Source organism: Blautia sp. AM42-2 (genome assembly GCF_003480245.1).
In the GTDB taxonomy this organism is placed as follows: domain Bacteria; phylum Bacillota; class Clostridia; order Lachnospirales; family Lachnospiraceae; genus Fusicatenibacter; species Fusicatenibacter saccharivorans.
On sequence record NZ_QUIM01000004.1, the window covers coordinates 1 to 57,671 of the forward strand.

The 57,671-nt window shown below is 47.2% G+C and carries 49 protein-coding genes and 1 tRNA gene; 47 read left to right on the plus strand and 3 right to left on the minus strand.

Annotation, left to right across the window (positions count from 1 at the left end; all coding sequences use genetic code 11):
* The first annotated feature begins 126 nt into the window (after window positions 1-126).
* The 4 genes from DW915_RS06505 to DW915_RS06520 all read left to right on the plus strand — a co-directional run bounded on the left by DW915_RS06505 (window position 127) and on the right by DW915_RS06520 (window position 3,885).
* A tRNA-Asn gene (locus tag DW915_RS06505) sits at window positions 127-198 on the plus strand.
* A 108-nt stretch (window positions 199-306) separates the two neighbouring features.
* Entirely contained in the window at window positions 307-1,074 is a 768-nt protein-coding gene (locus tag DW915_RS06510) for a class I SAM-dependent DNA methyltransferase (RefSeq protein ID WP_022462420.1), read from the plus strand.
* Window positions 1,075-1,083: 9 nt separating this feature from the next.
* The gene (gene hslO / locus DW915_RS06515) at window positions 1,084-1,959 is read left to right on the plus strand and encodes an Hsp33 family molecular chaperone HslO (RefSeq protein WP_118741819.1); all 876 of its coding nucleotides are present in this window, start codon (window positions 1,084-1,086) and stop codon (window positions 1,957-1,959) included.
* A gap of 15 nt (window positions 1,960-1,974) precedes the next feature.
* The gene (locus DW915_RS06520) at window positions 1,975-3,885 is read left to right on the plus strand and encodes an NAD(+) synthase (RefSeq protein ID WP_118741820.1); all 1,911 of its coding nucleotides are present in this window, start codon (window positions 1,975-1,977) and stop codon (window positions 3,883-3,885) included.
* Window positions 3,886-4,016: 131 nt separating this feature from the next.
* On the opposite strand, the gene DW915_RS06525 is transcribed toward DW915_RS06520, so the two are convergent.
* Complete coding sequence (locus tag DW915_RS06525) at window positions 4,017-4,490, minus strand: hypothetical protein (protein WP_118741821.1); 474 nt, start codon at window positions 4,488-4,490, stop codon at window positions 4,017-4,019.
* A gap of 227 nt (window positions 4,491-4,717) precedes the next feature.
* Here DW915_RS06525 and DW915_RS06530 point away from each other — a divergent pair, with 227 nt between their 5' ends.
* The 19 genes from DW915_RS06530 to DW915_RS06615 all read left to right on the plus strand — a co-directional run bounded on the left by DW915_RS06530 (window position 4,718) and on the right by DW915_RS06615 (window position 30,759).
* Complete coding sequence (locus DW915_RS06530; protein ID WP_118595873.1) at window positions 4,718-6,433, plus strand: sensor histidine kinase; 1,716 nt, start codon at window positions 4,718-4,720, stop codon at window positions 6,431-6,433.
* Window positions 6,430-8,013: a response regulator transcription factor gene (locus DW915_RS06535; protein WP_118741822.1), complete on the plus strand. Its 1,584-nt coding sequence runs from the start codon at window positions 6,430-6,432 to the stop codon at window positions 8,011-8,013. The genes DW915_RS06530 and DW915_RS06535 overlap by 4 nt, the downstream gene beginning before the upstream one ends.
* Before the next feature lie 107 nt (window positions 8,014-8,120).
* On the plus strand, window positions 8,121-9,665 hold the full coding sequence (locus DW915_RS06540) for an ABC transporter substrate-binding protein (protein WP_118595875.1): 1,545 nt from the start codon (window positions 8,121-8,123) through the stop codon (window positions 9,663-9,665).
* Window positions 9,666-9,739: 74 nt separating this feature from the next.
* Entirely contained in the window at window positions 9,740-10,663 is a 924-nt protein-coding gene (locus DW915_RS06545) for an ABC transporter permease (protein ID WP_118595876.1), read from the plus strand.
* A 10-nt stretch (window positions 10,664-10,673) separates the two neighbouring features.
* The gene (locus DW915_RS06550) at window positions 10,674-11,570 is read left to right on the plus strand and encodes a carbohydrate ABC transporter permease (RefSeq protein ID WP_022462680.1); all 897 of its coding nucleotides are present in this window, start codon (window positions 10,674-10,676) and stop codon (window positions 11,568-11,570) included.
* Between the two features lie 16 nt (window positions 11,571-11,586).
* Window positions 11,587-12,402 carry an alpha/beta hydrolase gene (locus tag DW915_RS06555; protein WP_117804859.1) on the plus strand — a complete coding sequence of 272 codons (816 nt, stop codon included), beginning with the start codon at window positions 11,587-11,589 and terminating at the stop codon, window positions 12,400-12,402.
* Window positions 12,403-12,422: 20 nt separating this feature from the next.
* Window positions 12,423-12,482, plus strand: coding sequence for a hypothetical protein (locus DW915_RS16550; RefSeq protein ID WP_431834939.1), 60 nt, complete (start codon window positions 12,423-12,425; stop codon window positions 12,480-12,482).
* 85 nt (window positions 12,483-12,567) lie between these two features.
* Complete coding sequence (gene citD, locus DW915_RS06560; protein ID WP_118595877.1) at window positions 12,568-12,867, plus strand: citrate lyase acyl carrier protein; 300 nt, start codon at window positions 12,568-12,570, stop codon at window positions 12,865-12,867.
* Window positions 12,864-13,763: an aldolase/citrate lyase family protein gene (locus DW915_RS06565; RefSeq protein WP_117804857.1), complete on the plus strand. Its 900-nt coding sequence runs from the start codon at window positions 12,864-12,866 to the stop codon at window positions 13,761-13,763. The genes citD and DW915_RS06565 overlap by 4 nt, the downstream gene beginning before the upstream one ends.
* A 1-nt stretch (window position 13,764) precedes the next feature.
* Window positions 13,765-15,357, plus strand: coding sequence for a citrate lyase subunit alpha (gene citF, locus DW915_RS06570; RefSeq protein WP_117804856.1), 1,593 nt, complete (start codon window positions 13,765-13,767; stop codon window positions 15,355-15,357).
* 18 nt (window positions 15,358-15,375) lie between these two features.
* Window positions 15,376-16,413, plus strand: a complete 1,038-nt coding sequence (gene citC, locus DW915_RS06575) for a [citrate (pro-3S)-lyase] ligase (protein ID WP_117804855.1) — start codon at window positions 15,376-15,378, stop codon at window positions 16,411-16,413.
* Complete coding sequence (gene citX, locus DW915_RS06580) at window positions 16,397-17,779, plus strand: citrate lyase holo-[acyl-carrier protein] synthase (RefSeq protein WP_118741823.1); 1,383 nt, start codon at window positions 16,397-16,399, stop codon at window positions 17,777-17,779. The genes citC and citX overlap by 17 nt, the downstream gene beginning before the upstream one ends.
* 274 nt (window positions 17,780-18,053) lie before the next feature.
* The gene (locus tag DW915_RS06585) at window positions 18,054-21,557 is read left to right on the plus strand and encodes a PD-(D/E)XK nuclease family protein (RefSeq protein ID WP_118741824.1); all 3,504 of its coding nucleotides are present in this window, start codon (window positions 18,054-18,056) and stop codon (window positions 21,555-21,557) included.
* A 79-nt stretch (window positions 21,558-21,636) separates the two neighbouring features.
* A complete protein-coding gene (addA, locus tag DW915_RS06590) occupies window positions 21,637-25,332 on the plus strand; it encodes a helicase-exonuclease AddAB subunit AddA (protein ID WP_118741825.1) in 3,696 nt (1,231 codons plus the stop codon).
* 107 nt (window positions 25,333-25,439) lie between these two features.
* The gene (locus tag DW915_RS06595) at window positions 25,440-26,141 is read left to right on the plus strand and encodes an ATP-binding protein (RefSeq protein ID WP_022461971.1); all 702 of its coding nucleotides are present in this window, start codon (window positions 25,440-25,442) and stop codon (window positions 26,139-26,141) included.
* A 118-nt stretch (window positions 26,142-26,259) separates the two neighbouring features.
* Window positions 26,260-26,826 (plus strand): hypothetical protein, encoded by a 567-nt coding sequence (locus tag DW915_RS06600; RefSeq protein WP_022461970.1) that lies wholly within the window; start codon window positions 26,260-26,262, stop codon window positions 26,824-26,826.
* Between the two features lie 256 nt (window positions 26,827-27,082).
* Window positions 27,083-27,991, plus strand: a complete 909-nt coding sequence (locus tag DW915_RS06605; protein WP_243033800.1) for an ROK family protein — start codon at window positions 27,083-27,085, stop codon at window positions 27,989-27,991.
* 68 nt (window positions 27,992-28,059) lie between these two features.
* A complete protein-coding gene (locus DW915_RS06610; protein ID WP_022461968.1) occupies window positions 28,060-28,776 on the plus strand; it encodes a GntR family transcriptional regulator in 717 nt (238 codons plus the stop codon).
* Between the two features lie 189 nt (window positions 28,777-28,965).
* Window positions 28,966-30,759, plus strand: a complete 1,794-nt coding sequence (locus DW915_RS06615; RefSeq protein WP_022461967.1) for a class I mannose-6-phosphate isomerase — start codon at window positions 28,966-28,968, stop codon at window positions 30,757-30,759.
* 137 nt (window positions 30,760-30,896) lie between these two features.
* On the opposite strand, the gene DW915_RS06620 is transcribed toward DW915_RS06615, so the two are convergent.
* Entirely contained in the window at window positions 30,897-31,739 is an 843-nt protein-coding gene (locus tag DW915_RS06620; protein WP_022461966.1) for an AraC family transcriptional regulator, read from the minus strand.
* A 130-nt stretch (window positions 31,740-31,869) separates the two neighbouring features.
* Here DW915_RS06620 and DW915_RS06625 point away from each other — a divergent pair, with 130 nt between their 5' ends.
* The 9 genes from DW915_RS06625 to DW915_RS06665 all read left to right on the plus strand — a co-directional run bounded on the left by DW915_RS06625 (window position 31,870) and on the right by DW915_RS06665 (window position 43,535).
* Complete coding sequence (locus DW915_RS06625) at window positions 31,870-34,266, plus strand: hypothetical protein (protein ID WP_118741826.1); 2,397 nt, start codon at window positions 31,870-31,872, stop codon at window positions 34,264-34,266.
* 8 nt (window positions 34,267-34,274) lie between these two features.
* Window positions 34,275-34,919, plus strand: a complete 645-nt coding sequence (gene pnuC / locus DW915_RS06630; RefSeq protein ID WP_022461964.1) for a nicotinamide riboside transporter PnuC — start codon at window positions 34,275-34,277, stop codon at window positions 34,917-34,919.
* Between the two features lie 313 nt (window positions 34,920-35,232).
* The gene (locus DW915_RS06635; RefSeq protein ID WP_118741827.1) at window positions 35,233-36,240 is read left to right on the plus strand and encodes a LacI family DNA-binding transcriptional regulator; all 1,008 of its coding nucleotides are present in this window, start codon (window positions 35,233-35,235) and stop codon (window positions 36,238-36,240) included.
* Between the two features lie 103 nt (window positions 36,241-36,343).
* Entirely contained in the window at window positions 36,344-37,231 is an 888-nt protein-coding gene (locus DW915_RS06640; RefSeq protein WP_055226883.1) for an ABC transporter permease, read from the plus strand.
* A 12-nt stretch (window positions 37,232-37,243) separates the two neighbouring features.
* Window positions 37,244-38,176, plus strand: a complete 933-nt coding sequence (locus DW915_RS06645; RefSeq protein WP_118741828.1) for a carbohydrate ABC transporter permease — start codon at window positions 37,244-37,246, stop codon at window positions 38,174-38,176.
* Window positions 38,177-38,271: 95 nt separating this feature from the next.
* Window positions 38,272-39,723 carry an ABC transporter substrate-binding protein gene (locus DW915_RS06650; protein WP_055219079.1) on the plus strand — a complete coding sequence of 484 codons (1,452 nt, stop codon included), beginning with the start codon at window positions 38,272-38,274 and terminating at the stop codon, window positions 39,721-39,723.
* Window positions 39,724-39,834: 111 nt separating this feature from the next.
* A complete protein-coding gene (locus DW915_RS06655; RefSeq protein ID WP_055219311.1) occupies window positions 39,835-41,124 on the plus strand; it encodes a glycoside hydrolase family 125 protein in 1,290 nt (429 codons plus the stop codon).
* 395 nt (window positions 41,125-41,519) lie between these two features.
* Complete coding sequence (locus DW915_RS06660; protein ID WP_055226594.1) at window positions 41,520-42,038, plus strand: VanZ family protein; 519 nt, start codon at window positions 41,520-41,522, stop codon at window positions 42,036-42,038.
* A 162-nt stretch (window positions 42,039-42,200) separates the two neighbouring features.
* Window positions 42,201-43,535 carry a carboxylesterase/lipase family protein gene (locus tag DW915_RS06665; protein WP_022461957.1) on the plus strand — a complete coding sequence of 445 codons (1,335 nt, stop codon included), beginning with the start codon at window positions 42,201-42,203 and terminating at the stop codon, window positions 43,533-43,535.
* 162 nt (window positions 43,536-43,697) lie between these two features.
* Here DW915_RS06665 and DW915_RS06670 read toward each other — a convergent pair whose 3' ends face one another.
* Complete coding sequence (locus tag DW915_RS06670; RefSeq protein WP_022461956.1) at window positions 43,698-43,958, minus strand: DUF1292 domain-containing protein; 261 nt, start codon at window positions 43,956-43,958, stop codon at window positions 43,698-43,700.
* A gap of 207 nt (window positions 43,959-44,165) precedes the next feature.
* On the opposite strand from DW915_RS06670, the gene DW915_RS06675 reads away from it, so the two are divergent.
* The 15 genes from DW915_RS06675 to DW915_RS06745 all read left to right on the plus strand — a co-directional run bounded on the left by DW915_RS06675 (window position 44,166) and on the right by DW915_RS06745 (window position 57,439).
* The gene (locus tag DW915_RS06675; RefSeq protein WP_022461955.1) at window positions 44,166-44,987 is read left to right on the plus strand and encodes an alpha/beta hydrolase; all 822 of its coding nucleotides are present in this window, start codon (window positions 44,166-44,168) and stop codon (window positions 44,985-44,987) included.
* Window positions 44,988-45,013: 26 nt separating this feature from the next.
* A complete protein-coding gene (locus tag DW915_RS06680; protein WP_022461954.1) occupies window positions 45,014-45,541 on the plus strand; it encodes a cysteine hydrolase family protein in 528 nt (175 codons plus the stop codon).
* 19 nt (window positions 45,542-45,560) lie between these two features.
* On the plus strand, window positions 45,561-46,433 hold the full coding sequence (locus DW915_RS06685) for an alanyl-tRNA editing protein (protein ID WP_022461953.1): 873 nt from the start codon (window positions 45,561-45,563) through the stop codon (window positions 46,431-46,433).
* A complete protein-coding gene (gene ybaK / locus DW915_RS06690; protein ID WP_022461952.1) occupies window positions 46,433-46,915 on the plus strand; it encodes a Cys-tRNA(Pro) deacylase in 483 nt (160 codons plus the stop codon). Before DW915_RS06685 ends, ybaK begins: the two co-directional genes overlap by 1 nt.
* Window positions 46,916-47,113: 198 nt before the next feature.
* Window positions 47,114-47,782, plus strand: coding sequence for an A24 family peptidase (locus DW915_RS06695; protein ID WP_147398422.1), 669 nt, complete (start codon window positions 47,114-47,116; stop codon window positions 47,780-47,782).
* Complete coding sequence (locus DW915_RS06700) at window positions 47,779-48,816, plus strand: ParA family protein (RefSeq protein ID WP_022461950.1); 1,038 nt, start codon at window positions 47,779-47,781, stop codon at window positions 48,814-48,816. Before DW915_RS06695 ends, DW915_RS06700 begins: the two co-directional genes overlap by 4 nt.
* A complete protein-coding gene (locus tag DW915_RS06705; RefSeq protein ID WP_118719952.1) occupies window positions 48,813-49,991 on the plus strand; it encodes a CpaF family protein in 1,179 nt (392 codons plus the stop codon). Before DW915_RS06700 ends, DW915_RS06705 begins: the two co-directional genes overlap by 4 nt.
* The gene (locus DW915_RS06710; RefSeq protein WP_022461948.1) at window positions 49,988-50,788 is read left to right on the plus strand and encodes a type II secretion system F family protein; all 801 of its coding nucleotides are present in this window, start codon (window positions 49,988-49,990) and stop codon (window positions 50,786-50,788) included. Before DW915_RS06705 ends, DW915_RS06710 begins: the two co-directional genes overlap by 4 nt.
* A 71-nt stretch (window positions 50,789-50,859) precedes the next feature.
* Window positions 50,860-52,158 carry a type II secretion system F family protein gene (locus tag DW915_RS06715; RefSeq protein ID WP_022461947.1) on the plus strand — a complete coding sequence of 433 codons (1,299 nt, stop codon included), beginning with the start codon at window positions 50,860-50,862 and terminating at the stop codon, window positions 52,156-52,158.
* Between the two features lie 50 nt (window positions 52,159-52,208).
* Window positions 52,209-52,376 carry a Flp1 family type IVb pilin gene (locus DW915_RS06720; RefSeq protein ID WP_022461946.1) on the plus strand — a complete coding sequence of 56 codons (168 nt, stop codon included), beginning with the start codon at window positions 52,209-52,211 and terminating at the stop codon, window positions 52,374-52,376.
* 156 nt (window positions 52,377-52,532) lie between these two features.
* Window positions 52,533-54,065 (plus strand): DUF5702 domain-containing protein, encoded by a 1,533-nt coding sequence (locus tag DW915_RS06725; RefSeq protein ID WP_022461945.1) that lies wholly within the window; start codon window positions 52,533-52,535, stop codon window positions 54,063-54,065.
* A 166-nt stretch (window positions 54,066-54,231) separates the two neighbouring features.
* Window positions 54,232-54,969 carry a hypothetical protein gene (locus DW915_RS06730; protein WP_147398423.1) on the plus strand — a complete coding sequence of 246 codons (738 nt, stop codon included), beginning with the start codon at window positions 54,232-54,234 and terminating at the stop codon, window positions 54,967-54,969.
* A 100-nt stretch (window positions 54,970-55,069) separates the two neighbouring features.
* Window positions 55,070-55,501: a prepilin peptidase gene (locus DW915_RS06735; RefSeq protein ID WP_022461943.1), complete on the plus strand. Its 432-nt coding sequence runs from the start codon at window positions 55,070-55,072 to the stop codon at window positions 55,499-55,501.
* Window positions 55,502-55,503: 2 nt separating this feature from the next.
* Window positions 55,504-55,929, plus strand: coding sequence for a TadE/TadG family type IV pilus assembly protein (locus DW915_RS06740; RefSeq protein ID WP_238061911.1), 426 nt, complete (start codon window positions 55,504-55,506; stop codon window positions 55,927-55,929).
* A gap of 16 nt (window positions 55,930-55,945) precedes the next feature.
* Window positions 55,946-57,439 (plus strand): DUF6382 domain-containing protein, encoded by a 1,494-nt coding sequence (locus DW915_RS06745; RefSeq protein WP_022461941.1) that lies wholly within the window; start codon window positions 55,946-55,948, stop codon window positions 57,437-57,439.
* The last annotated feature ends 232 nt before the right edge of the window (window positions 57,440-57,671 follow it).

A 57,671-nucleotide genomic window follows, 5' to 3' on the forward strand; every position in this document is an offset into this window, starting at 1 on the left:
GGCATGGAGCTGACTGTTACTAATCGGTCGAGGGCTTGACCTGAATGGTTGTGTTCACAGAAATGGAATGATAGATGTAAAGTGTATGCGGTTTTGAAGGTATATCAAATATCTTCAATTAAATAATCCTCGATAGCTCAATGGTAGAGCATTCGGCTGTTAACCGAAGGGTTGTTGGTTCGAGCCCAACTCGGGGAGTGAATGAGACCTGCAGGGATCCTGCAGGTCTTTTCGTATATTGAGTTGCCCTGTGTGATGTGATACAATAAGGCGTAGCTACTGTAAACGATGAAGGAGAAAAGAAAGATGAATGAAAGTTATACCAGTTTTGCCCAGGTATATGACATGTTCATGGACAACGTGGACTATCCTGCCTGGAGCAAATATCTGATTCAGCTTTTAAAAGAATATCAGGTGGAAGACGGACTGGTGCTCGATCTTGGCTGCGGAACGGGAAACATGACCGAGCTGCTCGCCAAAGAGGGCTACGATATGATCGGCGTGGACAATTCTGAGGATATGCTCGAGATTGCCAGTGAAAAACGCGCCGAGTCCGGCTTAAACATTTTATATCTGCTTCAGGATATGCGGGAATTTGAGCTCTACGGAACCGTGAAGGCGGTTGTGAGCATCTGCGATTCCATCAACTATATTCTGGAGGAAGACGATCTGCGGGAAGTCTTCTCGCTCGTCAACAATTATCTGGACCCGAAGGGAATGTTTATCTTTGATCTGAATACCAAGTATAAATATGAACAGATGGGTGAGACTACGATTGCGGAAAACCGCGAGGAGGCAAGCTTCATCTGGGACAATTACTATGACCCGGAAGAAGAGATCAACGAATATGAGCTTGCCATTTTCATCCCGGAGGGAGAAGATTCCGATCTGTACCGTAAATTTGAGGAGGTACATTATCAGAGAGCGTACGATCTTGCGACGATCCGCCGCTTATTGGAAGAGGCAGGCATGGAGTTTGTGACGGCCTACGATGCATTCACAAAGGATGCGCCGAGACCGGAGAGCGAACGTATTTATGTCGTAGCAAGAGAAAAAGGAAAAAGTGAGAAATAGGAGAGAAACATGGATTATATTGTAAGAGCAACAGCGGCAGACGGACAGATTCGTGCGTTTGCAGCGACAACAAGAGAAACCGTAGAGACAGCACGCCAGGATCACAACACGAGCCCGGTTGCAACCGCAGCGCTGGGCCGCCTTCTGACGGCAGGTGCAATGATGGGCGTTATGATGAAGGGAGATAAAGACCTTCTGACCCTGCGCATCCATGCCGGCGGACCGCTGAACGGCATTACCGTAACAGCAGATTCCAAAGGAAATGTAAAAGGTTACGTCGGAAACCCGAACGTCGTGATTCCGGCCAACAAAAAAGGAAAACTTGACGTGGCAGGTGCTGTCGGCGTCGGATTCATGGATGTCATCAAAGACCTTGGACTGAAAGAGCCGTACGTCGGACAGTGCGTTCTGCAGACGAGTGAGATCGCAGAGGATCTGACCTACTATTTTGCAACGAGTGAGCAGGTTCCGTCCAGCGTCGGACTCGGTGTGCTGATGAACAAAGACAATACCGTCCGTCAGGCCGGCGGCTTTATCATTCAGCTGATGCCGTTCTGCGATGAGAAAGTCATTGAAAAACTGGAGCAGCGTCTGGCAGAAGTCAATTCCGTTACCGCATTCCTTGACGAGGGCCTGACTCCGGAGCAGATTCTTGAAAAACTGCTTGGAGACATGGACCTTGTGATCAACGATACCGTGCCGACCCAGTTTTACTGCAACTGCAGCCGTGAGCGTGTATCGAAAGCGCTGATTGCGGTCGGAAGAAAAGAACTGAACGAGATGATTCAGGAAGCAAAACCGGTGGAGCTGAAATGCCATTTCTGCAACAGCGCCTATGAATTTTCTACCGAGGATCTGAAAGAATTACTGCGCAAAAGCAAATAGCGGAGGGATAAAGAGATGAAACAGGGATTTGTAAAAGTCGCAGCCGCTTCCTGTGCGGTGGCAGTAGCGGATGTCAGAGAAAATACGAGAGTCATTCTGGAAACCATTCATAAAATGGAGGACGAGGGCGCAAAAGTGATGGTGCTCCCGGAGCTGGCGCTGACCGGCTATACCTGCAGCGATTTATTCTGGCAGAGCCAGATGATCGACGCGGCGAAAGAGGGATTAAAAGAGATTGCCGACGGAACGAAAGGGACCGATGCACTGATTTTTGTCGGCCTTCCGTGGGAACAGGGCGGAAAGCTGTTTAACGTGGCCGCTGTACTCTGTCATGGAGAGCTGCTCGGCGTCGTACCGAAAAAGTATCTGCCGAACTACAATGAATTTTATGAGCTGCGTCACTTTACGCCGGGAAAAGAAGCGGTGACAACGACGGAATTTTTCGGAAAAGAGGTTCCGTTCGGCATGAATCTGCTCTTCCAGTGTGCGGAGATGCCGCGCCTCAAAGTTGCTGCAGAGCTTTGCGAGGATCTCTGGACCCCGAATCCGCCGAGTGTGGCGCATGCCCTGGCCGGTGCGACGGTGATCGTCAATCTTTCCGCGAGTGATGAGATGGTTGGAAAAGACAGCTATCGGAGAAGCCTCGTGAGTGCACAGTCGGCACGTCTGATCTGCGGTTATATTTATGCGACAGCAGGCGAGGGCGAGTCCACGACGGATCTCGTCTTTGGCGGACAGCATTTGATTGCGGAGAACGGAACGATTCTTGCCGAGGCAAAACGGTTCGAGAATCAGATCGTCTGCGCGGATCTCGATGTTGATCGTCTGACGAGTGAGCGCAGAAGAATGACCACATATCCGGAACAGAGAACCGACGGTTATCAGGTGGTTAAGTTCTCATTAACAATAGAAGAAACAAAGCTGATCCGTTACTTCGATCCGCGGCCGTTCGTACCGTCGGATAAGCACAACCGGGATCAGCGATGTGATGAAATTTTAAATATTCAGGCCATGGGACTGAAAAAACGTCTGGCGCATACGCACTGCCAGTGCGCGGTCATCGGTATTTCCGGCGGACTCGATTCGACGCTGGCACTGCTCGTCACTGCAAGAGCGTTCGATCTGCTCGGCCTTCCGAGAAACCAGATTCTTTCTGTGACCATGCCATGCTTTGGAACGACGGACCGCACGTATCAGAATGCCTGTGAACTGACGCGGTGCCTTGGTGCAACCTTAAAAGAGGTTGATATCAAAGAGGCCGTCAATCTCCATTTCCGCGACATCGGACAGGATCCGGAGAAGCATGATGTGACGTATGAAAACGGACAGGCGCGTGAGAGAACCCAGATTCTGATGGATCTTGCCAACCAGTCCGGCGGTATGGTCATTGGAACTGGTGATCTTTCCGAGCTGGCACTTGGCTGGGCAACGTACAATGGCGACCATATGTCGATGTATGCCGTCAATGCGTCCGTACCGAAAACCCTGGTGCGCCATCTGGTACAGTATTATGCGGACACCTGCGGGGAAAAAGCACTTTCCGATATCCTTCTGGATGTGCTCGACACGCCGGTCAGCCCGGAACTGCTGCCGCCGAAAGATGGTGTCATTTCTCAGAAAACAGAAGATCTCGTCGGACCGTACGAGCTTCATGATTTCTTCTTATACTATATGCTGCGTGTGACGTACGAACCGCTCAAGATTTACCGTGTGGCAAAACTTGCATTTGCCGGTGTCTACGATGATGCGACGATCTTAAAATGGCTGAAAACGTTCTACTGGAGATTTTTCGCGCAGCAGTTCAAACGCTCCTGCCTGCCGGATGGCCCGAAGGTCGGAAGCGTTGCGGTATCCCCGCGCGGCGACCTGCGTATGCCGAGTGATGCGTGCGTGAAGCTCTGGAGAGAGGAACTCGACCAGCTGTAAAAAACAAAACAGGAAATACGGAAAGAAACAAAGATAATCCCAATTGGTGCAGACAATCAAATTTTGAGATGCACGACAGAAAAAAGGCTTCGGAGCAGAAGAATGCTTCGAGGCCTTTTTGCATGGAAAGATCAGGATTCTGCGGAGGAAGGATTTTGAGCCTGTTCGAGCGCCTGATTGATCGCGGAGACGAGCAGTTCGGAGGTGTAGCGGTCGTCCTCTCCGTAGATGAGGCCTTCCGTCGTCTGATTCACATAGATCTGGCTTGCGATGGAATCGAGCGCGGGCTCCATGAGCGGATACATGGCGGCGGTGGTTTCACTTAAGTTATTCAGTGAAATCGCGGTGATGCGGTCCTGCTCAACATTGACCTGCACATCGAAGGTCTGGTCGCCGAGGGAGATCGTGGAGGTGTAGATGCCGGGAATGTAGCGTGCATTTTCGGCGGAAGCAGCAGTGGTGACAGAAGGTTTTTTCGCAGAATCCTTCTTCCCGGAGAACATGATCAGAAACACCACGAGAAGAATCAGCGCGAGAGCAAGAAAAACAGCGGTGTAAACCACTTCTTTCATATGTAGTACAATGATTTTCGTTTTGGAACTCATGGGCGGGCACACTCCTTTTTGAAAAGCCGTCTGTGAGCGGACGAGAGGCGAACGGACGGGCGTTTTTACTATAATGTATGTAAAAGAAAAATCGTTTATGAAAAAAAGTGTCTGAAAAATCATTTCCGCAAGCTGCAAGTAATCTTTGGACAGTCTTTCTTCTGTCCGAAAATTAGTATATAATGTAATCGGTCACGATAACAAACTTCAGGGAGAGTCGGGAAAAGATGAAAAAAAGAAAAATCAGAAGTACCATGGGCGTTTTTTTTACTACTTTTTTGCTTCTGCAGATTATTTTACTGTTTCTGTACAAAGCGTTTATTGTTGATATTGCTAAAAAAAATGAGGAAAACCTGGTGGAAAATACACTGCAGATTTATCATAATACGATGGAAAGTGTATTGGAACGTTTGGATGATAACCTGGATCTTCTTCTGGGGTATCGCCTGCTTTTGACACAGCTGAACGGAGAAAATAATCTGGAAAAAGTGAAAGCGCAGTATCAAATGTTGCAAATTCTTAAGGAAAAATGCCAGGATACCAAAGAAGCGGATGCCTATGTGATTGTTAATTGTAAAGACAACAGTATTTTGATTCAGAGAAATGGAAATATAACATATGATACAATAAAAGATATCAAAAAATATCTTCAAAAGCGTAATACGTTTGATAAAACTCCTACATCCGGCTGGACTTCCACTGTCATGGGGAAGCAGGTGTATCTGGTAAAATATTATAATTATGGTGCAAATACGATCGCTGTATTGGTATCAGAAAAAAGACTGGACTCTTTGTTAAACTATAATGATATGTCCATCAAAGAGGCAGCGTTCTATCTTACAGACAAAAAAGGGAAAATTCTGTGCGGTTCAGGAGAGGATTGGACATATGGAGAAGCGATAGAGAATCTGCAGAAACAGGATCCATCCATCAGTATCTATCAGGGATCTGTTCTGGAAGATGCATATCAGATGTATTACAGTGTAAAATCATCCGAGTATGCCGCATATTCTACCTCCGGTATCGTTATTTTTGGATTTTTAGTACTGTCTTTGCTTTCCTTTGGAACAATTGTCTGGTATATGCAAAAAGAAATCTTCCGGCCGATTGCAGACCTGTTCTGGGTGTCCAGAAAAATTCACAGTGGAGATTTCAGGGCAAGAGCGGAATATAATACAAACAGCTACGAAATGGAAGAAGTAAAACAGGCATATAATGATATGGTACAGACGATTCTTGAAATGAGGGTGCAAAAGTACGAACAGGAACTTCGAATGAAGGATGTGCAGCTGAAGTATATTCATATGCAATTAAAACCACATTATTTCCTGAATGCTTTATCAACCATTAACAGCATGGTTTATCAGCACGAGGAAGAGAATGTCCATGCCTTTATTCAGGCATTTTCACAGAACATTCGTTATATGTTTCGAACCGGTCTGCATACTGTTCCGCTGCAGGATGAAATAAAGAATGCCAAGGGATATCTGGAAATGCAGCGACTCATGTACCGGGATTGCTTTTATGTCTATATGGATATACCGGAAGAACTGCTGCAGTATCCAGTGCCGCAGATGATCCTGCATACATTTTTGGAAAATATATTTAAGCACGTGATCAGTATTGATTCGTTCACTACGGTTCTGATTCAGGCATTGTGGAGCTTCTCGGGGAAGGAAGTTTACTTAAAACTGGAACTATATATATCGCAGGGTCAATTTTCACAGGAAATACTGGACTTTGTGAATAAAGATATGGAAATAACAGAAAAAAAAGATGGAAGTGGAATTGGAATAAAAAATGTAAAAGAGGTTCTGAAGATGATGTACCAGCAGGATCATCTTCTGTATTTGGAGAATCTGGAACCGGAAGGAACCAAAATAACCATATGGATTCCGAAAACACTGAAATGTACAGATGAGGAGAAAGACGAAGAGAGATGAATTTGCTGATTGTAGATGATGAAATTGTGACAACGCAGGTATTGGAAGAACAGCTGGATCGCGCGTTACTTTCTATTGACCAGATCTATGTGGCCTACAATACTTCTATGGCCAGAGATATTTTGCAAAAAAATAAAGTGGAACTGATTTTATGTGATATTGAAATGCCAAAGGAGAATGGAATTCATTTTCTGGAATGGGTACGAGAACAGAAAATCCAGACAGAGGTTATCTTTCTGACCAGCCATGAAAAATTTGAATATGCCTATGGAGCTGTGCAGAATGGTGCGGCAAACTATCTGCTGAAGCCAATTGATATGAATAAAATCAATCAGGCCTTGCTTCGTGTGACAGAAAAAATAGCCTGGAAACAAAAAACGGAGGAAATCCGGGAATATTGGAAGATCGGAAAAAGAAAGATGGTGCGATATTTCTGGACAAGAGTATTGCTGGAACCCGGTGTGCAGAAACAGGGACTCGAGGAGGAAATCAAGCAACAGGGGATAGAGGAAGAGATTCAGGAAAAATATTGTGTTGTGATTCTTCATTTTGCCAGTGGCAAAATGGACTTCGGTAAAGAAAAGGAACAGGAATCCATTTATAAATTTGCAATGGAAAATATTCTGGCAGAAGCATTCACAGAAAAAATTAGAATGGAAAATGTGATCTGCTGGGAAGAAAATAAGGGAACCTATCTTGGAATTCTGTCGGAATTTTCGGAAAGGGAGACGAAGGAGAGAGCGGCACAGGTCAGAAACATATTTGAAAAATATTTTCCGGATGTATTGCAGATCGGATACATATCCCCAAGCGTTTCTTTTTATGAAGCAGGTTTGGAAAAAGAGAAAATAATGGAATATGACAAAACGCATATTTATGACGAAGGGGAAATAAAGGAATTTATGGCATTGCTCCGAGAAAAGGAGGCTTCCGGACATATTCTGGACGAAGATTATATTCTGCAGTGTCTGAACAAGGGTTCCAGGGTAAGTACAATGGAATATTTACAAAAAACGCTGCAGCATGTAAAGCAAACGATGCATTCCGTAGAAGGATTTCGCAATTTTCAGGTGGAACTGACACAGCTTGTAAGCAAATATCTCCATGATAAAAAGGAAAATATGAACAGCGTGATTCGTGACCCGATCTATCTGAAACTGGATATGAATGCGGTTAAATCGGAATTTTCTATGGTGCAGTGGATGACATGGCTGATGAATAAGGTATTTGATCTGACACAGGAGGAACGGAAAGAAAAAACAGAAAAAAGGATCACAGATCAGGTAATTGATTATATCAGAGAACATTATACGGAAGATATTAACAGAAATACGCTTTCGGAGAGGTTTCATTTTTCACCGGAATACATTGGAAAAATGTTCCGGAAGGATATCGGAACGTCGTTGAATGATTATATTAATTCTCTGCGCGTGGAAAAAGCGAAACATTTGCTGGAAAACACCAATACAAAGGTGATTGATATTGCGCTGGAAGTCGGATTTGATACGCTCCCGTATTTCTCATCTGTATTTAAAAAATATACGGGAGTTTCACCGGTAGAGTTTCGGAAAAAAGAATAGATAGCTTAAAAACGAAAGTTTTTGTACTTTTTTGTGTAAGAACTTTCGTTTTTTTTGCGCTATGATAAGTCTATCAAAAGGAACCGGAAAGAAGAAAGGAGAAAGAAATGAAGAAAAAGATTTTGGCGATTTTGATGGCCACCCTGACAGTGGGATCTCTGCTGAGCGGGTGTGGTGGAGCACAGAGCGGTGATGCAACCGGAAAACAGGAAAGCAGTAAACAGGAGAGCAGCGACAGCGAAGAACCGGCAGAAATTGTATTTGCGTATATGACACAGAACAATATCCCAGAGTCATCAGAACTGGAAAGAATTCAGAACCTGATCAACGATTATACGGTAGATAAGATCAATACGAAGGTCAAACTGGTACTGTTTTCCAATTCTGATTATATGAATCAGGTGAATCTGATGCTGGCATCCGGAGAACAGCTGGATTTATTTCAGGCCTATAATACGTCGCATCTGAAATATATTCAGGATGGAACAGCGCTGGATATTACAGAGTATCTGGACAATGATCTGAAAGAAACAACAGAAACTCTTTACGATGGTTTTCTGGCACCGACAACGGTAGAGGGAAAAACATATGGAATTCTGAATATGGGTTCTAACTATGTACCGGGTGGATTTACCTATCGTGAAGATATTACTGAGGAACTTGGAATCGATATGAGTCAGGTTACCAAACCGGAAGACTTGACAGCAGTGTTTGCAAAGGTAAAAGAAGCTTATCCAGATATGACAATCATTGATCCGAACAGAGCGAATGCATTATTTGAAAGTTATCTTGGCAAGATTGATAAAATTGATCCATTAGGCGACAATATCGCTTCATCCGTTTCCGGTGTGGCTTATCAGGATAATGCAACTGTAGTGGATATATATGAAACGACAGACTTTAAAGAACTGTGCGAACTGACCAGAAGCTGGTTTGAAGCTGGTTATTATGCAAGTGATGCAGCTACCACAACAGCAACTACCGCAGAATTACTGATGTCCGGCAACTGCTTTGGCACATTCTGTGGTCTTGGTAATCCAAAGATTGCGCAGCAGTATACAAACAACTATGGTCATCCATTTGAAAATGTACAGATCAGTGATTCGATGATCTGGTCTGGAAACTCCGGGGCGTGGATGGTAAATTCCGGCTGTAAAAATCCTTCAGCAGCCTGCAAATTTATGAATCTGCTGTACACAGATGAATATGTAGATAACCTTCTGGTCTATGGAGAAGAAGGCGTGGATTATAAATTGGATGAAAATGGTTGTGCAGTAGCACCGGATGGATATACGGATCTGAATAGTGTAGCCTATACCGATAATATGAACTACTATTTCTGGGGAAATAAATGGTTGACCTATCCGGTTGCAGGCGGTCTGTATGGAGAAGAAAAAGAGACAAATAAACAGCAGAATTATGATGGAGATCATTCAAACTATTATGGTTTCCTTTACGACTACAGTGATAAAGAAGCAGAATATACCGCATGCCTGAACATTGTAGAAGAATATAAAAAATCTCTGTGGGTTGGTGCTGCGGATGTAGATGCAACACTTGCCGAGATGACAAAACGACTGAAAGCAGCCGGCATGGATGACCTGATTCAAGGAAAACAGGAGCAGCTGGATGCATGGATGAGTAGTAAATAGGAAAGACTTTGAAAAAAGGAAAGGGCTGCGGAATATCACCGCAGCCTTATTTATAAAAAGGGAGCTCGAATTATATGCCGAAGAGTAAGAAGAAATATGCCAGCAAAAATACATTAGCATTGCTCTTAATTGCATTGCCGGGTATTACATATCTGATTATTAATAACTATATCCCGATTGTGGGAACCTTTATTGCGTTTAAAAAGTTCAGCTATGCGAAAGGAATCTGGGGCAGTCCATGGTGTGGACTGGATAACTTTAAATTTTTGTTTCTGACAGATGATGCATGGGTTATTACGAGAAATACATTGTTATATAATCTGGCTTTTATCGTGATCGGAACCGTAGTTTCTGTGATTTTTGCAATCCTGCTGCATGAGCTGGGAGAACTGTTACGCGGAAAGCTTTTCCAGTCCGTGCTGTTGTTTCCACACTTACTGTCCTGGGTTGTAACGGCGTATCTGGTATACGCGTTATTGGGAAGTACAACCGGTTTTGTGAACAATACAATTTTAGATGCGTTGGGGAAAAACGGCGTAGACTGGTATACTGCAAAAGCTGCATGGCCGTTTATCCTGGTTATTGTATATCTTTGGAAGAATGCAGGATATAATGCGATCGTTTATATGGCAGGTATTGCAGGCATTGATAAGGAAATTTATGAAGCAGCAAAGATTGACGGTGCCTCTAAACTGAAACAGATTACTGCTATTACGCTTCCGCTTCTGAGACCAACCATTATTATTATGACATTGATGGCGATCGGTCGTGTATTCTATTCTGACTTTGGTTTGTTCTATCAGGTACCAATGAATGCAGGAACCCTGTTTTCTACGACGCAGACGATTGACACGTATGTATATCGTGGTTTGATGGAACAGGGTAATGTAGGAATGTCTTCGGCAGCAGGTGTATATCAGTCATTGGTTGGTTTTGCACTGGTCATGATTGCAAACTTTATTGTACGGAAAAAAGATCCGGAAAACGCATTGTTCTAGGAGGCAGGATATGAAAAAGACAGTCAGCGATGAAAAACGATTTATTGCAATAGCAACAGTTATTTTAGTGGTAATCAGTATTGTGGCGTTGTTTCCGATGATTCTTCTGGTGGTTGCGTCCTTTACCGATGAAAATGAACTGATTACAAACGGATATCAGATTTTGCCGAAGAAACTCAGCCTGGAAGCATATACCTACATGGTAAAACAGGCAGCAACAATCGTAAGATCGTATCTTGTTACGATTGGAACAACCGTTGTCGGAACCGGATTAAGCGTATTACTGACGACTTCGATCGCATATCCGATGGCACGAAAAACATTCAAATATAGAAACGCATTATCCTTTTTTGTATATTTTACCATGCTGTTTAATGGAGGACTGGTGCCACAGTATATTATGTGGACAACATTTTTCCATATTAAAGATACGTATGCAGCACTGATTTTTCCGAATCTTCTGATGACAGCATTCAATATTTTCCTGGTAAGAAACTATTACAGCAACAGCCTGCCGGAAGCATTATATGAAGCTGCACAGCTGGACGGAGCGTCAGAGCTTGGAATTTTCACCAAAATTGTATTTCCGTTGTCGAAGCCGGTAGTTGCCACCATTGGACTGTTTACAGGTCTTTCCTACTGGAACAGCTGGACCAATGCTTTATATTACGTACAGGATCCAAAATATTTTGGTATTCAGAATCTTCTGATGCGTATCATGAAAAACATTGAATATCTGCGAAGCGGAGCATCAGAGCTGGCGGCCGAAGGACAGGCAGTTTCGCTTCCGGGAAACTCCATCCGAATGGCACTGGCATTTGTCGGAATTTTACCAATCATTATTATTTACCCGATGCTTCAGAAATATTTTATCAAAGGTGTGGTTGTCGGCGCTGTAAAAGGCTGACAGAAAGGAGAAACAGATGGCAGCATATGTACATTGCAATTTTCACTCCTGTATCCTGCGGATGCAGGTAGATGTTTCGATTCTGCTTCCGGAAAAAGAGCGAATGGAAGATGTAGAGCAGGGAAAAAAGGGAGAGACTTTCGGGAAAAACAAAAAATATCAGACCCTGTATCTGCTGCATGGATTTACAGGAGACCATCTTTCGTATCTGAGGACCTCCAAGATTGAGCGTTATGCAGATGAGCATCAGATTATGGTGGTTATGCCAAGCGTATATAACAGCGCCTATACGGATATGAAATACGGACTGGATTATTTTTCTTATCTGACAGAAGAACTGACAGATTTTGTGGAGAGAAATTTCCCGGCAGCAACAAAGCGGGAAAACCGTTTTATTGCAGGAATGTCGATGGGAGGTTACGGTGCCTATAAATGGGGACTTACCTGTCCGGAAAAATTTGCGGCAATCGGAGGCGTTGCGGGATCTTATCATGCGGAATATCGTTATCAGGGAAAGGTTAACACGGTATCCACCCTTTGTGAAGCGTTATATGGTGATCCGCCTGCGATTACACCGGAGGTTCATGATGTTTTTACACTGTTGAAAAACCGGAAAGAAGAAGGAAGAGATATTCCGAGACTGTATACCTGCTGCGGTACAGAGGACAGACGTCACCAGGATTCGGTCGATCTGAAGGAGTTTGCGGATCAGCTGGGCGTTCCGCTGCTGTTTGAAGAGGGACCGGGAAGACATGATGATATTTTCTTTGATGAGTATATTCAGAAGATTCTGGACTGGATGAACTTTGCAGGGAAATCAGTAGAAGAATAAAATATACCGCAAAGTGGGGCTTGCAGATTGCGGAAATGATTTTTCAGACACGCGCTAAGCGAAAACACTACAGAATATAGAACTATTTAGCAGATAAAGACCCATATTTGTAGAAATTTTTCTTAGTGCGGCAGCCCCCACGGGAAATACAGGGAGAAGAGGAAAATGCAGATAGAAAAAGCAGCTGTAGCCGGAACACTGGAATCCAGCGATTGTATGGTTACGGTAGAAGATGGGGATGGCAATATAGATCTGGTACTGGAAAGTACAGTGATTCATCAGTATGGAAATCAGATCCGTCATGTGGTTCTGGATACTCTGGAAAATCTGGGAGTTCAGAACGTAAAAATTAAGATTGTAGATAAAGGAGCTCTGGACTGCACCATCCGTGCAAGGGTGGAAGCTGCGGTATACCGTTCCGCCGGGCAGTCGGAGCAGCTGCCATGGGGAGGTGCGATCCGATGAGAGACGCAAAAAAACGATTACGTCGTACCATGATGTTTTTAAACGCACAGAAGCCGGGACTGATTAAAGATCCCTATATTTATGGAGCAGATTCTCTGATGTTGGATCTGGAAGATGCAGTGGCAGAAAATCAGAAGGACGCGGCCAGATTTTCCCTGTTTCATGCACTTCGCACGATTGATTATCATGGAGCGGAACGGATTGTACGTATCAATGGCCTGGACACACCTTTCTGGAAGGAAGATATCCGTTGCGCAGTAGCCGGTGGATGTGATGGCATCCGGATTCCGAAGACAGAGACAGCACAAGATGTAAAGATAGTGGAGCAGCAAATTTTAAAGGCAGAGAATGAGTTTGGCAGACCGGAGAACAGTACCTTAATTATGGCAGCGATAGAATCGGCAAGAGGTGTGGTGAAGGCGTTAGAAATTTGCGAGGCTTCGAAAAGGTTGTTTGGTATCGCACTGTCCGGTGGAGATTACACGAAAGATCTGCATACCCACATCACGGGAACCGGAATAGAACTGATGGGAGCAAGACAGCAGCTTGTCATCGCTGCACGGGCAGCAGGTGTACAGTGTTTTGATACCGTCTATACAGATTTGGAAAACGAAGAGGGCTTTCGGGAAGACGTCAATACGATTCACCTGATGGGCTTTGATGGGAAATCGATTATCAATCCAAGACAGATTCGTATTGTACATGAAATTTTTACGCCGAAAGAAAAAGAGATTATTTTTGCGGAAAAAGTAGTCCGTGAGATTGACAGCAAAAAGGCACAGGGAATCGGTGTGTTTACTGTAGACGGAAAGATGATTGATATTGCGTTTTATGATGGTGCAAAGCGAATCATCGAACTGGCCAAGGCTTCCGGTGTGTACGAGGGGGAACTGTAAAATGAAAAATGCAGTAGGGAGAGAAATTCCCGAGGAAATATTGAAGATAACAGGAAAAGAAGTATTTCACGGAGTGCATTATTATGATGGTTATGAATATCAGAAAGATGGTCCGAAAACCCGCTGCGTGGTGAATTCCGATGGCAGCAAACTGGTGAAAACAATTCATGAGGCACTGGTGAAATGCGAAATCCGGGATGGCATGACAATTGGATTTCATCATCATTTCCGGGATGGTGATCTGGTTGTAAATATGGTGATGGAAGAAATCCATAAAATGGGTATTAAAAATATTACCATTTGTGCCAGCTCTCTTGGGAAAGCGCATGCAGGACTGGTGCCGTACATGGAAGATGGAACGATTACGGGAATCCAGTCTTCCGGTGTGCGCGGTGAGATTGGAAAGGCGATTTCTGAGGGAAAACTGAAAGGGCTTGCAGTGATGCGCTCTCACGGCGGCAGAGTTCGGGCAATCGAAACAGGAGAAGTACACCTGGATATTGCATTTATCGGAGCACCGACGTGTGATGATTATGGAAACTGTCGTGGTATCGGTGGAAAGGCGGACTGCGGAGTGTTGTCCTATGCGATGGTAGATGCTGATTACGCAGACAGAGTCGTAGCAATTACGGACTGTCTGGTTCCGTTTCCTAATTTCCCGGCGCATATTTCCATGACAAAAGTAGACTATGTAGTAGTGGTAGATGCAATTGGAGATCCTAAGAAAATTGCAACAGGTGCAGCAAAACCGACGAAAGATATGAGAAAACTGATGATGGCGGATTACTGTACACGATTTGTAACGTCTACCCCGTACTTTAAAGATGGATTTTCCTATCAGACAGGTGTGGGAGGCGCGTCTATCGCTTCCACCATTTCGCTGGCAAAAATCATGAAGGAACGTGGAATCCGTATGCGTTTCGGTGTCGGAGGTCTGACAAAACCGATGTGTGATCTTCTGGATAACAATCAGGTTGATGTACTTCTGGATACGCAGGATTTTGATCTGGATGCGGTAGAATCAGTAAAAGATATCAGGCATTTCAGAATCAGTGCCGGTGAATATGCAGACCCTTTTAACAAGGGCGCAGTAGTCAACAAACTGGACTTTGTGATTCTGGCAGCACTGGAAGTTGATGTAAATTTCAATTGCAATGTTGTAGTAGGTTCCGATGGCGTTATAACAGGCGCGCAGGGAGGTCATCCGGATACGGCGGCAGGTGCAAAATGCACCATTGTACTGACTCCTTTATTACAGGGAAGAATTCCGGCAATCTGTACGGAAGTAACAACAGTGACAACACCGGGAGAATCTGTAGATGTAGTCATCACGGAATATGGAGTTGCAGTTAACCCACTGCGAAAAGATCTGCTGGAAGCGGTAAAAAACAGTGGACTTCCGCTGAAAACGATAGAAGAACTTCGGGATTTGGCTTACCGGATTGCAGGAGAACCGGAGAAAGTAGAATTTGGCGAACGTGTTGTAGGAATTATTGAAAGCAGAGATGGAACCATCATGGATGTAGTTCGTCAGATTAAACCATTCCGATTTAAAGAGGAAAAGAATATACTCCCGGAGCCAGTACATAAATAAGAGAAGGGAGGGCAGGCAGTGAGTGACTATATGGAAGAAACAGGGGATCCTTTTACCGGGAAAAAGAAAGAGGAACTCAAAAAATTTCTGGAATACATGGGACTTACTTATGATGAGCAGATTACACATTCCATCGTATTGCGAAAAGAGAAAGAAATCATAGCAACTGCTTCCTGCCAGAAAAATATCATAAAATGTGTTGCGGTATCAGAAGCGTATCAAGGACAGAATCTGCTGGCACATCTTATGACATCTCTGATTGAATATTTTTATGGAATGGGAATTTCTCATTTTTTCGGATTTACCAAGCCTCAGAACAAAGAACTGTTTTGTAGTATGGGAATGTATCCGGTGGCACAGACAGAAAAAATTCTTCTTCTGGAAAATGACAAAAACGGACTTGAAAAATTCCTGAAACGATTAAAAAAAGAAACACAGGAACAGCAGAAATGCAAAGTGGAAAACAGACATGAAAACGGTATCGGTGCAGTGGTTATGAATTGTAATCCCTTTACCAGAGGACATGAATACCTGATCCGGGAGGCAGCAAAAAAAAACAAATGGCTGCACATTTTTATCCTCTCAGAAGAACAGAGCTTTCTGACAACGAGAGAACGGTATCAGTTGGTAAAAGAAGGAATACAGGAAATTCCAAATGTGATTCTTCACCAGACCTCAGAATACATGATTTCGCCGGCTGTGTTTCCGACATACTTTATCAAAGAAAAAGCGAAAGCCTATGAGATGAATTGCCAGTTGGATATTCAGCTGTTTGGAGAGTGCATTGCACCGGAGCTTAAAATTACAGATCGCTATGTGGGCAGTGAACCGGTCTGCGATGTGACACATACCTATAACCAGTGCTTACGGGAGCAGCTGCCGTGCTATCAGATCCGCTTTCATGAAATTCCCAGAAAAACATATGGAGACCAGATCATCAGTGCATCTGAGGTCAGAAAAAAATATGCGGAAAATCAATTAAAAAGCGTCTGCGGAATGCTTCCGGAAAGTACCTGGCGCTATCTGGAAAGGAAAAAGAATGAAAACGGAAAATAAAGTTTCCTTAGAGCAGGTATTGTGGAGCCGAGAAAAAAGGGTGGCAACGCAGAAAGAGCTTCTTGAAAAATATCCGGGTACGTTAATCTGCTTTATGCTCAATATTCCGGGTCCGGAAAAGGTAAATAAACTTTTCGAAAAGGTCTTTTATGAAGGACTGGAAAAGATACAGAATAAGCTGGAAACGGAAAAAATTTCGACGGAAGTCCGGCTGGTACAAGAAAACATAACCGGATATGAGGGATATTTGGTTGTGAAAGCAGACGGCTGCCGGGTGAAAAAGCTTATGATTGCTTTGGAAGAGACGAAGATTGGGAGACTGTATGATATTGATGTATTGGAAAAAGAAAATACGAAAATCAGCAGAAATGATCTTGGATTTCCGGAAAGAAAATGTCTGTTATGCGACAACCCGGCCTGTCAGTGTGGCAGAAGCAGAAAACATTCGATCGAAGAATTGAGAAAAAAGATCTATGATATCATATGGGAAGAGCAGCTACAAAGAGGCGTAGCCGCTGAGATCAGTCAGGCCCTGATGGAAGAAGTGTATACGACACCAAAACCAGGCTTAGTAGACCGGGAGGATACCGGTGCACATACAGATATGGACTGTCAGACATTTCAAAAGAGTACAGAGGCGATCGCCGAAGATCTGGCGGCAATGTATGAAGCAGGGTATTCCTGGGAGGCAGATCCGGAGACGCTGTTTCCGCTTCTCAGAGAAAGAGGAAAAAAGACGGAAGAAAAAATGTTTGCTGCAACCGGAGGAGTCAATACGCATAAAGGAATCATTTTTACGATTGGCATTCTAGCAGCTGCGGCCGGAATTTCCCTGAGAAATTACGGAAAAATCGAGTCAGAGAGTGTTTGCCGAATCAGTCTGGAAATGACAAAAAAAGAGCTGGAACAAGATCTGAGAAAGTTAAAACAAAGTTCGGGGATCACGCATGGAGAAAAAATTTACTGCCATCTGGGCGAAAAAGGTGTCCGGGGACTGGCAATGACCGGATATCCGATTCTGTGTGAACTTACGGTTCCTCATATGAAGCAGTATATAGCAAATAACAGGGACAAAAATCAGATCAATGTACAGATTCTTCTTGAAATTATAGCAGAGCTTACAGACACAAATGTCATCAGCAGAACCAGTGAGAAAGAAATGCGATGGCTGCAAACGGAAGCAAAGGCAATTCTTAAGGCAGGTGGTGCTTTTAGTGAGAATGGTTTGCAAAAAGTGCGGGAACTGAATCAGATTTGTATCCGGAAAAATATGAGTCCGGGCGGAGCTGCGGATTTACTTGCAGCAACGATTTTTTTGTGCCGCATGGAAACACTGATGGAACGACGGAAAGGTATTTTACAATAAAAAGAAATTAAAAAGAAACGGCCGCTTTCAATACGGAATATTTCGTTATTGAGAGCGGCTTTTCCTATAACAGCCTTCACTCGGACAAAATCTCCCACAAAGTGGAATTCACAGCTTACGAATATCCGCTTGACACACACTCTGGTGCGGTAATGTTTAGGGAAGGAAGAGTTACAATTTGCCCGGCGTTTGATTGCATCGAAAAAAAGAGTCTGTTATACTTAGCTATGTCTATTTTAGGAACGGAAACGGGGCAGAACAGGAGGAAAAAAGCATGAGTCTGCAGTTTATTATGGGAAATTCGGGGGCTGGGAAATCGAGGTATGCGTATGAAAAAATTCTGGCGGAAGCGGCGCGCCACCCGGAGAAAAATTATCTGATTGTCGTGCCGGAGCAGTTTACAATGCAGACACAGAAAGAACTCGTGTCTCTGCATCCGGCGGGCGGAATTTTAAATATTGATATTTTAAGTTTTCAACGTCTGGCCTACCGTATTTTTGAGGAGACCGGCGGAAGCCTGTATCCGGTGCTCGAAGAGACGGGAAAAAGCCTCGTGGTGAAGCGCGTTGCGCAGGAAAAGAAAAAGGAGCTGACAATTCTTGGCAGCACGTTAAAAAGAACCGGTGCGGTTTCGCAGATGAAATCGCTGATCTCCGAGCTGAAGCAGTACCAGATTGCGCCGTCCGAGCTTGATGCGTGGGCGGAAGAGACGGGGGAGAAAAAGCTGCTGGCGGCAAAACTGAAGGACACCGGTGTGATCTACCGCGCGTTTGAGGAATATCTGGAAAACCGTTATGTGACGGCGGAGGATGTGCTGGAAGTTCTGGCGGGGAAACTGGAAGAATCGGCGTTGATCAAAAACAGTGAGGTGCTGGTGGATGGGTTTACCGGATTTACGCCGGTGCAGATCGGTGTGCTTGGAAAACTGTTCCGGCTCTGTGCGAAGGTTTATGTGACGATTATTATGGATGAGCGGGAGGACCCGTATAAAAAGGCGATTCCGCATCAGCTTTTTGCGATGAGCCGCCAGCTTGTCCAGCAGCTCATGAAAGCGGCAGATGAAGCAGGGTGCCCGGTGGAGCCGGAAATCTGGGTCAGACGCTCGGGACATGGCCGTTTTCAGCCGGGAAGCACGATGGATCAGCTGGAGCAGAGACTGTTCCGGTATGGAAAGAGAGGATTTTCCGGAAATGGAATAGAAAAAAGACCAGAATCAGGAACGGAAGCAAAGAAGGGAAATCCGGCAGCAGGATACGAGGCGAAACAGCAGGGCATCTACATCAGCGTCGCGCCGAATCCGCGTGCCGAGCTGGAAGAGACGGTGCGTCTGATCCGCCGCATGGTGCGCGAGGAGGGCATGCGTTACCAGGATTTCGCCGTTCTGACCGGAGATCTTTCTGTTTATGGCACGTATGCGCGGGAAATCTTTGAAAAATGTGGTGTTCCGTACTTCGTGGATGAAAAACATTCCGTGCTGATGAATCCGTTCGTCGAATTTCTGCGCGCGGCGATCGAGATGGTCGTGCAGAGCTTTTCCTACGAGAGTGTCTTCCGCTATCTGCGCTGCGGCCTTTCGAGTCTGGACCGCGAGGAGACGGATGCGATGGAAAACTATGTGCTCGCGCTTGGAATCCGCGGGCTGAAAGCGTATGGGGAAACCTGGACGAGGGGCTACCGCGGCATCAAGCCGGATGAAGTGCCGCAGCGCAATCTTCTGCGGGAGAAGTTTTATGCTGAAGTGCAGCCGTTTGCGGAGCGGATGAGGAAAAAAGATGCCACGGTGCGGGAGCGGACGGAGTCCCTGTACGCGTTGGCGGTACAGAATCAGATGCAGGAAAAACTCGAGGAGCGGCGACAGCAGTTTGAGCAGCAGGGACAGGAGGCGTTTGCGAAAGAATACAGTCAGATTTACGGCATTGTTATGGAGCTTCTGGATAAGATCGTCGAGGTGCTGGGCGATGAAAAAATGACGCTGGCAGAGTATCAGGAAATTCTGGAAGCGGGATTTGCGGAGGCATCTGTCGGTATTATTCCGCCGACGGCGGATCAGGTACTGATCGGAGACAATGAGCGGTCGCGTCTGAAGGACATCCGCGTGCTGTTTTTCGTCGGCGTGAATGACGGGCTGATTCCGCGCTACGACGCGGGCGGCGGCATTCTCTCGGAATATGACCGCGAGGAGCTGGAACGGGCGGATGCGAAGCTGTCCCCGACGGCGCGGGAGACGATGTATCAGCAGAAATTCCATCTGTACCGAAATTTGACGAAACCGTCGGAACGGCTCTATCTTTCGTTTGCAAAGGCAGGCGCGTCCGGCGAGGCGCAGAATCCGTCGTATCTGATCAACGAAATACGAAAACTCTTCCCGGAAATTCCGGTGCGGGATATCGAAAAAAAGGAACAGCCGGAGGAACGGCTGGAAATGCCGCGGTCCGGTGAGGCACTGTTCCTCGAAGAACTTGGAAAAGCGGCGGAGGGAGAGATCGATCCGCTGTTTGAGGAGCTTTACCGCTGGTATGCGGCGCACCCGGAGGCTGGAATTCCGGCGGAGACGTATCGAAAAGCGGCGTTTCTGCGCTGTGCGGACGGTGTAATCGGAAGGAGTGCGGCATCGGCGCTGTATGGAGATACCTTGAAAAACAGTGCGACGCGGCTGGAAAAATATGCGGCGTGTGCGTTTGCCCATTTCATGGAGTTCGGCCTTCAGATCCGCGAGCGGGATCAGTATGAGCTGAAAGCGGCGGATATGGGAACGGTCATGCATGAAGCGCTTGAGAAGTTTTCGAAAAAACTGCAGGAGAACGGTGAGACCTGGAAGACGGTGACCGATGACACGCGTGACCGTCTGATTGAGGAGTGTGTCGAGGAGACGATGGCGGACTATGGAAACACAATTTTTCAGAGTTCAAGCCGGAATCAGTACCGCATTATCCGCGTGAAGCGGATCCTGAAACGAACTGTCTGGGCACTGCAGCAGCAGATCCGGCAGGGAGAATTTGAGCCAGGGGAATTCGAGGTTTCGTTCTCGATGGAGGACTCGCTGTCGGCGATCAACATCGATCTGTCGGAGCATGAGAAAATGCGTCTGCGCGGACGGATTGACCGCGTGGATCTCTGCGAGACGGACGATAAGGTCTATGTGAAAATTATCGATTACAAGACGGGAAATACGTCGCTCGACCTGGTGGCGCTCTATTATGGACTGCAGCTGCAGCTTGCTGTTTATCTCGATGCGGCGGTGGAACTGGAGCAGAAAAAGCATCCCGGCAAGCAGGTGGAGCCGGCGGGCGTGTTCTATTATCATATTGATGATCCGATGCTCGATCAGGAGGAGGATGAGACCGACGAGGCGTGGGGCCGGCGGATGCTGAAAGCGCTGCGGATGGACGGTCTTGTGAATGCGGACCGGAAAGTTGTGGAGCTTCTCGACCGCGTGCTTGAGGACGGAACGACATCCGATGTGATTCCGGTTGGAAAGAAGAAGGATGGAAGTTATACGAGCTATTCGAAAGTAGCATCGCCGGAGCAGTTTGATGTGATCCGCACGTACACCAGAAAGAAGGTGCGTGAGATCGGCGAGGGCATTTTTTCGGGCAATGTAAAAATTTCCCCGTATCAGCGGGACGGTGCGACGGCGTGTGCGTACTGTGAATATCAGGGAATCTGCGGTTTTGACCAGAAAATTCAGGGATACGAGTACCGCAAACTGAAGGGCATGGACACGGAACTGCTGATGAAGGCGATGCAGGAGATAACACAAAGTGATCAAAAGGAGTGACTGCCTTCCGGAAAGGAAAGAGAAATGCAGTTTTCCATGTATGAGAAAGTAATCAGCCAGAAAGAAGAGGGAGAGATAAATGGCAGTAAAATGGACAGCGGAACAGCAGAAAGTCATTGATACGAGAGACCGGAATCTTCTGGTCAGCGCAGCGGCAGGTTCCGGAAAGACGGCGGTTCTGGTAGAGCGGATCCTTGCGATGGTGAAAGATCCCGTGCGCCCGATTGATATTGATCAGCTTCTTGTCGTGACCTTTACGCGTGCAGCGGCGGGAGAAATGAAAGAGAGAATCGGCCGCGCCCTGCAGCAGAGCCTAGAGGAAAATCCAGAGAATGAGCATTTACAGCGGCAGCAGACCCTGCTTCACCATGCACAGATCAGCACGATCCATGGCTTCTGTTCGTATGTGATAAAAAATTATTTTCAGATGATCGATCTCGACCCGGTATACCGCATGGCGGATGAGGGAGAGATCCGTCTGATGAAAAGTGACGTGATCCAGAAGATGATGGAGGAGCGGTTTGCGGAAAAAGATCCTGCGTTTACACGGTTTGTGGAGAGCTACGCGGCGGGAAAACAGGATGACGGACTCGACGCGCTCGTGCTGAAGCTGTATGAATTTTCCATGAGTTATCCGTGGCCGGAGCAGTGGCTCGAAGAGTGCCGGGCGGCGTATCAGATCGATTCGCCGGAGGCGGTGCAGAAAAGCATCTGGGTACAGGTACTGATGGCTGAGGCGAAAAAGCGGCTCTCGAGTATTCTGGAAGGAATTGAGGAAAACCGAAAAACGGCGGTAAGCCCTGGCGGACCGTATCTGTATGACGAGGCGCTGGCATCAGATCAGCAGATGGTGGAAGAGCTGATCGAGACGGAATCGTTCGACGGAATGGTGCGCGCGATGGCCGGAATGAAGTTCAAGGCGCTTTCGCGGAAAAAGGCAGACGATGTGAGCGAGGCGCCGAAAGATCAGGTGAAGGCAGAGCGCGATGCATGCAAAAAAGAACTGCAGAAATTAAAAGAGCAGTTTTTCGAGAAGGACAGCGCCGAGATTGCGGAGGAGATTGCGGACTGCCGGGAGCCGATCGGCGTGCTGATCGATCTGACGGAGCAGTTTGCGAAAGCGTTTGCAGAGAAAAAACGGAGCAAAAATATTCTTGATTATGCCGATCTGGAACACTTTGCGCTCGAAATTCTTGTGAAGCAGGAGGACGGCCGTCTGGTGCGGACCGATGCGGCGCGGGAGCTTTCGGAACAGTTCCGTGAAATTATGATCGATGAGTATCAGGACAGCAACTTTATCCAGGAGGCACTGCTCTCTGCAGTGTCCGGCGAGGAGGAAGGCAGATGGAACCGGTTTATGGTCGGCGATATCAAGCAGAGCATCTACGGATTCCGCCTGGCGCGGCCGGAGCTGTTTCTGGAAAAATATCATACGTATGCGAAGGACGGGGAAAGCCAGCAGAGAATCGATCTCGACAAAAACTTCCGAAGCCGGCCGGAGGTGCTTGCGACGGCGAATTATGTATTCCGCAAGCTGATGAGTCCGGAACTCGGCGGCATCGCGTACGATGAGGCGGCGAGCCTCCATGCGGGAGCAGCGTTTCCTGCATTGCCGGAAATGGAAGAGGAAAAGACGGAAACGTGGCATGCGGCATATGAAACAGAACTTCTTCTGCTGGATGACAAGGCGCCCGAGCTGGAAGATGATAAGTCGCGCGAGACAAAGATGGAAACGGAGGCGGCTGCCGTTGCCGCGCGCATCCGCGAGATGGTCGGAAATGAGGAAGTCGTGGGCAAAGAGACCGGGGAATACCGGAAAATTCAGTATCGCGATATCGTAATTCTGCTTCGTGCGGTCAGCGGATGGGCGGAGACGTTTTCGCGCGTACTGCAGGCGGCGGGAATTCCGGCGTACAGCACATCAAAAACGGGATACTTTTCCACGCAGGAAATCGTGACGGTGCTGAATTATCTGCATCTGTGCGACAATCCATGCCAGGAGATTCCATTTACGGCAATCTTACGCTCGCCGATCTGCGGATGCACTGATGCAGAGCTTGCTGCGGTGCGTTGTGTGGATAAAGACGTAAAAATTTATGAGGCGTGTGGAAAATATGCGGCGGTAGGTGAAGATGAGGCGCTTCGTGAGAAACTGCGGCGGTTCCTCACACAGCTCGAAATGCTGCGGAGCCGTGTGCCGTACACGCCGATTCATGAACTGATTACGCAGATTCTCGAGGAGACGGGCTACGGCGGCTATGCATCCTCGATGCCGGGCGGCGTACAGCGGCGGGCAAATCTGGAAATGCTGGTGGAAAAGGCGGTGGAGTTCGAGGCGACGAGTTACCGCGGCCTGTTCAACTTTATCCGTTATATCGAACAGCTTCAGAAGTATGAAGTGGATTTCGGCGAGGTGAATATTTATGGTGAGAGCGCAGATACCGTGCGTATTATGAGTATCCACAAGAGTAAGGGACTTGAGTTTCCGGTCGTGTTCCTCTCTGGTATGGGAAAATCGTTCAACCAGATGGACAGCCGCGCGGTACTCGTACTGCATTCCCGGATGGGTATCGGTGCGGATGCGATCGATCCGGAGCACCGCGTGCGCCAGGCGACATTGCCGCGGCAGATTATCCGGCAGAGCATGAAACTGGAAAATCTGGCGGAGGAACTGCGTGTGCTTTACGTTGCGATGACGCGGCCGAAGGAGAAGCTGATCATGACAGGGATGGCGTCGAAGCTGGAAAGCCGTGTGAAACAGTGCGCGGCACATGCGGGACGGCAGGAAGAACTGCTGTCGTATCAGACTTTGAGCAGTGCATCCGGTTATCTTGACTGGATTCTGCCGGCGTTTTCCCGAAACCGGTGTTTTGATGGGCTGTATGAGCAGTTTGGTCTTGCGGGTAATGCGGAAAATCCATTGTACGCGGAGAAAATTCCGGTTACGATCCGCCTGGTATCACCGGCGGGACTCGTCGAGGGCGAGGTTCTGCATCAGATGGAGCGCGCGGTCAATGAGCAGAAAATCATGGAAATTCCGAAGCAGCCGCCGAGAGAAGCGGCGCTGAAGGAACTTGTGGAGGAGCGGTTTGCCTACCAGTATCCGTATGAGAAGGAAAAACAGATTCCGGTAAAGGTTACCGTTTCACAGCTGAAGAAGGCCGGGATGGAGGAATCCGAGATCGGAAAAGAGCTGTTCGCGCAGGAAGAACTCGTACCAATTGTGCCGGGCTTTCTGAAAAAGGATCATGTTGCGGCTCTGACGGGCTCTGACCGCGGAACGGCGTACCACCGCCTGCTGGAATGTCTCGATTACCGCAGAGCGTACAGCATCACAGAGCTGATGGCACAGACGGAGGAATTGATTGCAGAAGGAAAGATGACGAAAGAAGCAGCGGAATGCATTTATTTCAAATCGATCCTCGCTTTCGCAAAAAGTCCGGTTGGAATGCGGATGCGGAATGCCTTTTTGAATGAAACCCTGAAACGGGAGCAGCCGTTTGTGATGTCCGTTCCGGCAAGTGAGGCAGATCCGTCCTATCCGGAAGATGAAACCATTCTCGTGCAGGGAATCATTGACGCATGGTTCCCGGAGGGGGATGAGATTGTTCTTGTGGACTACAAAACGGACCGTGTGAAAGAAGCCGGGGAGCTGAAAAAGCGGTATGAAAAACAGCTCGCCTATTACCAGCAGGCACTGGAGCGGACGACAGGGAAGAAAGTGAAAGAGAAAATTATTTATTCGCTGGCACTGGATGAAGAGTTGGTATTGTAGGAAAAAACTACTAAAAAAAACAACTGTCAAAACAGGGATAAAGTATGATATCATGGTTGAGAAACAAACAGGTATTGAGAAACAAAGAGAAAAAAGGAGATTCAGCGATGATTCGAAAAATTGTTCAGATAGAGGAAGACAGATGTACAGGATGCGGGCTTTGTGCGCATGCCTGTCATGAAAGTGCGATTGCGATGGTTGACGGGAAGGCAAAGCTGATCCGGGATGACTACTGCGACGGATTCGGTGACTGCCTGCCGGTCTGTCCGGCAGATGCGATTTCGTTTGTGGAGCGGGAGGCGCTGCCGTATGATGAGGAGGCGGTAAAAGAGAACCAGCGGAAGGCAAAAGAGGCGGCCGGACAGGAGAATACCGGAGCAGGAAAAGCAGGTGAAAACAGCTGGGCGATTGACCGTGCAGATGCGCAGGAAAATTCTGCAGCAGTTCCGTCCCGGCTCCGCCAGTGGCCGGTGCAGATCAAGCTTGTGCAGGAGCGGGCTTCGATGTTTGCAGGAGCAGATCTTCTCATTGCGGCAGATTGTACAGCGTATGCTTATGGAAACTTCCACCAGGATTTCATTCGAAATCATGTCGTTCTCGTAGGCTGTACAAAACTTGACGATGTCGATTATTCCGAGAAACTTGCGCGGATTTTCATGCGGAATGATATTAAGAGTATTACGGTTGCACGCATGGAGGTTCCGTGCTGCGCAGGGATGGAGCGTGCCGTGAAGATGGCACTGAAAGAGAGTGGAAAGAAGATTCCGGTGAAAACCGTGGTGATTTCTACGGAGGGGGAAATTTTGTAGAAAATCAGATATAGTAATTAGCGTGTGCCCTTAAAAGTATTTTTACAATTGGTACATTCTGCTTTGTGGAATATGTAAGACGAAAAAAATGAAAAGCTCGGTAAGAGGTATTAGAAAAATGAGTATGACGAAGATACAAAAGGAGCTTCTTGGTGCGCTGATCGGTCTGGCCCGGTCGGTCGATGGAAGAGGAGAAGCAGCAAAAGGTGAATCGCAGGAGTTTTCCAGCGGTGACAGCAATGGTCACCGCCCGGACAAAGCCACGCATGAGATTCTGCTTGGCGGAATTTGTGCGGCAAATCCGGAAAAAGAGCTGAGGGAAGAAGATGGGAAATCCTGGATTGTACGCGTGGAGGCAGAAAAGAATCGTTTGAATCCGGATTGCGCAGTGTGCAAAGGAAAATGCGGCAGAACAGATAACTATGATCTCGAAGAAATGGAGACAGATGAACCGTCGGACCGGGCACGAAAAGAGCAGATTCTTGCGGAATTGTTTCCGATGGCAGAAAAACTGCAGCAGCTTCGGAAAGAAACAAAAGAGCAAAACAAAGAATTGCAGGGGGCGGTTAATTTTTTATATAAAGCATTGTTTGCGATTGGAAACTATGTCGGGGAAAAGAGTCTGCAGAGTGTGGTGCAGGAGATGAATACCCTTTTTGTTGAATTGGAAAATGTATTGAAATAAGTAGAAAATAAGAAAAATCCTCTGTCCGGAGTGTATAAAAAACCCCGGAAACAGGGGATTTTTTGCGTTCTGCGCCAAGTGCATAAAACGTATTATCGCGTTTTCACAAAGTTTTGCAAAAGCAGACAAAATTGCAGACAGGCGCTTGCAACAGAAAAATGAATAGGTTATAACATTATAACAAGATGGCAGGGAGAGCCAATACAAAGAAATGAGATTCTATTGGCATATAAACAGAAAAAATACAGGGGAAAAGATGAAAAGGGACGGAAGCGGGATGGAGCAGAAAAAATATATCCTTCTGGATGTTGGCGGAACGGAAATCAAAGGAAGTGTGTCGGACGGAAATGGAGTAAGAATGAGAATCCGGAAATTTCCAGCACAGGCGCAGAAGAGCACAGAGAAGATTCTGGACAATTTTGCAAAGATCTGCCGGGAACTGATGAGAGAAGCAGACGGAAGTGTTGTCGGAGTTGGGATGGCGATTCCGGGTCCGTTTGATTATGAAAATGGAATCAGCCGGATGCAGGGACTGAATAAGTACGATGCCATTTACGGGATTCCACTGGAAAGAGAAATCAAGGCGCGCGTGCCGGAACTTGGATCAGCACGATTTTTGTTTTTACATGACATTGAAGCATTTGCACTGGGAGAAAGCTGGTACGGAAACTGTCGTGATGCGGATAAAATTCTGTGCGTCTGCATCGGAACCGGCGCCGGGTCGGCTTTTGTAGAAAACGGGAAAACGGTGAAAACAGGAAAAGGTGTGCCGGAAAATGGATGGATTTATCAACAGCCGTTTGGAGATTCCATTTTGGACGATTATCTTTCTGTGCGCGGGCTGGAGCAGATTAGCCTGGCTGTGACAGGAAAAGTGTGGAGTGGAAAAGAATTGTATGGTCTGGTAAAAGCGGGAAACATGGAGGCAGAAGAAGTCTGGAGAAGATTTGGAGCAGATGTGGCGGCTGGCCTTCTTCCTGTGCTGGAGGAATATCAGCCGGATCTGCTGCTTCTGGGCGGACAGATTGCAAAAAGTTTTTCCTGGTTTGGAAAAGAACTGGAAAGAGAGTGCGAGAAAAGAAAGATTCGGATTCAGATAGAAACGGAAACATCCGGCCGTGCCATGGAAGGCCTGTTGTCACAGTTTTCTGAAAAAACACAATAGAGCAAAAATATTTTCAGAAACAAAAATACAATGCTATGGAGAGAAAAGAAGAAGGAGAAACTGCAAAAATGGATAGAAATCCGGGAGCACCGCCGCTGTATGCGCAGCTGGAACAGATTCTGAAACAGCAGATCGAATGCGGCACGTACAAAAAAGGAGATTTTCTGCCAACAGAAAAAGAGCTGATGGAAAAGTACGAGCTTTCGCGTGTGACAGTACGCCAGGCGATGACGAATCTGGTACAGAGCGGTTACGCCCGTGCACGGCGCGGCATCGGAACAGATGTTGTCTACGAGAAAGTCGAAGAGCAGATGGAAGGTGTCATCAGTTTCACGGAAGAAATGAAAAAGCATCATATCGAAATGCAGACAACATACTGCAAGATGGAACTGATCAGTCCCGGGGAAACGGTAGCAAGAAGTCTGCAGATTCCATTGACGGAGCCATGTTATTGCCTGAAACGTGTGAGGAATGCTGTGGGAAAACCCATGGTCTATACCATTACGTATCTGAAAAAAATCTGCGAACTGCCAACAGAGCCGGAGCCATACATGGAATCGCTGTATCAGTATCTGCGGGAGGAACATGGAATCTATATTGAATCCGGCCGGGATACGCTTGAGGCGGCACTTCCATCGGAAGAGGTGCAGAAAGCACTGAAAATTGATGCGCAGATGCCTATTTTTATCCGGACGCGGCAGACATTTCGGAAGGGCGGCGAGGTTTTTGAATATTCGATCTGCTATTATCCGGGAAATCGTTATAAATATACAGTGGAATTGTAAAAACATGACACATAAAAAAGATAAAACCGGACAGACAACGGGCTGGAAATGTGTAAGTGAATCAGGCAGTGAAAGAAAATTGCAAAATCCGCCAGATGCGAAAGCGTTGAAATAAAGATGATGGGGCTGATCGGCGCAGGAAACAACTCAATGGATGGAAGAGAAATTAAGAAAAGGAAAAGAATCCAAATGAATTTAAAAAGGAAATATGGAAACTACGAGTTACATCCCAAAATGAAAATCACAGGATACGAAAATGAAATCTGGGATGAAAAAAAGGAGATCATCGAAGAATTAAAACGGGCGGTTCAGGAAAAACAGAAAGAAAAGAAAACATGTATTCTTTCCTTTGATCTGTATCCGGGTGTACGAAAAGAAGAAATGATGGAACTGGCAAATGCGCTGCAGCCGGACCGGATTTTTGATATCGAAGACTGCGCCAAAGACGAAGAAACGTTGTTAAGAGAATTTAACGATTACATCACCGATGACCGTGTTTTCGGTATCATGTGTCATAAAACCATAGATACCTGGTTTGAAAGCGAAAAGCTGAAAACCATGAAAAAAACAATTGAGACAGAATATGTGTCAGAATGTGTGGAAGAAAAAGATACAAACGGTGGTCTGATCGTGATCATTGGTACAGCGACAGAGCTTCTGACCGAGGCAGATGTTCTTGTTTATTGTGATCTGACCCGCTGGGAAATTCAGCTCCGCTACCGGAGCGGCATGCCAAACTGGCACAGTACCAATTATAATGATCCGATCCTGACGAAATATAAACGGGGATTTTTCATTGAATGGCGTCTGGCGGACCGCTATAAAAAAGAGCGGTATGAAAAATTCACGTATCTTCTGGATACAGAGACAGAAAATGCACCGGTTCTTACAACGGGAAATGCCTTCCGAGGCGCACTGCAGCAGCTTGCCGGACAGCCATTTCGTATGGAGCCGTATTTTGATCCCGGCGTATGGGGCGGTCAGTGGATGAAGGAAAACTTTGGTCTTGATGCATCGAAGGAAAACTTCGCGTGGAGCTTTGACGGAGTTCCGGAGGAAAACAGCCTGAATCTGGAAATCGGAGGAAAGACGTTAAAAGTTCCGGCCCAGGATCTCGTTCTGTATGCACCGCACGAGCTGCTCGGCGAGCGCGTCCATGGCCGGTTTGGTGCAGAATTTCCGATCCGTTTTGATCTGCTGGACACGATGGGTGGTCAGAATCTTTCCCTGCAGGTGCATCCGCTGACCGAATATATTTATGAAAAATTCGGCATGCCATATACGCAGGATGAGAGCTACTATCTTCTGGATGCCGATGAAGACGAGGAAACGTATGTCTACCTCGGTCTCAAAGAAGGCGTGGATAAAAAAGAGATGGAGCGGGAACTCCGTGCAGCAGAAAAAGGAGAAGAACGTTTCCCAGTGGAAAAATATGTCAACAAAATCCCGGTCAAAAAACACGATCATGTGCTGATTCCGGCGGGAACGGTGCACTGCTCCGGAAAAAACACGATGGTGCTGGAGATCAGTGCGACACCGTATATCTTTACCTTCAAACTATGGGATTGGGGCCGCCTTGGCATGGATGGACTGCCGCGTCCGATCCACCTCGACCACGGTATGAAAAATATTCAGTGGAACCGTGATACCAAATGGGTGTACGACAATATCGTCGGCCAGACCAGAACGATGGAAAAAACAGAAAACTGTGAAGTAGAGCGCACCGGACTGCACAGCCGCGAATTTATCGACACAATCCGCTATACACTTTCCGGGCCGCACACCGTCTCGATGGATGACACGGTTCATGTGATGAATCTCGTGGAGGGACGAAGTGCCCGTATCGAGAGCATGGATGGTAGCTTTGCAGCGTTCACGGTACATTATGCAGAAACCGCCATCGTTCCGGCAGCGGTCGGAACATACCGGATTGTACCGGAAGAGGGCGAAATGATTAGAATGCTGGTAGCATCAGTGCGATAAGGGAAAAGTGATAAAAACTTATGGTAGCTGCATGGAAAAAAGAACGTAGAATTTTATATATTTCAGGAAGAATAATGTATGTTATTGGAGATTCTCCTGTGCTAAACTCTTTTTGCACAGGAGAACAGAAGAATATTTTAAGAATCCAAACAAGAGCACAGATATAAACGGCGGTAGGAAGATGGCGCCATTCCGGTTTGTTTTTTGAAAAAATTTGAAAAATAAAACTGGTTATCAAAACCGAGGGTATCTGCAATCTTGGAAATGGGCAGATCTGTAGAAGTTAAAAGCAGCGTTGCAGTTTCCGTTTTTTTCTGCAGAATAAACTGTCCAGGAGAAATTCCCATGTGGGTTTGAAATAGTTTTGTAAAGTAACTGGAATGATAGCCGGCCACTTCTGCCATCTGTTGTACGGTAATCTGCTCATGCAGATGTGTTTCAACATAGGAAATTGCACTGGAAAGTGGAGAGTCAAAGGATTGTGGAATGAAAGAGACACTTCCAGGCGGGCAGCATTCAAAATAATAGCAGAGCAGATGAAAGACAGCCTGTTTGGCCTTCAGAGCGGAAGAAATATCCGTCTGCTTACAGGATTGAATAATGTCCTGAAAAATTCGCTGTGCTTTTTGCGGGTCTTTCGCATCAACACAAAGAGGAAACTGAACCAGCTGAAAGAGATCCGTTTGCTGACAGGTAATCTCAAAATGGCAAAAATAGGTGCGATAGGGATTTTGAACATCTGTAAAAAAAGATTGATGCGTACAGGCTGGGAGCAGATATAACTGACCTGCGTGAGGATGCAATACTGTCTGGTCGACCTGTACTGTGCCTTCCCCTTGCATTACCAGCTGAAAGCTGGAAAAAGGAGGACGAGAGGAATCGCATTTCCAGGATTCATCGCAAATAATCAGATTAGCACGTTCGAGAATGACAGTTGCCTCCCGGAGGCGATTTTTAATAAGTAATTCGTTTTCATTCATAAGTCGTTTCCACCTACACATTCTTCTGTGAATATAGTAATTTTAAAAACAAATCATTGATAAATGAATGATATGGCATTACTGCAAGAACAATTGTTAGCATTCTAGCATAAAAAGGAGAAAATAGCAAATGACACACAAAATCAGAGAAGTCTACATCGTACATCATTCCCACACTGACGTGGGTTACACCGATCTGCAGGAACAGGTTATTTATAACCAGGCAAACAACATCCGCCGGGCGGTCGAACTGATTGAAAATGGAATCAAAAACAACACACCCCAGAAAGATCTGAAATGGAACTGTGAGACATGGTACTGCGTGGAGCAGTTTTTCAAAATGGCAACGGAGGAAGAAAAAGAAAAGTTTTTCGATCTGGTAAAAAAAGGAAACATTGGTCTGTCTGCCAATTATCTGAACTTCAATGATCTTGCCGACTGCAAATATCTGAAAGAAAAAATCCATACGATGCAGGAAATCTGCGGCGAGCAGGGAATTCAGATCAAAACAGCCATGATTGCAGATATCAACGGCATCTCTATGGGACAGCGCGATGCCATGATCGAAAACGGGGTAGAATTTTTATATACCAACATTCATACGCATCACGGGATGTATCCACTGTATCAGAACCAGAAACCGTATTTCTGGGAAAATGAGGATGGAAAGCGTCTGATGGTATGGAATGGCGAGCATTATAATCTTGGAAATGCCCTCGGCATCGTCCTGAATAAAAATGTTAACTTTATGACAGAAAATTACTTCGGCAAAAAGAATGGCGATGTGGCAGGACTTCTGGAAAATCTGCACACGAATCTCTCTGCAAGCATAAAGGAATATGAAGAAAACGGTTATCCGTACGATTTCTATATCACCAGTGTTTCCGGCGTTTTTTCGGACAATGCGCCGATCAACCCGGCCATTGCAGATACGGTTGAGCTGTTTAATGAAAAATATGGCGAAGAAGTCACCATGCATATGGTAACTTTGCAGGAACTGTATGAACGGATCCGGGACAAAGTGCAGGATGCACCGGTGTATCGGGGTGCCATCAATGACTGGTGGGGCAATGGAGTTGGAAGTACACCATATGCGGTAAAACATTACAAAGAGGCCGTACGTCTGAACCGTATCTGCGACCGTCTGGAAGAAAAAACAGGGGTACATAACGAAGAGCTGATCCAGGCTTATGGCGACAATTCTCTTTTGTATGCAGAGCACACCTGGGGTCATTCTGCTACTGTAACGAATCCGTACGATACCATGGTGACCAATCTGGATATGCGGAAAACCAGTTATGCGTCCAAAGCACACGAGGCAGCAGCCATGCGTAAAAATGAACAGTGCCATAAACTGGGTGATATCCTGCGGTATTACAATCTGTCCGGCAAAGTGAAAGCTGTTTCCACAAGCCATGCAAAGAGAATTTTCCCGGTAGAATTTTACGTTGAGACCATGAGTCTTCCGGCCGTGAAAGTAACCGATGACAAAACAAAACAGGAGATGGAGGTGCAGCTGTCTGCTCATCCACGCGGAGTCCTGGTAAGTTTTCTGGCAGAATTTGAGCCAATGGAAGAAAAAACGTTCACGTACGAAGAGCAGCCGGCTCCGTCCCAGACCCTGTTCACCAGAACTGCCTGGGTAGGCGCAGAGCGGGTACGCGATATTGTGAATACGTACGATCCGGAAAGTTACAAACTGCCTTACGGTCTGGAAAACGATTTCTTTCAGATCAAATGGAAAGTCGGAGAGGGCATTACCTCCTTCTACAATAAAAAAGCAGAGATTGAAATGTGCAAATCCGGTCTGGAAACGTTCTTTACGCCGGTTTATGAACGCACCGAAATCCGGAAAGGCGTTTATGAGGAGCGCCGTCTGATCGGAAGAAATATCCGCGGACTTCACGCAGAGCAGTATCAGGGTGACCTTACGGATGTGAAAATTCTGGATCACGGACCGGTGTTTACCAAAGTAGAACTGATCTTTACCCTGGAGGGAACTTATCACAGCAGTGTTGTGATCAAAATGTACCGTCATCTTCCGAAAATTGAGTTTTCTTACCGGGTGGCAAAAACATTAAGCGAGGATATCGAAAGCCTGTATCTGCCATTATCATTAAATCTTCCGGATGCGGAAGTGATGATCCAGAACGGAGGTGTTACCATGCGCCCTGGTATTGACCAGCTTCCTGGCACCAATATGGAATATTATATTGCGGATGAAGGCCTCGTTTACCGGACAAAAGATCAGACGATTCTGGTTAATACTTTTGACACACCGTTACTTTACATGGGGGAGATGGAATCCCATCCAATCCTTCTGTGCGATAACAAAGAGGAGAATAATAAACGGTCGGTTTACAGCTGGATTATGAATAACACATGGGAAACAAACTTCAAGATGGACCTGTCCGGATTCAGTGAGTTCCGTTATGGAGTGGAGATTGTGGAGCAGGAAACCGCAGAGAAAGATATGGAAAGTCTGTCGGACAATGACAAGGGTGTTGTTACCTTTATTTGCGCATAACTGAAAATATGGAAAAGAAAAAATATATTGTTCTGCTGCTGCAGATTGCAGCAGTCGCTGCAGCCGGGGTGATTGGCGGGGACACGCTGTTTGCCCTGGTAACAGCACTGATCGGCATTACGTTTAATTTTATGGTGTCTATGAATTTTGCACCGGGATTTCTGTTTGGTTTTGTCTATGCGGTCTGCAATGGTATTCTGGCATGGCAGACCAAGGTATATGCGACCTTTGTATTTATGATTTTTATGCAGGCTCCGATGGCTCTTTACAGTTTTTGGAAATGGAGAGGGGAGAAGAAACAGACGGAAACCATCATGCGGAAGATGAACCGCAGGGAGCTGAGTGTTACGGTCCTCGGAGCGATGGTACTGTTTGGAATTATAGCGGCTGTCCTTTCCCGGGTAAATGGAACGCTGGATATCAATGTTTTCTTTGACACCTTCTTTTTTGTCTGCAGTGCGATTGCCTGTATCGGACTGGCGGCCTGTTATAAAAATGCCTATATTGTTAATCTTGGTTCCGGGATTGGCGGAACAATTTTATGGGTGTTTAAAGCAGTAACAATGGGAACAGGGATATCGGTAGCCGTCTTTTTTCTGGCGGTGGCAATCAATGCGGCTATGGCTATCCGGCAGCAGTATGGAAGAGAATAGAAAAGTGAGAGACAGCGGGGAGTATGACAATTAGATGAAAAAGTTAGACTTTCCGCTGCTTTTTTCGTTAAAAATGCAAACAGGAGAAAAAGTGCTGTGTTAATATTAAAATATTAAGTGACTTAACATAAAAACACAGATTTTCTGCCAAAAAACCAAAAGAAACAGAAGAATGCTCCTCGATCTATACAAATTTAAACGGAAAAATAAGAATTTTAATATACAAAATAACGAAAAGACTATTGACAATCTTTTTGAAGAATGCTAACATATAATCACAAGTTAAGAAACAAATAGAGAGGCTGTTGGTAACATGGCAGAGAGAAAATCAGTATCCATGCAAGACCTGGCAGATAAGCTGGGCATCAGTAAAGTAACAGTTTCCAAGGCGCTCAACGGAAAAGACGGCGTGGGAGAAGAACTGAAAGAAAAAATTTTTGCACTTGCGAGAGAATCCGGTTATGTCCTTCCGGACTACGGAAAACGGAAGAGCAAAAAAGTCGGTATCATCATGAGTCCGCGGTTCAGCTCCGGAGACGAAGGAAAATTTTATATGGCAATGTACGAGCGGATCATCTACGAGCTGCAGAGAGCATCCTGCTCGAGTATCATGATTTCTCCGACAACAGCAACACTTCCGTCGGACATGAACACGATACAGACCAGAGGACTGTTCGACGGCCTGATCTTTCTTGGGATTCTCGATAAGGGTGTCCGGGAGCAGATTGCACAGATTGATCTGCCGAAGGTTTACGTAGATATCTACGATCAGACCCACAAATCCGATTCCGTCATCACCGAGAATATTTACAGCTCCTATGAGCTGACCAATTACCTGATCCAGCAGGGGCACACAGACATCGGATTTGTCGGAACCGTAGGAAGTACAACCAGTATTTCCGACCGATATCTCGGATATCTGCGGAGAATGCTGGAGGAGGGGATTTCCCCGAAAAATGAGTGGAGAATCCCGGACCGGAGCGAGGAAGGCATTGCCATTCCGCTTTTGCTGCCGGAGAAGCTTCCCACCGCATTTGTCTGTAACTGCGATGCCACCGCATTCAAATTAGTGCAGACGTTAAAAGAGCGTGGAATCCGCGTGCCGGAGGATATTTCCGTGACCGGTTTTGATGATTCCATCTATGCACAGCTGTGCAGTCCGCCGCTCACCACGGTTGCGGTTGACACCGATGCGATTGCACGTCTTGCGGCAAAGCGTATGATCAAACATATGAATGAACCGCAGAAAAAGGGCGGCGAGGTATACCGCATCCCCGGAAAGATTATTTACCGGGATTCCGTTTGTAAGATAAACGGATAAAGTGATAAGCCCGAGCGATCGGGAGAAGGAGGAAAAAATCTTGAGTAAACCAAGCAAAAAGAAAAAAGGACGCTGGACCAAGAATGACACGGAGCTGACCGTCATGGCGCTGCCGACCACCATCTGGTACATTCTGTTCTGCTTCCTGCCGATGTTCGGTCTGATCATTGCATTCAAGAACTACAAAATCACAGGCGGAAAGAGCTTCATTTACAACCTGTTCCACAGTGACTGGGCCGGATTTAAAAACTTTTCGTTCCTGATCAGATCCAATGATCTGTTCGTCATTCTGCGAAACACAATCCTGTATAATCTGGCATTTATCGCCCTGGGTATGGTGTTTTCCGTAGGACTGGCTATCATGATCAGTCTGCTTCACAACAAAAGAGCATCGAAGGTATATCAGACCATGATGTTCTTCCCGTACTTCATGTCATGGGTTGTAGCTTCCTACTTCCTGGATGCATTCCTGAACCAGGATAACGGTCTGATCAACAGCATTCTGAGAAACGCAGGCAAGGAGCCGATTCAGTGGTACATGAGTGCCGGTGTATGGCCATTTATCCTGATCTTCATGTATCTGTGGAAATCCACCGGATACAACATGGTCATTTACCTGTCCAGTATTTCCGGTATTGATACAACACTGTATGAGGCAGCCGTTATGGACGGCGCCAACAAAAGACAGCAGGTATGGCATATCACCCTGCCGTGCTTAAAGAGCGTCATTATCATGATGTTCATCCTGAATGTCGGAAAGGTCTTTTACTCCGACTTCGGACTGTTCTTCCAGCTTTCCCAGGGAGCGAGCGGTTCGATTTTCAAAACGACAGCAACTATCGACACATACGTATACAACGCACTGCAGTCTTCTACTCCGATCGGAATGACTTCTGCGGCAACATTCTTCCAGTCTGTTGCATGCTGCATCACCATCCTTCTTGCCAACGCCATTGTGAAGAAGATTGATGAAGACAGCGCGATTATTTAAGGAGGTACAAAAATGGCAAAAAAGAAAAAAGATCTTGATCTGGCTTCCTCTTCACATTTAAATCAGATCCAGGGATCTACAAATGCAATTTTCAATGTTATTTTTGCGATCCTCGCCCTGGCCTGCATTATCCCGGTGGTATTCATCTTCATGATCTCAATTTCTTCTGAGCATTCGATCAAGATGAACGGCTACCAGTTTATCCCGAGTGCATACTCGCTGGATTCCTACAAATTCCTTCTTCGGGAAGGACAGATGATTGTGACTGCACTTGGCGTTTCCGTTGCGGTAACGGTTATCGGTACGGTAATCGGTGTTGCCCTTACGATGCTGATGGGTTACGTTCTTTCCAGAAGCACCTACAAACTGAGCGGATTCTTCACCATGGTCGTTTTCATTCCCATGATCTTCAATGGTGGTATGATTTCTTCTTATGTAGTCAACACACAGTTCCTGAACCTGAAAAACAGTATCTGGGCGCTGATCCTTCCGCTTTGTGTTTCTTCGTTTAACGTTGTTATCTGTAAAACGTTCTTCAAGACCAACATTCCGGAATCCATCATTGAGTCGGCACAGATCGACGGAGCAACCCAGTTCCAGATTTTCGGAAAGATCGCCCTGCCGCTGTCAAAACCGCTGATGGCAACGATCGCTCTGTTCCTCACCTTCGGTTACTGGAACGACTGGTTCCAGTCTTCCCTGTACATCAGCGATACCAAGCTGTATTCCCTGCAGGCTCTGCTGGATCACGTACAGAGAAATATTGAGATGATGGCAAACAACCCGTCTCTTGGCGTTACCACGGCACAGTACATGAACTCGATGCCAAAAGAGGGCGCCCGTATGGCGATGGCAATCATCATCATCATCCCGATCGCATGCTGCTATCCGTTCTTCCAGAAATACTTCATTTCCGGTCTGACGGTCGGTGCGGTAAAAGGCTGATCGACCATTTACCTTTATGGATCTCATACTGAAGCAAAAGGCTTCGGTTAAGGATAATTTCAACATTCTATATTTTATATCAGGAGGATGCTACAATGAAAAAGAAACAGTTTTTAGCTCTTGCACTTTCTGCTGTTATGGCCGGTGGCATGCTGGCAGGCTGCGGAAGCAGCAACGGAAGCAGCAGCTCTTCAAAGAGTGATGCAAAAGATGAAGTTGTTACACTGAAATGGATTCAGGTTGGTAACGGAATGCCGAAGGATTATGATGAGTGGCTTGCACAGATCAACCCATATCTGGAGGAGAAAATCGGCGTTAATGTAGACATGGAGATCGTTCCGTGGGGCGACTGGGATAACAGAAGAAGCGTTATCACAAACTCCGGCGAGTACTTCGATATCCTGTTCACAGACCAGAACCGTTACTCTTCCGAGGTTAACACCGGCGCACTGATGGACATTACAGATCTGCTCAAAGACAACGCTTCCGAGCTGTATGACATGATTCCGGAAGATTACTGGAAAGCAGTAGAAGTAAATGGAAAAATCTACGGCGTACCGACCTACAAAGACAGCTCCCTTTCCGAGTACTTTGTATGGGATCAGGATATCGCAGATAAATATAACATTGATGTAAACTCTGTAACAGATTTCAATACTCTGTACGATGCTCTGAAGACAGTAAAAGAGGGCGAAGGCGGATCTCCGTACTTCATGTCCAAAAATGGTGCAAACTTCCTGCTGAACCTGAACTACGATGATTTAAGCTCCGGACTTCCGGCAATCGGCGTTAAATACGGCGATGACAGCAAGACCGTTGTCAATCCGCTGGATGACGAAGAAATCCTTTCCAACCTGGATATCGTTCGTAAAATGTATCAGGAGGGCATCATCAACGGAGACGCTCCGACAGCAGATGATTCCAGCAAATACGCAATGTTCTTTGCTGCACAGGGATGGAGCGGCGCTGCAAAAACAACATGGGGTCCGAACAATGGTATCGCCAATTGTTCAGCAGTACAGTATGGCAACACAGTCGTTTCCAACACAACTGTACGTGGTTCCATCAATGGTATTTACTCCGGATGCAAGCACCCGGACAAAGCACTTCAGCTTCTGAACCTGGTAAATACGGATTCCAAAGTACGTGACTGGTTCTACTATGGAGCAGAAGGAAAAGACTTCGAGTACACCGATGACAATAAGGTACACCGCCTGACCACTGACTGGGGTATGGCCGGATATACCCAGGGTACTTTCTTCAACGTAACTCAGACAGATGATGTTGACTTCAACCAGTGGGATGAAGTAGAAGAGCTGAACGAGAAAGCAACTCCGTCTGAGATGCTTGGATTCAACCTGGATACCTCCAACATCGAAACAGAGCTTGCAAACTGCCGTGCCGTATATGAGAAATACTATTCTGAGTTATTCACCGGCGCACAGGATCCGAGAGAGCTTGTAAAGACAATCGATGCAGAGCTTGAGACCGCAGGCTGGGAGACCATCCGCGAAGAAGCTCAGAAACAGATTGACGCACAGAAATAAGTCTGATACATTAATTTTATAAGAACTACAACAGGGCATTTTCGATTGCGGAGATGCCCTGTTGTAGAATAACGGGAAATGAGAAAAATTGAGCGAAAGGATGAAAAAAGAATGAAAGAGACCTTACCAAAGTCCATTCAGGAGCTGATTTTAAGCCTGAGAGAAAAACTGAAAGACGAGCCGGAAATCGTTGATATGTTTGAACGATGCTACTCCAATACCCTCGACACAACCGTAAAGAAAATGGAGGACGGCAGCACCTACGTCATCACCGGAGATATCCCGGCCATGTGGCTGCGTGACTCGGTAGCACAGCTGCGCCCGTACCTTGTTCCGGCGCAGAACGACCCGGAGCTGGCTGACCTGATCGCAGGCCTGATCCGCCGCCAGTTTATGTGCATCAACATTGATCCATACGCAAACGCATTCAACGAAGGACCGAACGGCAACTGCTGGGAGAAGGACGAGACCGATATGGGACCGTGGATCTGGGAGAGAAAGTATGAGATCGATTCTCTCTGCTATCCGCTGCAGTTCTCCTATCTGTTCTGGAAGAACACCGGAAGAACGGATCAGTTTGACGAGGTTTTCTGGGAAGGTGTTGACAAAATCCTGACTGTATTTGAGACTGAAATGAACCACGAGGAGAAATCCCCGTACAGCTTCATCCGTAAAAACTGCTCCTACACCGATACGCTTTCCCGCGATGGAAAAGGTGCGCAGGTAAAATCCGGCATCGGCCTGATCTGGTCCGGCTTCCGTCCAAGCGATGATTCCTGCCGTTACGGTTATCTGATTCCGTCCAACATGTTTGCGGTTGTCGTTCTGAATTATCTGAAGGAGATCGCAGATTTCGTCGGCGGAAAAGAGGAGATTGCGAAGAAAGCAGAAGAGATGGCAAAGACCGTAAAACAGGCCATTGAGACTTACGGTACCACCCATATCTGGGGACTTGGCGATGTTTATGCTTACGAGGTAGACGGCTTTGGCCAGTATAATCTGATGGACGATGCCAATGTACCGAGTCTTCTGGCTATGAGCTATCTCGGCTACGAGCCGGAAAGCCAGGAAGTGGCTGACAACACAAGAAAGCTGATCTTAAGCGAGGCAAACCCGTTCTATTATGCAGGAACGAAGCTTTCCGGTATCGGAAGCCCGCACACACCGGTCCGCTACGTATGGCACATCTCCAAAGCCATCGAGGGACTGACCGCACCGACAAAAGAGGAGAAACATCAGATGATCCACGAACTGATGGCAACCGACGGCGGTACAGGACTGATGCACGAGGGTGTTTTCGTAGATGATCCGACCGTTTACACCAGAGAGTGGTTCTCCTGGGCAAACGCAATGTTCTGTGAGCTGGTGATGCAGTATTGCGGATATGAGATTAAGAAATAAAGATGAAAAAATAAAGATGAAAAACACGAAAAGAGGAGGCTGTGCTCAGTGCACGGCCTCCTCTTTTACCTACACCACAGAAAACTGTCTGCGACAGCCTTCACTGAAAGGAGAGACAGCAGTGGGGAGAATACTGCTGTCCCAGGGGAATATGGGATTTTCATCCCGCTTCTTTTCTCTGCCCACGGGGTATTATACACAGTTTTTTGCGATATGTAAAAGATATAATTGATATGAAAGATATAATAAATTGGCATGATGAAGAAATGTAAAAGAATCTGAGCATCAGAAAATCTTAGGAAATCTATAGGGATTTCTTTGGAAAAGAAGAAGCGGAATCCTAAGAATGTTTTGGTAGAATCCTCTTATCAAGTGAAGATGAGAGAGGAAAGAACATGACCTGGAAAAACGAGAAAAAATCAAAAGCATTACTTGTGGTATTCGGCATTTACCTGGCGCTACTTGTCTGGTGCATTTTATTCAAATTCGCTCTGCGCCCGGAAGAAATTCCGCACCTGCGGGGGATTAATCTGATTCCGTATGCGGCGTCGGTTGTGGTGAACGGGAAAGTGCAGATTAGTGAAATTATCGAAAATATGCTGGTCTTTCTGCCGTTCGGCCTCTGCATCTCAGCCTTCTATCCGGACAGCGAAATCCAGAACCGCATTCTCCTTGCATCGGGACTGAGCCTGTTTTTTGAGGTGACGCAGTATATTTTTGCGATCGGCGCGAGTGATATTACGGATGTGATCGATAATACGCTTGGCGCGGTGATCGGAATTCTATTGTATCTGGGGATGAAAAAAATCTGGAAAGAGAAGACGGGAAAGATCATTACCATTCTGGGAGCGGTGCTGGAAGTGCTGTTTCTGGCGTTATTGTTTTTTACGTTTGCGGCGAATAGGATGTTTTAAGATTGGAATTCAGGAAAGGATAGTGTATAATCGAGAAAAGGACAAATTCCGAAAGCAGGTGTGATGGATGGAAAAAGTAATCAGTATAGGAAAACAGAATTTTGCATCCTTAAGGGAAAACCATTATCACAGTTATAAGAAATGGAAAGGGGATTTTTACTTATGGCAATTACAGAGACAAAAACAAAATATGGACAGGTTCATGGTGTGCAAAAAGACGGCTACACGGTATTCCGCGGCGTTCCGTACGCAAAGCCGCCGGTAGGCGAAAAACGATTCTGCCCGCCGGAAGAGCCGGCGTGCTGGGAGGGCGTTTATAAGGCGGATCATTTCGGATGCGTCTGCCCGCAGACCGAGCATGAGCCGGACTCCTTCTATGGAAAAGAATTTTATCTCGATCCGGAATTTGGTATGAACCAGAGTGAGGATTGTCTGTACTTAAACATCTGGACACCGGCAAATACAGTGGATGAAAAACTGCCGGTTGCTTTCTGGATTCACGGCGGCGCGTTTATGCACGGCTTCAGCCACGAATCCGAATTTGATGGAGCTGCTTACTGCGAACGCGGAGTGATTCTCGTTACGATCAATTACCGTCTCGGTGCTTTCGGATTTTTGGCACATCCGTGGCTGTCCGAGGAGAGCGGTGTCGGAAGAAGCGGAAACTACGCGATTCTCGACCAGATCGCAGCACTGAAATGGGTAAAAGAAAATATCGCAGCATTCGGCGGCGACCCGGAAAATATCACCGTATTCGGCCAGTCCGCGGGATGCATGAGCGTACAGACACTCATCAGTTCTCCGCTGACTGAAAACTGGATCAGCAAAGCCATTTTCCAGAGCGCCGGCGGCTACGACACCGGACTGAACCGCGATATGCCGCTTTCCGAGGCAGAAACCATCGGCCAGGAATTTGTAGAGCTTAGCGGAGCAAAATCGCTGGAAGAACTGCGTGCGATTCCGGCTGAGAAAATTGTGGAGCTGCAGGAGGAGTTTGGCCGCGTAAATCCATCGAGAATGCTGAGCTTCGTACCGAACATCGACAATCATCTGCTGACCTGCGGCTATAACGATGCCGTAACCGAAGGAAAAATCAAGGACATCCCATATATGCTCGGATCAACCGCAGACGACATCGGCGTGTTCCCGGAGATGAAAGAAAAAGGCGAGCACGGCGGCATCTATAAGGGATGCATCAACTGGAGCCTTGCGCTGGAAAAACTCGGAAGAAAACCGGCTTACGTTTACTACTTCACCCGTGCCCTGTTAGGTGACAACGCCGGAGCGTTCCATTCCTCCGAACTCTGGTACATGTTCGGAACCCTGGGCCGAAGCTGGCGCCCGAAAACCGAAGGCGACTATGCCCTCAGCAAAGAAATGATGGACGACTGGACCAATTTCATGAAAACCGGAAACCCGAACGCAGAGGGAAAAGACGACTGGAAACCATGCACAAAGGACGACCCGTATGTGCAGGTGCTGGATGTGAGAAAATAAGCAGAAGGAAATAAAAATGGCAATCGAATATCAAATACTTATCCCAGAGGAACTTGATGCAGTATAAACTGTAGATAGCAACTGGAAAGTCAGGAACACAAACAGAGCAGCATTTTACCGGCGTGTGAAAGGTAAAAATGCTGCTCTTTTTGCGTACCGGAATCAGTCGTCCAGATCGTTGCGCTCGCGGAAGATCTGATAAATGGTGTCGATCAGTTCATCGTCATCGAGGCCTTCGAACTCGGCTTCGTTGACATCAAGATTCTCGGAAATGATGCGCAGAATGTGTACCGGCTCATCGTCGCCGCCGTCGGCTGGGTAGAGAACGGCGTACTCATCCTCCTTGTATTCTACGATATCCAGAAGCTCAAAACGGACAGAATTTCCGTCCTGATCGGTAAGGACAATAAGATTGGAATCCATAATTGCAATATACTCCTTTATGTGTTATTTTTGCCGCTCAAAAACATGCAAATATAAATTTATTATACTATGAGCAATTGGATTTGAAAAGAAAAAAGTGTCTGGTGCGATACGCTTGATATTTTGCGCCGATACGGTATAATGACAACAGAGTAAAAACTGGCGGCTGTGGCCGTACCCGGAAAAATTGGAGGAAAGGAAGAACTTATGAATTATCAGGTATTAGATGTCAAAGTAAAAGATACAGAAGAAACTGCAAAATTATATACGTATTTTCTGGACAACTCGCGTGAGATTGCTCCGGAACGCGTGCGTCCGGTCATCGTGATCTGCCCGGGCGGCGGTTATGAATGGGTGTCCGAGCGTGAGGCAGAGCCGATTGCGCTGAAGTTTGTCGGAGCCGGTTACCACGCTGTTGTTCTGCATTACAGTGTTGCTCCGGCAGCTCACTATCCGACGGCACTCCGCCAGCTTGCCTGGACCGTTGCACATCTGCGGGAGCATGCGGCAGAATATCATATTGATCCGAACAAAGTAGTAGTAGCGGGATTTTCCGCAGGCGGCCATCTGGCAGCATCGTACGGTGTGTTCTGGAAAAAGAAAACATTCCTTGCAGAAGAACTTGGCGTAGACGCAGAGCAGCTTCGTCCGAACGGTCTGCTGTTATCCTACCCGGTTATCACATCCGGTCCGAAAGCGCACCGCGGATCCTTCACTAATCTGCTGGGAGACCGGTACGATGAGCTGGTAGACGAGATGTCTCTCGAGAATCAGGTCAGCCTCGATACGCCGAAGACCTTCCTGTGGCATACCGCGCCGGACGACTGCGTGCCGGTAGAAAACTCCATTCTGTTCTTTACAGCACTGCATGCACTGGAGATTCCGGTAGAAATGCATATTTATCCGGTCGGCGGCCACGGCCTTGGCCTTGCAAGCGAGGAGACACAGAGCTATGAATACCAGAACGCAGTACGCGAAGAGTGCCAGAGCTGGATTTCACTGGCACTGAGCTGGATGCAGCATTTATAAAAAATGTCCCAGAAGGGAGAACAAAGATGAAAGTATTAATTGTAGTAGATATGCAGAATGATTTTATCGACGGAAGTCTCGGCACGAAAGAGGCGGTCGGGATTGTTGACCGCGTTGCAGAGGTGATGGATTCGTTTGACGGAGCTGTTATCTGCACCAGAGATACCCATTTTGCGGATTATCTGGAAACGTCCGAGGGCAGAAAACTTCCGGTAGAGCATTGTATCGAAGGAACGAAGGGTCATGCACTGCAGGATACAATTCAGAAAATGGCGGAGAAAAAACAGGCCGTGGTGATGAATAAAATCACCTTCGGTGCAAAAAATCTGCCGGAGGAGATCGAAAAACTGGCAGGCGGCGTGCCGGAATCCATCGAACTCGTGGGACTCTGCACCGACATCTGCGTGATTTCCAATGCCATGCTGCTGAAAGCATTTTATCCGGAGGTGCCGATTTCGGTCGATGCATCCGCGTGCGCGGGCGTAACGCCGCAGAGTCATAAAAATGCATTGGAAGCTATGAAAATGTGCCAGATTGACATTGTAAACGAATAGACGGAAAAGAGGAAAAATTATGAGCACAACAAGATTATTTGATCAGGATGCGTACCTGGGTGAATTTGAGGCAACCGTAGAACGGAGCGTCTGCGAGGGCGGCATGTACCGCGTGCTGCTGGATCAGACCGCATTTTTCCCGGAGGGCGGCGGCCAGCCGGCAGATGAGGGAACACTGGATGGAATTTTTGTAACGGATGTACAGGAAATCGACGGCGAAATCTGGCATACCGTGGAAGCACCGCTCGAGCCGGGCAAAACGGTAGTTGGAAAACTTGACTTTGAAAAACGTTTTTCCAATATGCAGAATCACTGCGGAGAGCATATCGTGTCAGGTATCGTGCATCGGATTTACGGTTTCAACAACGTTGGATTCCATATGGGAAGTGATGTCATTACCGTTGATTTTGACGGCGTTCTGACCGAGGAGCAGCTCTACGATGTGGAGCAGGAGGCAAACGAAGCCGTGCTTCGAAATGTTCCGGTTACGATCAGTTATCCGTCAAAGGAAGAGCTGGAAACCATGGATTACCGGAGCAAAAAAGAGATCGAGGGCCAGGTGCGGATTGTGACGATCGAAGGCTACGACAGCTGTGCGTGCTGCGGAACCCACGTTGCAAAAACAGGGGAAATCCGTCTGATCAAAATCTTAAGTGCCCAGAAATACAAAGGCGGCGTCCGCGTGACCATGCTTTCCGGTGAAAAAGCGTATGCGGATTACTGCTTAAAACACATCAATACCCTCGGCATTGCACGTTTACTTTCTGTAAAACCGGAAGAAGCCGGGGATGCTGTCGTACGGCTGAAACAGAAAAATATTGAGATGAAAAAAGAAATCAAACAGCTCAAAAAAGAACTGTATGCACTGCAGGGAGCACCGGAGAGAAAATAATGGCAAAAGAAAAAGAAATCAAAACAAATGCAATGCGGATTCTGGACCGCCAGAAAATCAAATACGAAGTTCTTCAATATGAATGCGATGAATTTATCGACGGGCTTCACACAGCAGAGAAAACCGGCGCGCCGGTCGAGCAGTCGTTTAAAACGCTTGTGGCACAGGGAAAAAGCAAGCAGTATTATGTGCTGGTGCTTCCGATCGCAGAGGAAGTGGATCTGAAAAAAGCGGCGAAAGCGGTGGGGGAGAAATCCATCGAGATGATCCATGTCAAAGATATCACTGCAGTCAGCGGATACGTCCGCGGCGGATGCAGCCCGATCGGAATGAAAAAACAGTATCCGACCGTGATTCAGGAATGTGCGGCGAATTTTGACAAGGTTTACGTGAGCGGGGGAAGAATCGGAACCACGCTGTGCATGGCGCCGGAGGATCTGAAGAAGGTCAGCAGAGCGGAGTATGCGGATTTTATTCAGTAAAAACAGAAAAAACTGTATGGAAGCAGACCAGAACGAAGAAAAAAGTTCGGGTCTGTTTCTTTTTACTGTGATGCGGCTGGGGAATTTCTTTCAAAAAAAGATCATAAAATAATAGCCAAAAAGCAGCGGTGAAATTGCGATACGATTCTACGAATCCGCGAAAAACGGAAAACCTTTCACACGATTTTTCTTTTTGGTGTGAGAAATTTTCATCTCGTTTTTGGAGGCAATTCACAAACCGGAAAAAGTTGCCGAAAACCGCTGGACAAATCGAAAAGAGGCAACTATAATGACCTCACAATCAAGTTGACCCAAACGAAACGGGAGGTGAGAGACAAAATGTCTTTGCAGCACTGTCTGGTACTGACAGTTGCGACAGGGGCGGTATGGATGGATTTAAGAACACGCAGAATTGCAAATGAATGGATTATCACCGCATGGATCGCCGGGCTGGTTACACAGCTCATCCGCTATGGCGCCGCGGGAGCGGGTATTTTTCTTTTTGGGATGCTTTTCCCGATACTCGCACTTTACATTCTGTTCTATTTTCATATGCTGGGCGCGGGAGATATCAAACTCCTATCCGCTGTTGGAGGCTTTCTCGGTGTGCCAGCGATCCTGAAATGTATGATTGTGTCGTTCCTGTCTGGAGCGGTCTTATCTATCGGAATTATTCTCGTCTGCGGAAATTTACCGCAGCGTCTTACCAAATTTTTCAATTATTTCCAAACTTATTTTACCAAAAGAAAATACCAGAAAAAAACAGAGCCGGTTCCCTATTACGATGGGAAGTGGGGCATGGAGTGCATCCATTTTTCAGTTCCCGTGCTGATGGGAGTGCTGCTCTGGATTGGGGGATTTTATTGAATACTGCAAAGAAAAAGAGTGTTTTTGCAGTCTGTGACACGGAAATGGAATATGCACGCAATTTTATGGAATATCTGAACCAGAAGAGAAATATTCCGTTCGAAGTGCATGCATTTTCCAGTGCGGAGATGTTTCTGGAGTTCGCAAAGAATAACGAAACAGAGATTCTTCTGATTTCGGATAAAGCGATGAAAGAAGAGATCCGCCGGTATCCGATCCGTCAGATTATCATTCTGTCTGAGGGCGTACACAGTCCGGTGCTGGATCAGTATCCGGCGGTCTACAAATACCAGTCGTCGGAAACGGTGATCCGCGAGGTCATGGCGTGCTACGGCGTAGAAAACGGTGTCGATACATCGCCTGCACTGCTGCCGAAAAAGGAAATGCGCATCATCGGCATTTATTCGCCGGTCGGACGGACGCAGAAGACCTCGTTTGCCCTGACGATGGGGCAGATTCTGGCAAAAGAGCGGGCAGTGCTGTATCTCAATATGGAGAGCTATTCCGGATTTGAACGGCTGCTGGAATGCAGCTACGACAGGGGGATGAGCGATATTCTGTATTATGCGAGACAGGAAAATCAGGGCATCATCTACAAACTGGGCGGAATGGTCCAGTCGATGCAGAACCTGGATTATCTGCCGCCCGCTGCATCGCCGATGGACATTCAGACTGCAAAATACGAAGAATGGAAATGGCTGTTTCAGGAGATTGAGAAGAACAGCAGCTATGAAGTGCTGATTCTCGACCTCGGGGATGGCGTGGCGGATCTGTATCAGATCCTGGATTTTTGCAATGAAATTTACGTTCCGATAAGGAATGATGTGATTTCTGCGGCAAAAATGGAGCAGTTTGAAAATTTGCTGCGCCGGTGGGACTGCCAGTCGGTGCTGGACAAGATGCGGAAAATCCACGTTCCGTTTCACACGGCCAACCGGACGGGAAAAGCCTACTTTGAGGAGCTTGTCTGGAGTGAGCTGGGCGACTATGTGCGTCAGATTCTGCGGGACGGAAGAAGAGGAGAAGAAACATGACAATGCCGGAAATTCTGCGGAGAAAACTGATGGAGCGGATCGATATCGCATCCGAACCGGATGACGGAGAGGTTCTCGAAGAGATTGACCGTCTGATTTTAGGGGAAGAAGAAACACGGTATCTTCCGGTGGCACAGAAGGCGGAGCTGCGCAGACAGCTGTTCTACAGTGTGCGGAGGCTCGATGTCCTGCAGGAGCTGCTGGAAGATACGGGAATTACCGAAATTATGGTAAACGGTTATCAGCATATCTTCGTGGAACGGAACGGCAGAATCGAGAGATACGGCAAAAGCTTTACCTCCGCGGAAAAGCTGGAGGATGTGATTCAGCAGATTGTAGGCCGGTGCAACCGCGTGGTGAATGAACAGAATCCGATTGTGGATGCACGGCTGGAAAATGGAGACCGCGTCAACGTTGTCATGAAACCGGTCGCATTAAACGGACCGATTCTGACCATCCGCCGCTTTCCGGAGCAGGCGGTGACGATGGAATTTCTGGTCTCCATCGGGAGTATTACAAAAGAGGCGGCAGAGTTTCTGCAGACCCTCGTCCGGACCCGCTACAGCATGATGATCGGCGGGGCGACCGGATCTGGCAAAACGACATTTCTGAATGCGCTTTCCGCCTACATTCCAAAGGGCGAGCGCATCATAACCATCGAAGACAATGCAGAGCTGCAGATCCAGGGTGTGGAGAATCTGGTGCGGCTGGAAGCAAAAGAGGCAAATCTGGAATCAGGAACAGAAATTACGATCCGCGATCTGATCCGCGCAGCTTTGCGTATGCGTCCGAACCGCGTAATTATCGGCGAAGTGCGCGGAGCGGAAACGTTTGAATTATTATCCGCACTCAATACCGGGCATGCGGGATCTTTGAGCACGGCACATGCAAACAGCGTGAAAGATATGATCTCCCGTCTGGAAACGATGGTGCTGATGGGAGTGCAGCTCCCGTTGGAAGCAATCCGCCGCCAGATTGCATCGGGAATCGAAATTCTCGTGCATTTAGGACGAGGGGAGGATGGAAGCCGTCGGGTGGAGGAGATCGCAGAGATCACAGGGATGGAGGAGGACGAAATCAAAACGGTTTCTTTGTTTCGAAGAGAATATGGGAGAGGCCTGCAAAAGACAGGCGAACTGGTACACAGAGAAAAACTGGAGGGGAAAACAGGATGAGAATACGTGAGGGAAGCCAGGCAAAGACGGGCATGGCAGAGGAGAAGGAGACGAAGGGGATCGACTATCAGACCTGGGAATTTACCGGTCGGGAATATCTCGAAATAGCGGGAATCAGTCTTGGGATTGCCGCCGCTGTGAACCTGCTCTGTTACCGGGCGTGGTGGGCATGCATTGCTGTGGTTCCGGTTGGAATCGTATGTTTTCACACGTATCGGAAAAACCGGATTCAGAGGCGGAAAGAGGAGCTGTACGACAGTTTCCGGGATCTGATTGCGTGGATGCACACGGCACTGCGTTCCGGCTATTCCATGGAAAATGCAGTGCTGGAGGCGGCAGGACAGCTGGAACAGTCGCTGGGAAAAGAAAACATTCTGGTACAGGAACTGCGCCGGATGCGTCATAAAATGATGATTTCCGTGCCGGTGGAACAACTGTTTCAGGATCTTGCGGTGCGAAGCCGCATTGATGATATTGCGACGTTTGCAAGTGTACTGGTGATTGCGAAGCGGACAGGAGGAAATGTCTGCGAGATCTTTCAGAATACGTGGGATATTTTCTGTACGAGAATTGACACGATGCGGGAAATCCGTGCGGGCGTTTCTTCCCGGCGGTTCGAGCAGAATATTATGAGTGTTGTGCCGTTTGGAATTCTGGGATATGTACAGCTTTCCTTTCCGGAATTCTTAAGTGTGATGTATGGGAATGTAATCGGGGTTTTCTTCATGAGCGGATGCCTTGCCGTGTATCTGGCGGCATGGGTGCTTGGAAAGAAGATTCTGGACATTGAGTTTTAAGAAGCAATTGAAGTTTAAAAAGTAAGACTGCGAATCATAACGATTCGTCCGCAAAAAAGGGGAGGAATCAAATGTTGTGGATTTGTCTGACCGCATGGGCGGGGCTGTTCATCTGGTATTTCCGGATGAGAAAAAAGGCGGAAGATCACAAATTGGTGAGACGGATTTTCTGCCTTGCAGCGACAGGGTTTATAGCGGGCACTGCACTCTGCCTTCCGATCGGAGTGCGAAAAGTTTCAGGAGATGAAAAAGCGGAACTTCAACTGGAACGGGGTGCCTTAGGCAGCCAACCGACAGAGGAAAAACTTGAGGTTTCTGTTGGAAATCAGAAACCGGAAAGAATTACACTGTCTGTACCTGCAAGAGCTTACAGCGCAGAAGAGATAGAAGAGGCGTTCAGTACGGCGATAGAGGCGCTGGATGAAATCATCTTAGGTGAGAATCTGTCTTTTCATACGGTAAACAGAAACATGGATCTGGTTACGGAAATACCGGGAAGCCCGGTGGCGCTTAGCTGGGAAACAGACAGGCCGTTGTTGATTGACAGCCGGGGTTTGCTGTCAGACGAGATTCCCGAAGAAGGAGTGGAGGTTACGCTGAAAGCGGAACTGGAACTTCAGGGGGAAACAACAGAATATATACGGAAGGTTCAGGTCTATCCACCGGAGATAAAAGGGCGGGATGAGGTTCTTAGGGCACTGAAAAAAGCAGTGGAAAAAGAAAACGAAGCACATCCCGAAGAAACAGCCTATTATCTGCCGGAGACACTGAACGGAGAAACTGTAACATGGTCAAAAGTGCCGGATCTGACAGGTCTGGAACTGATGGCACTTGCCGCGGCGGCAGGAGCAGCCTGCTGGGCGGCAAAAGGAAGGGAAGAAGAAAAAGCAAGGCAGAAAAGAGAAGAACAGATGCTGCGGGATTATCCCGAAATTGTCAGCAAAATGGTTCTTCTTCTGGGTGCCGGGCTTGGGATGCGGAAAGTACTCGAGCGGATTGCAGTGGATTACCGGAAAGATCTGGCGCTTGGCGGGCAGAAACGTTTTGCCTATGAAGAGATTGTATTTACCTGCCAGGAGATGGAAAACGGTGTTTCTGAGCAGGAAGCGTACCAGCGCATGGGAATGCGTATGGGAACCGGAGCGTATCGTTCCCTTGCTGTTCTGCTGACGCAGAATCTGAAAAAAGGCAGTAAAGGACTGCTGGAATTATTGAAACAGGAATCGCAGGAGGCCTTTGAGGAGAGAAGAAGGCAGGCGAAAACAACAGGAGAAAAGGCATCGACAAAGCTTCTTCTTCCGATGGGCATGATGCTTGCGGTTGTATTGGTCATACTCACGGTTCCGGCATTTTTGTCCTTTTATGCATAGGGGATGTTTTTATCCCCACAACAGCTGGTAAAGAGAGGGAGGTGGAAATTATGAAGCTGATATCGGAGTTCTGGAAAGAGGAAGATGCGGTGGGTGTTGTGGAAGTGATTCTGATTCTCGTTGTGCTGATCGGACTCGTACTAATCTTTAAAAAGCAGCTTGTGAGTCTGGTCAACAGTCTGATGGAGAAGGTCACAAACCAGAGCAACACCGTATAAACGGGAAAATGTCCAATACGGAACTCCAAAGAAAAATTTAGAAGCCGGTACGGACCTATATGTCATTTGCATATCTGTGTCTCGGTATATCCTTTATCCGATCCACGGCATCTAAAGTTCGAAAAAGTAAAAGTAAAGTGGAAGGAGCTGTATCCCATGAGGGAAACAGAAAGACAGAAAAGATGGGCAGCCGGAAGCATAACAGCATATTTGTGTCTCGTTCTGATACTGATGCTTTCCCTGGTTTCCGGGACAATTGCGTCGGTGCGAAATGCCCATGCACGGGTGATGACGGCCTGCGCAATGGAACAGGGACTGTATTCTCTGTTTGCCGGGTATGACAGAACACTGCTGGGACAGTACGAGCTGTTTTTTTATAACGGCGGGGATAAGAGCGGTGTCTGGAAACCTGAAACCATGAGCAGAAAAGTCGCAGAAACTGCGGGAGAAGTTCTGTCCCCCACTGCATCGGGGATGGGAATTCTATCAGGCAGTTTATCTGGCGGACAGGTTACAGAAGTTTATCTCGGCGGCTATCGTCTTGCGACAGACGAGGAGGGAAGTGCTTTCTCCCGTCAGATCTGTGAGGCAATGAAAGCCAGCCTTGGAACTTATGGAATACAGCAGCTTTCCCAGAAATTAAGAGGAGAACAGGAAACCGTGAAACGTCAGGAGGACGGACAGAGCGGTTACGAGGAAGAGGAGGTTTTAAAACAGTATGAAGAATCCAAACAGCCAGAAGAGGGAACAGAAAAAACAGAAGGTGAAGGAGAATCTGGAAACGGCACGCCTTCGGAACCGGATCAGAAGCAGCCGGTACCGGAAGATTTTGTGAATCCGATTGAGGTCATTCAAAAAGTAATGAAAATGGGAATTTTAGGACTGGTCCTCCCGGAAGGGCAGGCACTGTCGCAGGTGGAAACGGATGTATCGTTTCTTGCATCAAAACGGGAGCTGCAGAGCGGGTTTGGCATGGCAGAGTGTGGAAAAGAACTGAGCTTTGTGGATAAGATGCTTTCATCCGAATATATTCTGTGGAAATTTCCGTGCTATACCAGCAAGGAGAAGAAGGAAGGGCTGCAGTGCCAGGTGGAATATGTGCTCTGCGGAAAAAACAGTGATCAGGATAATCTGGCGGGAACCGTGAACCGTCTGCTGGCGCTGCGGGAGGCGGCAAATCTGGTGTATCTGGCAAAAGATGCGCAGAAGCAGGGCGAGATGGAAGCAATGGCGGGGGTAATTGCCGCGTCGTTTGGAGTTCCGGCGGCGATGCCGGTTGTGAAAATGGCACTTGCCGTGTGCTGGGCATTTGCAGAAAGCATTCTGGATCTGCGGGAACTGCTGGATGGTGGAAAAGTAGCACTGTTCAAAACGGCAGAATCGTGGCAGCTTTCTCTGGAACAGCTTCCGAAACTGCTGGAAACAGGGGATCAGAGCAGAAAAAATGCACCGGGCGGCATGGAGTATTCCGATTATCTGCGGCTGCTTTTGATGCAGAAATCGGGAAAAGCGGTAACGTTTGGAGCGATGGATCTGGTGGAATACAATATGCGGACAGAACAGCAGCAGCCGGTTTTCCGACTGGATTGCTGTGTCGATGAACTGGAAGCCGGTTTTACGGCGGTAATTGGGAAACGAGAGTATGAGATTACGAGAAATTATGGATATGAAATGCAGGGAGCAGCCTGAAAGATGGGATGACTCCGGCAGGGATACAAAAGGGTGTTCTTCTGAACGGCACATTTATTTCTGGAACCTTATCAAAAAACTTATCCACTCTTCCGGGAATTTTTATAAATCCGGATCAGGAGAGCAGCCTTTTGTAAAACGAAAATGGAACAGGGCAAGCCTGACGGTGGAAGCTTCACTGGCACTTCCTGTTTTTCTGATCGCGGTTCTTGTGTTATTAAAAATCGTGGATCTTTACCGGTTGCATGGAATGCTGACGGTATCTCTGCAGGAGTCCGCGCGGTATCTTTCCGTCTGTGCCTACGCGGTGGATGAGACGGGAAAAGAAACGTATGAAATACCGGAAACGGCCGCGTGCATTGCTTATGCAGAAGCAAAGATTCCAAAAGAAATCCGCGAAAATGGAATGGTGACACTGGCAGGAAGCTGTGTGAAAAATGGATGGCTGGAACTGAAAGCGATTTACTGGCCGAAAATGGGAAACCGCCTCGTTCCGGTGCAGAACCGGGGAATTGCAGCGTGTGCGAAAGTGCATCTGTTCTGCGGAAAGACAGAAGAGGAGGCGGATGAAGAAGAGGGCGAAGCAAAACAGATGGTGTGGGTGACTGAGAACGGCAGTGTGTATCATACTGATTCGTCGTGCAGTCATATCAATCTTTCGATCCAGGTTTCCTCACCGGGTGCGCTTGCGTGGAAACGGAATCAGGATGGAGAAAAATATAAGGAATGCGAACAGTGCGTGGGAAATGGCGCTGCGGGTGCGGAAGTTTACTATACGAAATACGGAAACCGGTATCATAACAGTCTTTCCTGCAAAGGGCTGAAACGTAAAGTAAAACTTGTAGCACTGGAACAGACGGATGGACTGCCGCAGTGCTCGAAATGCGCGAAAAAGGCGGCGTAAGAAAGCCGGATATGAGCAGAGCAGGTGTCTTCTTTCCGGGTGAGACCGGAAAGAAGGACGGTAAACAGAAACTCGGGTTTGCGGAAAGGAGGCCGCGGCTGTGTATCAGGAAGAAGTAAAGAGTGCAATTATATTGCTGTATCTGGGGATTCTTGCCGGAATGGATGTGAGGAAACGGCAGATCAGCCTTGTACTGACCGGTGTTTTATTCCTTGCAGGCATTGGATGGCAGATTCTGGTGGAACAGACATCGTGGCTGGAATGGCTGCTGTCCCTGCTGCCGGGAGCGGGATTTCTGACGCTCAGTTATATATCACGGGAACAGGTGGGATACGGGGACGGCCTTCTGCTTCTGACGGTTGGAATCTGGCTGGGATTTGGGCAGACGTTCGGCGTTCTGACGCTGGGACTCATTCTCTGTTCGGTACTCTGCGGAGTCCTTCTGATGCGGAAGAAAATACGGAAACAGGATTCCATACCGCTGGTGCCGTTTCTGCTGCTTGGATTTGTGGGGAGGTGCGGAATGCTTTGAAAGTGAAAATGAGAAAAGCAAGTATTACGGTAGAGGCAGTTCTGGTCGTGCCGCTTGTTCTGATGGTGATTTTTCTTCTGCTGTCGCTGACATTTTTTGTGCACGCACGGAGCTGGTATACATTTGCGGCATATGAAAGCACAATGCTTGCCGCCAGTGAAGGCCGCCTGTCTGTGGAAAAAGGAGAGGCAGCCGCCCAAAGCCGGATGGAATGGTGGATTTCCCAGATACCGCTTCCGGCTGAACCGGTGACCGTACAGACGGTGTGCAGAGAAAAAGAGATTCAGATAAAAGCAGAAGGAAACATTCTGCCAATCTGGAGCCGGAACGCGTGGGAATATTCGGTTTTGAGTGAAAGCAGGAGAAACAATCCGGTGAAAACGATCCGGAAGATACGGGCAGTAAAACAGATCTGGAACCAGAAGTAAGGACGGAAGCGGAGAAATGCAGATTGATTATAAAAGAGATTTGAACCATACGTATGTTATTTTACAGGAGGAAAAAGAGCCGGACACGGCGTCGTATCAGATCCGTATGCTGCTGACAAACGCAATCCCAGGGCTTTTGGACTGCAAAATCGGGAAAATGGATGATAAAACATTGTTTTACTATGAGGTGACATCAAGGCAGTCGCTTCAGAGTGTGTTTGAACAGCGCTCGATTGGGGCGGAGGCGCTGCGGAAACTGTTTGAACAGCTGCTGGATCTTCTCGAAGAACTGGGGCAGTACCTGCTTGCACCGGACGGCCTCGTTCTGCAGCCGGAGCTGGTTTTTGCAGATGCAAATCTGGAGAACTTTTCCTTCTGTTATCTGCCGGGAAAGCAGGGACACACAGGCTGTTTTCAGAAGCAGATCCGGGAGCTGATGGAATATCTGCTGCCGAAGCTGGATCACCAGGAGCAGGATGCGGTGGTACTCGGGTATGGACTGTATCGGGAGATTTCGGCGGAGATCTTTTCGGTTGAGATGATTCAGGCACTCTTATATCAGACAGGGAAAGAGAAGAAAGAAACGACGGAGCAGGAGGGAAAAGAGCGTCCCAGGGAAGAAAATCCGCCTGTACAGATGGAGGAAACACTTTGGGAAGAACAAGAAGCGGAAGCGGCGGAAAATTTTTTTGTGGAAGCGGAGGAAGAAAAGGATGAGGGACGCTGGAAAAATATTGTGGAAGCAGTGATCTGCATCGGATTTCTGGGAGGTGTGCTGGCACTGCGGTGGACACAGGCCGAAACTGTTTGGTATCTGGTGCTGGGAGGAGCAGCGGCTGTTGTGGGAATTGTAAGTCTGGCATTGGAACTTGTCAGTCGATGGAAAAAGCGGCAGTCGGGAACAGAAACAGGAAGCTATGGGAAGGCCGCAGGAATCCGGAAACAAGGAGAAACGGGAGATGTATTTTCGGAATATCAGAATCGGAAGGGCTTAAAACAGAAAGATGGAACATGGAATCCGCAAAGCGATACAGAACAGCAGGGATGGAGAAGGGATTCCTCAGTCGAAAAAGAGAAAACATGGGAAAAGAATGAAGAACAGGAAAACAGAAAGATGCACAGCCTGATGGAATTGGAGGGGCATGAAGAGGATCTGTTTGGAAAAACGGAACTGCTGACCAGCCCGGAGGATGAGGGAAGGGCATATCTGATTCCGATAGATCCGATTGATCTTCCGCTGATCCCGATTGAACGCGGAAGCACATTGATTGGAAAACTGTCAGCGGCGGCAGATGTAATTCTGCCATACCGTACGGTAAGCCGCCTTCACGCAAAGCTGGTCAGTACAGAAGAGGGAGATTATCTGCTGGATCTGAATTCGCGGAACGGAACAACGGTGAATGGCGTTCCATTGATGGGCGAGACAAAAAAGAAGCTGGAGGATGGAGATGATATCTCATTTGCCGGGAAGAAATACCGGTATAAGGCGGGAGAGAAAAACAGAAATTAGAGAAAAATGACGCATTACACTTTTTCGATTTGGAGAAAGTGCTGGATGCGTTATTTTTAACACCAGTAGACAAGAAGTCCCCCGTTTCTGAAGCGGTGGGATGAATTGCTAGATGAATTGCTAAAAGAAACATAACGGCAGTGGCGGGCGGAGAGAAATCGGTATCTTCCACTGACATGAGGCAAGTCACAGTCGAACTATTTTCGACATGTCAGACTCCGTGAAATACCGA

Bases quoted from the DNA above. Each gene is read 5' to 3' on its own strand.
- DW915_RS06510 (WP_022462420.1), top strand. From the start codon at position 307: ATGAATGAAAGTTATACCAGTTTTGCCCAGGTATATGACATGTTCATG.
- hslO (WP_118741819.1), top strand. From the start codon at position 1,084: ATGGATTATATTGTAAGAGCAACAGCGGCAGACGGACAGATTCGTGCG.
- DW915_RS06520 (WP_118741820.1), top strand. From the start codon at position 1,975: ATGAAACAGGGATTTGTAAAAGTCGCAGCCGCTTCCTGTGCGGTGGCA.
- DW915_RS06525 (WP_118741821.1), bottom strand. From the start codon at position 4,490: ATGAGTTCCAAAACGAAAATCATTGTACTACATATGAAAGAAGTGGTT.
- DW915_RS06530 (WP_118595873.1), top strand. From the start codon at position 4,718: ATGAAAAAAAGAAAAATCAGAAGTACCATGGGCGTTTTTTTTACTACT.
- DW915_RS06535 (WP_118741822.1), top strand. From the start codon at position 6,430: ATGAATTTGCTGATTGTAGATGATGAAATTGTGACAACGCAGGTATTG.
- DW915_RS06540 (WP_118595875.1), top strand. From the start codon at position 8,121: ATGAAGAAAAAGATTTTGGCGATTTTGATGGCCACCCTGACAGTGGGA.
- DW915_RS06545 (WP_118595876.1), top strand. From the start codon at position 9,740: ATGCCGAAGAGTAAGAAGAAATATGCCAGCAAAAATACATTAGCATTG.
- DW915_RS06550 (WP_022462680.1), top strand. From the start codon at position 10,674: ATGAAAAAGACAGTCAGCGATGAAAAACGATTTATTGCAATAGCAACA.
- DW915_RS06555 (WP_117804859.1), top strand. From the start codon at position 11,587: ATGGCAGCATATGTACATTGCAATTTTCACTCCTGTATCCTGCGGATG.
- citD (WP_118595877.1), top strand. From the start codon at position 12,568: ATGCAGATAGAAAAAGCAGCTGTAGCCGGAACACTGGAATCCAGCGAT.
- DW915_RS06565 (WP_117804857.1), top strand. From the start codon at position 12,864: ATGAGAGACGCAAAAAAACGATTACGTCGTACCATGATGTTTTTAAAC.
- citF (WP_117804856.1), top strand. From the start codon at position 13,765: ATGAAAAATGCAGTAGGGAGAGAAATTCCCGAGGAAATATTGAAGATA.
- citX (WP_118741823.1), top strand. From the start codon at position 16,397: ATGAAAACGGAAAATAAAGTTTCCTTAGAGCAGGTATTGTGGAGCCGA.
- DW915_RS06585 (WP_118741824.1), top strand. From the start codon at position 18,054: ATGAGTCTGCAGTTTATTATGGGAAATTCGGGGGCTGGGAAATCGAGG.
- addA (WP_118741825.1), top strand. From the start codon at position 21,637: ATGGCAGTAAAATGGACAGCGGAACAGCAGAAAGTCATTGATACGAGA.
- DW915_RS06595 (WP_022461971.1), top strand. From the start codon at position 25,440: ATGATTCGAAAAATTGTTCAGATAGAGGAAGACAGATGTACAGGATGC.
- DW915_RS06600 (WP_022461970.1), top strand. From the start codon at position 26,260: ATGAGTATGACGAAGATACAAAAGGAGCTTCTTGGTGCGCTGATCGGT.
- DW915_RS06605 (WP_243033800.1), top strand. From the start codon at position 27,083: ATGAAAAGGGACGGAAGCGGGATGGAGCAGAAAAAATATATCCTTCTG.
- DW915_RS06610 (WP_022461968.1), top strand. From the start codon at position 28,060: ATGGATAGAAATCCGGGAGCACCGCCGCTGTATGCGCAGCTGGAACAG.
- DW915_RS06615 (WP_022461967.1), top strand. From the start codon at position 28,966: ATGAATTTAAAAAGGAAATATGGAAACTACGAGTTACATCCCAAAATG.
- DW915_RS06620 (WP_022461966.1), bottom strand. From the start codon at position 31,739: ATGAATGAAAACGAATTACTTATTAAAAATCGCCTCCGGGAGGCAACT.
- DW915_RS06625 (WP_118741826.1), top strand. From the start codon at position 31,870: ATGACACACAAAATCAGAGAAGTCTACATCGTACATCATTCCCACACT.
- pnuC (WP_022461964.1), top strand. From the start codon at position 34,275: ATGGAAAAGAAAAAATATATTGTTCTGCTGCTGCAGATTGCAGCAGTC.
- DW915_RS06635 (WP_118741827.1), top strand. From the start codon at position 35,233: ATGGCAGAGAGAAAATCAGTATCCATGCAAGACCTGGCAGATAAGCTG.
- DW915_RS06640 (WP_055226883.1), top strand. From the start codon at position 36,344: ATGGCGCTGCCGACCACCATCTGGTACATTCTGTTCTGCTTCCTGCCG.
- DW915_RS06645 (WP_118741828.1), top strand. From the start codon at position 37,244: ATGGCAAAAAAGAAAAAAGATCTTGATCTGGCTTCCTCTTCACATTTA.
- DW915_RS06650 (WP_055219079.1), top strand. From the start codon at position 38,272: ATGAAAAAGAAACAGTTTTTAGCTCTTGCACTTTCTGCTGTTATGGCC.
- DW915_RS06655 (WP_055219311.1), top strand. From the start codon at position 39,835: ATGAAAGAGACCTTACCAAAGTCCATTCAGGAGCTGATTTTAAGCCTG.
- DW915_RS06660 (WP_055226594.1), top strand. From the start codon at position 41,520: ATGACCTGGAAAAACGAGAAAAAATCAAAAGCATTACTTGTGGTATTC.
- DW915_RS06665 (WP_022461957.1), top strand. From the start codon at position 42,201: ATGGCAATTACAGAGACAAAAACAAAATATGGACAGGTTCATGGTGTG.
- DW915_RS06670 (WP_022461956.1), bottom strand. From the start codon at position 43,958: ATGGATTCCAATCTTATTGTCCTTACCGATCAGGACGGAAATTCTGTC.
- DW915_RS06675 (WP_022461955.1), top strand. From the start codon at position 44,166: ATGAATTATCAGGTATTAGATGTCAAAGTAAAAGATACAGAAGAAACT.
- DW915_RS06680 (WP_022461954.1), top strand. From the start codon at position 45,014: ATGAAAGTATTAATTGTAGTAGATATGCAGAATGATTTTATCGACGGA.
- DW915_RS06685 (WP_022461953.1), top strand. From the start codon at position 45,561: ATGAGCACAACAAGATTATTTGATCAGGATGCGTACCTGGGTGAATTT.
- ybaK (WP_022461952.1), top strand. From the start codon at position 46,433: ATGGCAAAAGAAAAAGAAATCAAAACAAATGCAATGCGGATTCTGGAC.
- DW915_RS06705 (WP_118719952.1), top strand. From the start codon at position 48,813: ATGACAATGCCGGAAATTCTGCGGAGAAAACTGATGGAGCGGATCGAT.
- DW915_RS06710 (WP_022461948.1), top strand. From the start codon at position 49,988: ATGAGAATACGTGAGGGAAGCCAGGCAAAGACGGGCATGGCAGAGGAG.
- DW915_RS06715 (WP_022461947.1), top strand. From the start codon at position 50,860: ATGTTGTGGATTTGTCTGACCGCATGGGCGGGGCTGTTCATCTGGTAT.
- DW915_RS06720 (WP_022461946.1), top strand. From the start codon at position 52,209: ATGAAGCTGATATCGGAGTTCTGGAAAGAGGAAGATGCGGTGGGTGTT.
- DW915_RS06725 (WP_022461945.1), top strand. From the start codon at position 52,533: ATGAGGGAAACAGAAAGACAGAAAAGATGGGCAGCCGGAAGCATAACA.
- DW915_RS06745 (WP_022461941.1), top strand. From the start codon at position 55,946: ATGCAGATTGATTATAAAAGAGATTTGAACCATACGTATGTTATTTTA.